Genomic DNA, 57671 nt, shown 5'->3' with positions numbered 1-57671 from the left:
GATTCGAGTTAACTTCGATGACCCAGAGATTCTGATTCTTGTCATAGGCAAAATCGATGCCCAGCTCATGCATGCCTTTGCGTTTGCCGCTGAGATGCTTGGCAATTTTAAGCGACTTTGACTTTAGCTGCGAGATTCGCTTCGCTGTTTTCTTTGGCGAGAGGCCTTGCTCCTTCCCCAGCTTCTCCATCGTATACAGCTTGCCGCCCTGATAATAATTCGTAACAATCTTCTTGGGAGCCCCAACCTTCACCATACAGCAGTTTACGGTCCAGGAGCCGCCCGGCTTGCGCTGCACCATTACCCGGATGTCGTACGCTCTGCCGTTCACGCGGTCGAGTGAGATGCCCTTTTGAATAATAAGCCTTTTCTCCGACCTCTTGTTGATATGGTCATACACGGCTGAAGTCGAATTCAAACGATGGCTAAGCTGCTTTTTATTCACGATATGCTTGACCGTATAGCCGGAGCCCTTCGACTTCTTGACTTTAAAAATCCCTACTCCGAGCGAGCCCGTATCCGGCTTCACATAGACCGAGGAGTGCTCCGCCATCATCGATGCCATATGTTTCCGGCTGAACGATACGGTGTGAGGGACAAGCTTCTTGAGGCTTTTGTGAGAAAGTAAATATCGGCACACCTTAAGCTTTCCGTAAATGTTTCGGCTTTTATATTTTTTTACGTACATGGAATTCACCCTCCAATCCCAGTGTATGTTCCGCCGCTTAATGTCACTTGTGCTGAAGTGGATAGGCCCTCATACAACTACAACTCCAGCTGCAACTATTTGGTTCATGCACCCGTTAAGTAATTATTAGGAGTGTGGTATTTCGTGCAAAAAAATGCGGTTATCCTCTGTTCTAGCCTGATGCTGATTCTAGGATTAGGAGCAATCGCCTATTGGGCGCTGACAAGGGATCATTCCCAATCGATCAAAGGAAATGCGGAAATTGACTGGGTGGATTTCGTTAAACTTAACGGTCATACCTACACCGGCCTTTATGACGGCGTGCTTGTCAATCCGGACGATGTAACGGATGCTGTCGCAGGCAAGGTGAAGTTCAAGGTAGGAGATGTTGTCTCCAATCCGAACTACCGGACCAAAGAAGGCGATGCGGCTTTTCTTGCTATCGGTACGCAGCTTTATGAGGTAAAGGGTTATACACCCGAGGAGATCCTTGCCGCAGAGGACAAGAGCAGAATTGGCGGATACCGCATTTATGTGGAAGACTCGTATTACAAAACGCTTAACCGGCGCAGCTTTAAGGACCTTCCAATGGACCAGGTGAGAAAGATCGAACTGTATAAAATGAACGAAACCATTCCGTACCGGACGCTTGCGAATGAGGAGCAAGCCGACTTTATCCATCTATTGAAATCCGGCAAATATACGCCTGCTTATACACCAAACAGCCGGAACGGAGATCCGGTTTATTATGCCATGGTCTTTTATACGAAAGAGCCAATTGCCTATTCCTTCAGTATCGCGGACGACGGCGACCATGTTTTCTTTTACCCGTGGGACCTCAGTCTTGTCGATAACCGGATACGGACCTTACTGGCGGATGCTAACGAATCCTGATAACCACGCTAAAAAAAAGGGCTGTTCCCTCTGCCTAAATCGGCTTCCGGGAACAACCCTTTTTTGTGCTGAACAGAAGATCCTATTCCTTCTATCGGCTGCTTCGCGCTTGTCCATGGAGCCCTTCCCAAAGCACCAGTTATAGCGCGAATCTACGCATTAAGGAACAACTTCCCCTGTTTCAACTTATTCCGTAATCGTCTTCGTATAAGTACTGTTTGTTGTAATGTAGACGGTTTTGCCGTTTACTTTAATCTGGTACCAGTAGCTGTTGGCTTTCTTGATCAGCTCGGCTTTTTGGCCAAGCTCCAGTCTGCCAACCGTGGACGAGCTCGAGCTCGCTGCCGACTTCAGGCTAACCCAGCCCTTTACCGTTACCACATATGTAGTCTTCTCATTGGACGGATTCGACGGTGTCGGATCCGGAGTTGGCGTTGGCGTTGGCGTTGGCGTCGGCGTGGTAGAACCGCCTCCGGTTGATGGGCCTGTCCAAGCCGGAACCGGTTTTTGAGGCGGCAGCACATACGATTGCGGAATGGTAGGCGCTTTAATCGTTTTGCCTGCCATACCCGTAAATCCGGCTACAGGGACTACGCGGCGGGCTTCCTTAAAGTTCTCGCCCCACCAATATTCCCAGCCGTCAACCGTGCCAAGCGCTGTTGGGTTGCCGTCCGAGCGTGTGCCGATAACAACCGGCTGACCATCGCGGTTTGTTCCCATGTAAATCGCAACGTGCATAATATGATCGGTTTCCTGCCAGGTTAGAATATCGCCAAGCTTCAGGTTCTCAATGCCGGTAAGTTTCCACTTGCCGTTCACCTTCTGTTTGCCGACACCGGCAACCTTTGTGCCAACCGTGTTGTAATTCGCCGATGTTCCCGTGATGTTAAAGCCAAAATCGCCAAATACGAAACGGACAAAGCCCGAGCAGTCCTCGTAGCCGTATTTGCCGTAAGCATCCGAACCGCTGCCGTAAACCATATAACCGTTTTCCATATACCAGATCGCCCGTTCGACGATTTGGTAAGCGAGAGTGTTCGACTGACTTCCGTATTTCGTCCGGAAATCGGCCACATTATAGAGCTCGTCCTTCACATAGCTATCCGCGTTTATGTACTCATTGTATTTCTTTACTGCGCTTGCCGTAGTCCAGGTCGTGCTTGCGTTTGCAATGCCGGCTGTCCCTAGTAAAGATCCGATAATAGCGAGGCTTAGTAATTGCTTTTTCATGCTTTTGTCATCCCTCCCACCCCTATTAAAATATATGCCAACTCTCACCGCAACGACCAAAAAGTACCACTATTGATAGACGGATCCAATCTTACAGCCCTCTAATTTTCTAACTATTACCATTGTATTTTCTCAGTAATCTTTAATGAAAATCCTTGTCAAAGCTAATCCAGGACTAGCTTTGACAGCATCCGTAAAGCCGTGTTTTCAGGCTGTTTTCGGCCATTTTTCAGGATAAAAATTCCACCAAACATCATTTCCTCTGTTACCAATTATGAGAAAAAATTTAGGAAAACTCGCCCAATAAAACAGGATACCCGCTTATAGCATTTTCTCTCTATCTTCACTATAATTTTTCTAGTACCTACTAACGCGCAAAAAGACTTCCGAGGTGATACCGTTGTCTAAAGATAAGTTCACAGGCTACAGAGTTATGTTTAACGTGGGACCAAGGTTTATGGTTCATGTCTATATGAAAGAGGAGTATTACGAGCAATGGCGATATACGCGGGATCAGCGGATCACGGATGTTGTCATCGAAGAGGTTGAGGTCGAGCTCGATTATTTTCTTGGTTAGCGATAAAAATAAAAAGGCTGCATCCCCTGGTTCCGTCAACTGAACTGAACCTGCGGATGCAGCCTTAATTTATATTCCCATCCCTCATCGCATTAATCCTCGATTTTTCGAACATCTACCGTTACCTTCAGCTTCTGTTGCCCCATTCCGCGGTACACTCCTTTTACCGGCACAATATCCTTATAGTCCCGACCATGCCCCAGCTTGACATACCGCTCCCCAACCGGCGCTTCGTTCGTCGGATCAAAGCTGCACCAGCCAAGCTGCGGCACATACGCCTCTACCCAGGCATGGGAGGCCTGCTCGAAATCGGCGCTTCCGCCTTGAAGATCCCCGACAAAATGATAGCCGCTTACGTAACGGGCAGGAATATGATGAACCCGGCAGCAAGCAATCATAAGATGGGCGAAATCCTGGCATACCCCGCGTTTACGCTCGATCAGATCGCTGGCTTTGGTAGTAACCGTCGTAGCTTCCGGGTCGTAAATAAATTCGGTTCTGATCTTGCTCGACAAGGAAATAAGCCAGCTCAATACGCTCATTTCTTCGCCTTCCTTCGCGGCAACGCTCTCCGCATAGCGCTCCACATCAGCCGTTGCATTCGCGTAACCGGTCGGCATCAGAAACTCTGCGAAGCGGTTAACCACTTCCTCCGTCTCCAGCCAGGTCCACGCCTCCCTCGCAAGCTTGCCGTTCAGCAGTGCTGCCTGCTCCTCCGGACTAGGCGCATGCCTCGTAACGACCGTCATCTGCGTACGGATCGTCAAGCGTTTATGCGGCGGGTTCACCGAGAACGAATGCACCCGGTTGCCGAAGAAATCCTCATAGCTGAAGAGCGAGGCATTCGGCTCTATAAAGATAGCCTGCTGATAGCAGGATTGACGTTCATTGGTGCTTGGCGTCAACCGGATCTCATTGACACTGTCCGTCGCCGACTCCTCGTAATCGTATTGCGTCACGTGGGAAATATTTAGCTTCATGCGCTTGCCTCCCCCATGCGAAAAAAGGTTTTGGCAAAAGAATGCCCAAGCATCTGGCACGCCTCCAGCAAATGACCCACGATTGATCGGTTCCGGTCGACGATCATATCGTCATGCTCCAAGCAGGCCAAGTCCGCCTTCACCTTCGCTACCTGGCGGATAATTCGATCATGAGCGGTACGCAGCTGATTATCCGACAGCTCAATCTGCTTCATATGCTCGTCGAGCGCATGGAAGGAGAAGTGAACGGAGCGAGGGAACGATTGGTTCAAAATGACGAATTCCACGATGGACTCGACCGACATTCCATCGGCATAATAACGGCGGAACGACTGATGGCCGCTCAGCGATTTCAGGACAGCCTGCAAATACGGGTAAGCGCCGGCATTGTTCCAGCCATCGCCAACGGCCGCATTGCCCACCGCTTTAATAATCCGCAGCGTATTCTCCGCCCGCTCCAGGAATCGCCCGCATTCGATGAAATGCCATTCGTTCTCGCGCGGCATAACCGATTGGCATAATCCCTGGAACAAAGCCGCCCATTCCTTAATCCGGCCATAGAACAGATGAGGCGATTCCTTCATCAGGTCTTCCGGCTGTTTCTCGCGCAGCCATAAGTAAAAGGCATTAATCGTGTCCCACAGCTCGCTTGGAACCTTCTCCCGCAGAGTACGCAGGTTGCCGCGGGCATGGCTCACGCAAGAGACCAGCGAGTTGGCATTGTCCCGGTCAAGCGTAATGTAATGAAGCACATCCTGTTCGGTATAACTGCCGTATTGCTGCTCGTAAGCGCTTCTGCTGCCCAGAGCGTCAACAATCCGGGTCCACTTGCAAGGAACCTCTTTGCACTCGCCGTCTTGTCCGCAAGCTTCAACGCCTAGTTCATCTTCTGCCTGCAGGTGATAATGGACATCAATTAATCTTGCATGGTTCTCCGCCCGTTCCATGTAGCGGCCGATCCAAAACAACGCTTCAGCATTTCGGTTAAGCACAGCGATACCTCCGTTTCTGGATTGAAGCTATTAGCGATTTAACACCCATGTATCCTTTACTCCTCCACCTTGCGAAGAGTTAACAACCAGCGAGCCCTCCCGCAAAGCAACGCGGGTAAGTCCGCCGGGAATAACATGAGTGGAATCTTCCCCCATTAGCGCAAATGCCCTCAAATCGATATGGCGAGGCGTCATTTGCCCGTCAACCATAACCGGCGCACGCGACAGCTTCATTGTGGTCTGCGCGATGTAACGGCTCGGATCTTTTTTGATCTCCTCGGCGAACTCCTTAATTTCCTTGGGAGTAGCCATTGGGCCGATCAGCATGCCGTATCCGCCTGATAGCGAAGTTTCCTTTACGACCAGCTGATCCAAATGGTCCAGAACGTAGTCGCGCTCTTCCTTCCTTGATAACAGATAAGTCGGTACGTTGTGCAGGATCGGCTCTTCGCCGAGATAATAACGAATCATATCCGGAACATAAGCATACACTGCCTTATCGTCCGCAACTCCCGTACCCGGCGCATTCGCTATGGCGATATTGCCTGCCCGGTAAGCGTTCATCAGCCCCGGAACCCCGAGCAGCGAATCCGGCTGGAAGGCTAGCGGATCAAGGAAATCATCGTCTATCCGGCGGTAAATGACGTCCACTTGACGAAGGCCTCTCAGATCGCGCAAATAAATTTTGTGATCCTTATAGACCAGGTCGCGGCCTTCAACCAAATGAATGCCGAGCTGCTGCGCGAGGAAAGTATGCTCATAATACGCCGAATTGTAAGCGCCGGGAGTAAGAAGCGCAATTAACGGATCCTTTTTTCCGTTAGGAGCGAGAGAACGCAAAGAACGAAGGAAATAGTTCAGGCTGCGTTCAATGCTTTGAACGGAAGAGGACAAGTATAAGTCATGGAACAGCTCGCTCATGATGGTTCGGCCTTTGAACAAATACGAGTAACCGGAAGGCGAACGGAGATTATCCTCGAGGACAAAATAGCGGCCCTTCTCGTCTTTAATTAAATCTATGCCGGAGGACGTTATATAAACGCCTCCCGGAACGTCTAACCCCATCATTTCCGGGCGAAAATATACGTTGGATACAATCATTCGTCTTGGGATTACCCCATCGGATACAATGCGCTGGGCGTGATAAATATCGTGGATGAACATATTAAGCGCTTTGGTCCGCTGACGGACGCCGTGGTCCACTGCTTCCCATTCATGCTTGGGGATAACGCGAGGGATGTAGTCAAAGGGAATGGTTCTTTCCAGAGGCTCGCTTTGGCTCTGACTATACAGGGTAAAGGTGATTCCTTCCTCCATCATGCGTTGATTAAGAGCATGCTGCCGCATCGTCAATTCCGACGGCTTCATTCTTGCGAACAGCCGATGGATATTGTCATAGTGGGGACGAACCGAAAAGTCTTTCTCGAACATTTCATCGTAAAATGATTGCGAATCGTAATAATGCGACTGCGACTGTTTGGCCGTCGACATGCCAACCGCCTCCTCCATGATGGTACAGCACCTTCCCTGATGCCTGCATTGATGACTACCAAAGTTGGCTCAGAACCTTTTTATGTTAGTTTAATTTACGCAAAATACATGAAAATCTTTATGAAAGTAAATTTTTGTTAGATTAATCATACAAGAAATGGATTTTCATGTCAACTTATATAGCACGAAAGCAGGGCTTCTGCGCTGGCGAAGAAACCCTGCTTTATATCATATGCCTATTCTCTTGTTATGTATTCAATTGACGCAAATCTTTTGTAACGGCATCCACGGTGTGAACGAAAACGGCAAGCTCCTGCGATCTCGCCGCCTGATTGCGGGCTTCAACCGAGGTTTTCTCCGATTCCATCTGAACCAGATGAATCTTCTTATGAATCTCGTCCAGGTTCGTTTGGATCGTCTCCAGCGCTGAACGCGAGGATGCCGCAAGCTTGCGGACCTCGTTGGCCACAACCTCGAAGCCTCGTCCCATTTCGCCGGCGCGCGCTGCTTCGATAGCTGCATTCAGACCAAGAAGATGCGTCTGGTCGGCAATCCCGCGGATCAACAGCCCCATCTCCGTAATACCCGCCAGCTCCTCCTGCAGATCTCCAAGCAGCTCATGCGAATGGTCTTGCGACTGCGAAGTGGACACGGCCGCCTCGGCAATCGACTTTGCACCCTGGTCAAGCTCCGTCATCAAGCCCGACAGCTGTTGCACCGACTCCGTAATCGTTGTGAGCATAACCGATCTTTGGTCAGCCAGCTCCTGAATCAAAGACTGCTCGGCGCGGTTATACGCTTCAAGCACCAGCTGCGAGTCCAGATTAAACATTTTGGACAAGGAGTGCAGAACGGAAGTCCATTTCTCCGGAATCGCAAGCTGCAGTACGGTTGCGGCAATATCCAGATAGGTCATGTAGCTTCCGAGGTACCAGTCCGTCGTCAATCCGATTCGGGAATGGACAAGTCCGATCGTAATGCGGTTCTCGATATAGTCCTGGTCAATGACACCGGAAGCCAGGGACAACCAATAACCGCGTTGTGTCTGTTTAAGCCGTTCAATGGTGCTTACATTCGAGATAATGTGCATCAGATGAGGCTGTTGTCCAATGTTCTCATAGAAACGGTTCACAACCTCTTCAACGACTTGTTCGAATATAGGTTTGCATGCCGCGAGCCGGTTCAAATCTTCTTCCGTAATACGGGTATATTCCAGCTGTTTGCGGCGTTCTTCCGAGACTTTAATCATAGTTCCGATCTCCCCCTAAAAAGTCAAAAAGTCCTATAAAGATTATATCGGAAAATAAGGAACCGACGTGTATGTATTCTTGTATTCTTCATGACGAAAGGGGGGCTTAATTAGCAACCTGCGCAATTCGAATGTTCTTCCGATCGCCATTGCTCGGGGATTCCATTGAATTAATAAGATTTGGTTGGAATCCCCAGAGCAAAAGCGAACGCTGCGCTTCTACAGAATCATTCGAACTGCTCCGTTGTCATTAAGCGAAAAATAAAAAAAGCGATGCAGAATATTCCCTGCACCGCTTTTGGCGATTCATTTCATTAACGATTCAAGAGGCTTCCCACATACCGCAGCAGCTCGTTTGCGCATACCGGGCAGTAGCCGTGTTCGTCAATCAACCGTTTGGTCACTTCGTTAATGCGTTTCAGTTGGCTTTCATCCGGCGTTTTGGTCGAAGTCGTAATTTTCACGATATCCTTCAGGTCGGTGAACAGCTTTTTCTCAACAGCTTCACGCAGACGTTCATGGCTTGTGAAATCGAACTTCTTCCCTTTTCGCGAGTACGAAGAGATCCGGATCAGAATTTCTTCGCGGAACGCTTTTTTCGCATTCTCGGAAACGCCGATCTGCTCTTCAATCGACCGCATCAGGCGCTCATCCGGATCCATCTCTTCGCCGGTAAGCGGATCTTTGATTTTGGTCCAGTTGCAATAGGATTCAATGTTATCGAGATAGTTCTCAAACAGGGTCCGGGCGGACTCTTCAAAGGAATAAACAAACGCCTTCTGAATTTCCTTCTTGGCCAGGTTATCGTACTCCTTGCGCGCTACCGATATAAAGTTCAGGTATCTTTCCCGCTCTTCCTTCGTAATCGAAGGATGCTGGTCAAGGCCGTCCTTCAGTGCGCGCAGCACGTCGAGAGCATTGATGCATTGCATATCCTGCTTGATGAGTGCGCTGGATATCCGGTTAATGACATAACGAGGGTCAATGCCGGACATTCCTTCCTCAATATACTCGTTCTGCATTTCCTTCAGATCGGCTTCCTTGAAGCCTTCGACCTCTTCTCCGTCGTACATTCTCATCTTCTTCACAAGGTCCATGCCTTGCTTCTTCGTTTCCTTCAGACGGGTAAGTATGGAGAAGATGGCTGCGGATTTCAAGGAATGCGGCGCAATATGAATATGCTTCATATCGCTTTGGCCGATCAGCTTCGTATAAATCTTCTCTTCCTCGGATACTTTGAGGTTGTATGGAATCGGCATGACAATCATACGCGATTGTAGCGCCTCGTTTTTCTTATTGCTGATAAACGACTTGTACTCGGATTCGTTCGTATGCGCGATAATGAGCTCATCGGCTGATATTAGCGCAAACCTGCCCGCTTTGAAATTCCCCTCCTGCGTCAACGAAAGCAAGTTCCACAGGAACTTCTCGTCGCATTTCAGCATCTCCTGGAATTCCATTAGACCACGGTTCGCCTTGTTCAACTCGCCGTCGAAGCGGTACGCGCGCGGATCGGATTCCGAGCCAAATTCCGTAATCGTCGAGAAGTCGATACTGCCTGTCAAGTCGGCAATATCCTGCGACTTCGGATCGGAAGGACTGAACGTACCGATACCCACCCGATTTTCCTCCGACACAAGCACGCGTTCAACAATGACATTCTCTATATCTCCATCGTATTCAACCCGAAGCCTCATTTGGCAGGAAGGGCACAAGTTGCCTTCAATACGGACACCAAGCTCCTTCTCAATCTCTGGACGAAGCTCATGCGGGATCAAGTGCAGCGGTTCTTCGTGCATCGGGCAGCCTTTAATGGCGTAAGTAGCGCCTTTCTCCGTTCTGGAGAAACGCTCCAGCCCTTTCTTCAGCATCGTTACAATGGTTGATTTGCCGCCGCTGACCGGTCCCATTAGGAGCAGGATCCGTTTACGGACATCCAGCCTTCTGGCCGCCGAATGGAAGTATTCCTCCACCAGCTTCTCCACGGCGCGGTCGAGACCGAAAATTTCCTGTTCGAAGAACTTATAACGCTTCCTTCCGTTATCGTCCTCTACCCCAAAAGAATCAATCATCTCATAGACGCGCGCGTGCGCAGTCATGGCCGGGGTCGGGTCCTCTCTAAGCAGTTCGATATATTCTCTGAAAGATCCCGTCCACGCAAGCTTTTCACTCTCTGTCTGATACTCCGATATTCGCTTGAAAATGTCCATGCCGTGCCTCCTCCCATCGCTTCCGCAATCCGCTAGTTTTCATTCCGCCCGGGATTATCTCTACATCATTGATCGTGTGGACCAACTTTTTACTGAAGTATTACAATCCTATGCTTAGTTATGTAGGAAATTGACCATTATTTTAGTCTGCAATCCGGCAAATAACGACAAGCATTTGCTATAATGATGGGAGAAAGAGGGGAATTAACATGGCAGTTAACAAGGAAGAGGAGCTGTACAGCCCCATCAAGGCCTACTACGAAAAGCTAGGTTTTACGGTAAAAAGCGAGGTTCTCCACTGCGATTTGGTTGCAATGAAACCGGATGGCAGCGAGGCGGTTGTTGTCGAAATGAAAAAAACGTTCAATCTCGCTTTGCTGCTGCAAGGGATTGAACGTTTACGCATAAATGATCATGTTGTGCTTGCAGTTGAGCGCAACCGCAAGAAAAGCGGAGCCCACAACCAGCGCTTCAGCGATATTACGGAGCTGTGCCGGATGCTGGGTCTAGGCCTGATGACGATCACCTTCTTCAAGACCAAAGCGCCGCTGATCGAAATGCTGTGCGAGCCCGGCGAGATGCCAAAGCGCGGGATCCGAAGAACCCGCCAAGCCCGGCTCCTAAGGGAGTTCCGCGAACGGAGCGGCGATTACAACGTAGGCGGGAGCACCGGCCGCAAGCTGGTCACCGCCTATCGGGAGAAGGCGCTTCGGGCAGCATACGCCATGCAGCAAGCCGGCATCCTGTCGCCAAGTCAACTGGCATCGCTGACGGGCAATCCGCAAAGCGCCTCGATGCTGCGAAGCAATTATTATAGTTGGTTCGAGAAGGTTGGGCGCGGCCAATATCGGCTAACGCCAGCCGGAGCCTTAGCCTTGGCAGAGTATGCCGAGGTGATCGCCGAATGGAAAGAGACCTTCACCCTTCCGCCGGCACCCGAGCCAAAACCCGCGAAATCATCAAAAACGAAAGCTCCCAAAGCTTCCAATGGAAAAACGTCCAAGCGCGCAAAGGAAACTCCATTTAGCTACGAGCAGTAAATTCGCGGATCGCTTCCGCCAGACGCGCAACGCCAAGCACCGTTTTTTCCCCTTTATTATGGGTGAAATTAAGCCGGGCTGTGTTTCGTTTCGGATCATAAGCATAAAAAGCGATGCCCGGAACAAAAGCAACGCCCTTCGATACCGCAACCCGCAGCAGCGCTTCGGCATCAAGTCCCTCGGGTAGCTCTACCCACAGGAACATGCCGCCCTTCGGCTCGATCCAATGCAGTCCTTCGATTTTTTGCGCCTTGATCAGGTTTTGCATTTCCCGCATCCGCCCCCCGTAGGATTCCGAAATGATGCGGATATGTTCGTCGAGCGGGAAATGCGCAAGCAGCTGGCTCAAAATCTGCTGATCCATCGTGCTGGACTGCAGGTCGGCCGCTTGCTTCGCTTTTGCAAGCATCTTGATCACCCGGGTATCGCCAATCGCCCAGCCGGTCCGGAGTGCGGGAGCTACGATTTTCGAGAAGGTGCTTGTGTATATAACAACGCCGCTTCCAATCTGCTGCTGGTCAAGCGCAAACAGCGTTGGGTAAGCCGCATTTTCATCGTATTTCAGTTCGCCGTATGGATCATCTTCAATAATAGGTATTTGATGGCCGGCGCAAATCCGCAGAATCTCCTGCCTTCTTTCCAAGCTCCACACATTGCCCGTCGGATTGCCAAAGGTCGGAACGGCATAAATAAACTTTGGCTTATGCTCGCGGACCTTACGTTCCACATCCTCCGGAATCATGCCATGCTCATCGCTTTCCGCGGCAACCACCTTTAGACCATGCAGTTCAAATACTTGCAGGCAAGCTAAATAGGTAGGCCGTTCAACAAGCACCGTGTCCCCCGGCTCGGTTAGAACTTGAACAAGCAGGCTAATCGCCTGTTGGGAGCCGGTCGTAATAATCATTTCCTCCGGCTGCACGTTCATCCCCTTCTGGGCCATTCGGACGCAAAGCTGCTCGCGAAGAGGCAAGTAACCTTCAGTAAGCCCGTACTGCAATGCGCTTGTACCCGCGGAGATCGCGCGGTCCGCGGCTTCCCGGACAGCCTGTACAGGAAAAAGCTCTTCCGCAGGCAGACCGCCCGCAAAGGATACGATATCATTGCCTTGCGTCAGCTTCAGAATATCCCTTACGACGGAAGACTTAACCTGCGTCATTCTTGATGCAAAGCGAAATTCCATATTTTCCTACTCCTCCCGCAATATAAAACCATGATTTGTACTGTCACTATTGTCGCATAATAAAAAGAATCCATGCAAACTTAAACGTTTTCTTTTCCCTAATACTTGGTTATAATGAAGCTAGCATATCGGAGGTGCACAAAATGTCTATTACTTTCGTTATTGTTATGACAGTCTTTATTTTGTTCCTGACTGCCATCTTGACGTCTTCGTACAACGACGACAAGACCAAAGGCCTCTAAAAAAGGCGCGGTGAAACGGCTTTGCCATCCTTTGGCTGCGAGGCGCGTTTCATTAGGAGAATTCTAAGATATGTTAATGCTTAGAATTCAAAAAAAGAAGCTTCCCTCGTTTGCGGGAGGAGCTTCTTTTTTTATCTTCGTATGTTTGTAGTAGTGCTTGGATGATTATCCGATTAACGGTTCTGAAGTTGTCCCATTTCAATCATGCACGTTTCACATAAATAACGGTCCTTGAATTCCTTCACATCTTCCATGGATCCGCAGAACACGCATCTTGGGCGGTAACGCTCCAAAATAATATGGTCGCCTTGCACTAAAATCTCTACAGGATCCCCTTCATTCATTTGATACCTTTTGCGAAGTGATTTAGGAAGAACGATTCGTCCGAGTTGGTCCACCTTTCTAACCACACCTGCTGGTTTCATCTTTTCACCTCTTTATGACTGGATTTGCAAGCTAACGTTGTGAAACATAGCACAGTAGACTTTCGATGGTCCCTAATGAATTCCTTCCTAAGTAAGGATAGTCCTTAATATTATGTAAATTCAGTCCATTCCCGGGAACTTATTCTGGCGTAATGCCTCGTACACAATAATCGCCGCCGAGTTGGAAAGATTCAGCGACCGGACATCTCCCGTCATCGGCATCCGCATGCAAGTATCCAGATTCGCATCAATCAGCTCTTGCGGAAGCCCTTTTGTTTCCTTTCCGAACACGAAGAAATCTCCATCCCGGAAGTCAAATTCCGTATACACTTTGGTAGCTCTCGTACTTGCATAAAAGAATCTTCCGTTTGGATTCGCATCCTGCAGCTCCTTGAAGGAATCATGATATTCCACATGCACCGCATGCCAATAATCCAGTCCGGCGCGCTTGAGAGTGCGGTCATCGGTCTGGAATCCAAGGGGACGTACCAGATGAAGATGCGCGCCTGTTGCGGCGCAAGTCCGGGCGATATTGCCCGTATTTGCAGGAATTTCAGGTTCAACCAAAACAATATGAAAAGCCATAACTGTACCAACCTCACATTCTATGTCATTATACACGAAACACTGCGTTCCCGCATCAGTGCCAAAGAGGCAATTTTTACATTAGGTTAACGTACTCTTAATCTCCGCATAAATGTCTCCCCTCATAATGAAAACATCATGTAGGAGGCAAAAGGAGAATAGATACGATGAAAAAGAAAATATTGGTCGTTGATGACGAGCCGTCCATCTCCATGCTTATCGAATTTAATTTGAAACTCGCCGGTTACGATGTCCGGTGCGTAAGCGATGGCGAGGCCGTATTCGAGATGTTGAAGCCATTCCGTCCTGACCTGATCGTACTCGACTTGATGCTTCCGAAGATGGATGGCATTCAAGTATGCCGTGAGCTGCGCAAGCAGAGCAATGCTGTACCAATTGTCATGCTGACTGCCCTGCAGGACGTCACGGACAAAATCGCCGGGCTTGATAACGGTGCCGACGATTATATGACAAAGCCATTTAGCCCGCAGGAGCTGATCTCACGTATTCAGGCCATTTTCCGCCGAATTCAGTCCCTCCCGGGTCAAGCTGAATCAACAACCTTCGATATTGGCCGGTTGACGGTACGCGCCGAACAACGCGAAGTGCTGATTGATGGCCGGACCATCGAACTGACACCGAAGGAATTCGAGCTTCTTCTCTTCTTATGCAAGCATAGAGGCAAAGTATTAAGCCGTCAGCAGCTGCTTCACGGGGTATGGGATTATCACTTCCTCGGCGATACGCGAATCGTTGACGTTCATATCAGCCATCTTCGAGATAAAATCGAGCAAAACGCAAGAACGCCAGAGTACATTATGACGGTCCGCAATGTCGGCTACAAGCTTCACGCCCCTAATATGGCCGATTCGTCACTGGCATAAACACCTCTAACAATGAAGACCGCCTTTCCGATTACGGAAATGGCGGTCTTTGTTAGCTTTCTTAACCGTTGCGGCGCTGGAAGTCAGCCATAAATTCGGCAAGCGCTTTGCAGCTCTCGTGCGGAACGGCGTTGTACGTCGAAGCGCGCAGACCGCCAACATCGCGGTGGCCCTTCAGGCCAACAAAACCGTTTTGCTCCGATTCCTTCACGAATTGCTTCTCCAGCTCTTCGTTTTGCATACGGAAAGTAATGTTCATAAGCGATCGGCTGTCCTGATGAGCGCATCCCACATAATAGCCGTTGCTTTGGTCGATCGCATCATAGATCAGCTTTGTTTTATCGCGGTTGAGCTGCTCCATCGCGGCAACCCCGCCGTTACCTTTGATCCATTTCAGAACCAGGTTAACCATATATACCGAGAAGGATGGCGGCGTATTGTAAAGCGACTTGTTCTTCGCATGCGTGTCGTATCGGAAGATAGCCGGAATGTTTTTCGGGCTTTCTTGGACCAGGTCATCGCGTACGATAACAACCGTAACACCGGATGGACCAAGATTTTTTTGCGCGCCGGCATAGATAAGGCCAAATTTGCTAATATCAATAGGACGGCTCAAAATATCGCTGGACATATCGGCTACAAGCGGTACATTGCCAAGGTTCGTCGGGAACTCCTGGAACTGTACGCCTCCGATTGTCTCATTAGATGTCAGATGAAGGTAAGCTGCATGCTCCGGCACAACGATTTCGTTAATGCTTGGCATACGCATGAAATTGTCGTTTTCTGACGAAGCAGCAATAACCGTCTCGCCGATCAGCTTCGCTTCCTTAATGGCTTTGTCAGCCCAAGCGCCTGTCTTGACGTAAGCGGCTGGACGGCCCGCGGAAAGCAGGTTCATTGGAATCATGGCAAATTGCTGGCTTGCGCCGCCTTGCAGGAAAAGGACATGATAGTTATCCGGAATACCGAACAATTCGCGCATGAGGGCTTGTGATTCGTTGTTCACTTGCTCATAAAGTGCGCTGCGGTGGGACATTTCCATGATGGACATCCCCGCGCCCTGATATTCGACAAATTGCTCTTGCGCCTGCTGCAGCACCTCAAGCGGTAAAGCGGCCGGTCCTGCATTGAAATTATAGGCTCGTTTCATTTCCGTTACCCACCTTTTGTTTTTGTTAAACATCTCACATGATATTGATTATGATAGCAATTTTACCGGCTCTCTTCAAGTACATTTACATAATGTTAGTGACAAAAAGTCGAACGGAGATTATTCACATGGCAGATAATATTCGGATTTTCACCGCAATATCCATTCCAGCAAACATCAGCGGACAAATCGTTAGCCATTTGCCCGATTGGCAGGGCCAGCTCTCTTTTCAGAAATGGGTTGATCCCCGGGATCTGCACATAACGCTTCATTTCATCGGGGACATGCCCGTTCCCTCCATTCCCGCCATACAGGCTGGCATGCAGGAAGCCGCTTCCCGCACAGCATCCTTTTCGTTAGAGCTGTCGAAACTTGGCAGCTTCGGCCGCGAGGAACGCCCCTCCGTCCTATGGCTTGGCTTAAAGCAGCTTCCCGCCGAGCTGCTCCGGCTTCATCAATCGCTTGGCCAGTCGCTTCATTCGGGTATTGGCTATACGCCGGAGACCCGTCCTTACCGGCCTCACGTGACCTTAGCGCGGAAATATTCCGCCGACGAACCATGCACAGCCGAAAAGCTTGAGAAGCTCTCAAGCCCCTTTCTGCAGCATCAGACAGCCTTCGACATCACCGGCATAACGCTATACCGTACCCGGTTAGGCGAAAGACCTATGTACGAACCCATTGCACTCGCACAATTCGACAAATGAAAAGCGGACTCCCGCCAAGGGAGTCCGCTTGAATAAATGCGTTTCGAATTAGCAGCCGAAATACAGGCTGTACTCGTGTGGATGAATACGGATCGATACCGCTTTTGCTTCGCTGCGTTTAACGGCAACATAGTTAGCGATGAAGTCTTCCGTGAATACGCCGCTTTCAGTCAAGAAAGCAGAATCCGCTTCGAGAGCATCAAGCGCTTCGTCGAGTGTACCAGGTACGCTGCGGATTTCTTTTTTCTCTTCTTCTGGCAGTTCGTAAATGTTTTTGTCGAATGGACCATAGCCCAGAGCAACAGGATCCAGTTTACGTTTGATGCCGTCAAGACCAGCAAGCAGCATAGCTGCGAATGCCAGGTAAGGGTTAGCCGTGGAGTCCGGAGTACGGAACTCGATACGACAGCCTTTTGGCGTTACCGATGCGATTGGAATACGTACTGCAGCGGAACGGTTACCTTTCGAGAATACAAGGTTAACCGGAGCTTCGTAACCAGGAACCAGACGTTTGAACGAGTTTGTCGATGGATTCGTCAAAGCGATCAGTGCTGGAGCATGGTGCAGAACGCCACCGATGTAGTTCATAGCCAGTGGGCTCAGGTTACCGTAAGCACCTTTTTCGTAGAACATAGGAGCGTCGCCATCGAAGATGGACATATGCACGTGCATACCGGAACCGTTATCGCCGAACAATGGTTTTGGCATGAAAGTAGCCACTTTGCCGTATTGGCGAGCTGTGTTGTGAACGATATATTTGTACAGCATCAGGTTGTCAGCTGTTTTCGTCAATGTGTCGAAACGGAAGTTGATTTCTGCTTGACCAGCAGTTGCAACTTCATGGTGATGACGTTCAACGCGAAGGCCAACTTCTTGCATCAGGCGAACCATTTCGCTGCGGATGTCTTGTTGTTGGTCAACAGGAGCAACTGGCACGTAACCGCCTTTTACAGGAACTTTAAAGCCAAGGTTGCCGCCTTCTTCTTTACGGTTTGTGTTCCAACCCGCTTCTTCGGAATCAACGTAGAAGGAAGAAGAGTTCATTGTGCTTTCGTAGCGAACTTCGTCGAAGATGAAGAACTCGGACTCAGGCGCGAAGAATGCAGTAGTACCGATACCCGTTGTTTGAAGGTATTCTTCCGCTTTTTGAGCGATGCTGCGTGGGTCACGCTCATAACGCTCGCCGTCCGGTGTATGAATGTTACACATAATGTTCAGTGTAGGATGATCTGTGAAAGGATCAACGAATGCTGCATCCGTATCTGGCATCATTACCATGTCAGATTCTTCAATACCACGGAAACCTGGGATCGAGGAACCGTCAAAAGCTACACCGTTTACGAAAGTATCAGCGTCAACTTCTGTCGAAGGAAGAGTAATGTGGTGCGCGCGACCAGCGAGATCCACGAAGCGGAAATCTACAAACTGGATGTTGTTTTCTTGAATTTGTTCCAAAACTTTTTGAACTGACATCAGATATTTCCTCCATTTCCGAACATTTGCATAGTGGTGAACAGTTATTGTTCAAGTTTCGCGTTAAACTATGAGGTAATTATAAGACTACGTTTTGGCATCGTCAATACTTATGTCAGGTATTTTTTATTCATATGTAAGGTATACTTACAAGTTTAAACATTTGTTCACAATTAAGCCTTTACATTCGTACAGAAAAGCCGAGAGGCCTTGTGTATCAAGGCTTCCCGGCTTTTCACATTTTAAAACTGGATTAAATTTTCCATTCCGTAAAAGCGGCTGCAGGTTCTTTTGGAGTGTTAAATTGCTTTCCGACGATTGGAGCCAGCTTTTCTAAATCCTTTAATAAATTAGCGAATTGGTCAGGGAACAGGGATTGTACGCCGTCACCTGTCATCGAATTATCCGGATCTGTGTGCATTTCGACAATCAGACCGTTCGCCCCTGCCGCAACGGATGCTTTGGACATTGGTTCTACCAATTCGCGGCGGCCTGTACCGTGGCTCGGGTCCGAAATGACTGGAAGATGGCTAAGCCCTTGCAGGACCGGAATCGCGGACAAGTCCAGCGTGTTTCTCGTGTAAGTTTCGAACGTTCGGATTCCGCGCTCGCACAACATAACATTCGGATTTCCGCCTGCGAGGATGTATTCCGCCGCATTCAGGAACTCGTCGTACGTTGAGCTGAAGCCGCGCTTCAGCAATACCGGAGTCTGAATCGTGCCAAGCTTGCGTAGCAGATCGAAGTTCTGCATGTTGCGTGTTCCGACCTGGAGGATATCGGCATATTCGGCGCATACATCAACATACTCTGGTGTCATGACTTCCGTAATCGTGAGCAGGCCATGCTTCTTGCCCGCTTCCGCCATCATGACCAAACCTTCCACGCCAACGCCCTGGAAGCTGTATGGACCCGTGCGAGGCTTAAACGCACCGCCGCGAAGCACCTGTCCGCCGGCTGCTTTGACAAGGCGTGCGATCTCATCGATCTGTTCCGGAGATTCAACCGCGCAAGGGCCGCCCATAATAACAAGGTTCTCGCCGCCGATCTTAACGCCTTTAATATCGATGACGGTATCGTCCGGATGGAAGTCCCGGCTCGCCAGCTTGTAGGACTTCGAAATCTTGATAACGTTCTCTACGCCTTTCATTTGGCGGAGATGCTCCGCAAGCGTTGGCTCCGCCTTGCCGATAATACCGATAACCGTACGGTCCGTCCCTCTCGATACATGGGCTTGCACGCCTGCTCTTTCAATATGGTTCACGATTTCTTGAATACGCTCTTCAGCAATATGTGGGCTGGTAATTACGATCATGTCCATCTCTCCTTTTTCGCTTCAACGCTTATACGCTTTTATGCTTTGTGGCTTTTATGCTTTTACTTGTTAAAGCAAATATACACGATGGATTCTTGTTTCGTCAATTATTATTTTTGAAGCACGCTTGGTGCAGAAGGCAACTACGGAAATGAATATTCTTACGATCGCTGTGCTCGCTAGATTCCCTGAATTAATTATTCCAAGGTTGGAATCTATCTCACAAGGCGACCGCTCCGCTTCTCCAGAACATTCATTCCCTCCGTTGCGACTCTGCCTGGAGATTTCAAAACAATAAAAGACTCATCGGGCGGCCGGACCTCCAATGATGACTGCGGAACATTACTTCCCTCCGTGTCCTAAGCCAAAATAAAAAACTCAACCCTATGTCCGGAAGAAGGACGAAAGGGTTGAGTTCTATTAAGCTTCAGCTGCGCTGGAAGCCGATTTGGTACGAATCGTCGGAAGGAGTTTGTTCTTGTTGACCGTACGCTTGATCTCCCACGTGGAAGGGGCGTTATGGTCGTATTGTTCCAAATACGCGATAACTTCTTTTGTAATCGGAGTTGGAGTAGACGCGCCCGAAGTAACGGCAACGCGATCAACACCCTTTAACCACTCCTGCTCAATCTCAGATACGTCGGATACGCGGTAGGCCGGTACGCCCGCGATCTCCTGGGATACCTGGGCGAGACGGTTGGAGTTGTTGCTGCGCGGATCGCCAACAACGATACACAGCTGCGCCTGTCCGGCTTGCTCCGCCACCGCTTCCTGGCGTACTTGCGTAGCCAAGCATATCTCGTTATGAATCTCCGCCTTTGGATACGTCTCCAGAAGCTTGCTTATAATATGACGGATATCCCATTGCGACATCGTGGTCTGATTCGTAATGATTATACGGCCTTCAGGCACGTTAAGCTTGGAAATATCCTCGATGCGTTCAATCAGATGAACGCGGTCCGGTGCTACGCCAATGGCGCCTTCCGGCTCCGGATGGCCTTTTTTGCCGATATAAATAATATGATAATCCTCGGCTACTTTCTCCCGAATCAGATCATGCGTTTTGGTTACATCCGGGCAAGTCGCATCCACGATGGTAAGGCCTTTCTCGCGCGCACGGTTGCGGACTTCGGGGGATACGCCATGGGCCGTAAAAATAACGGTACCGCTCTCCACCTGCTCCAGGATCTCCAGACGGTTCTCGCCGTCAAGCGTAATGACGCCCTCTTGCTCGAAAGCTTCGGTTACATGCGCATTATGAACAATCATGCCAAGAATATAAATCGGACGCGGAAGGTCCAGGTTTTTGGCGGTTTGCAGCGCGAGCACCATAGCGTCTACAACGCCGTAGCAATAGCCTCGCGGCGATACTTTAACAATTTCCACTTGTTGCACCTGCTTTCTGAATAACGAAGGTTAGTCTTCGATTCGATCGGTTCCTTCTATTATAATCGAAGCAGGCTGGGGGGAAAAGTCTATTGGCAGCCAAATGACAAACGTGGACCCTTCTTCCTCCATCGTCGTCACCTCAATCGAGCCGCGGTGCTCATCGATAATCCATTTGGCAATGGACAAGCCAAGCCCCGTACCAACGGTCTTGCCGCGCGATTCATCCGCCCGGTAGAACCGATCGAAGATATGAGGAACCTCCTTCGGATTCATGCCGATTCCCGTATCTTTAATAATAATGCCAAGCTGGTTCTCCCGGCGTGTCGCCGACATCTCGATCCAGCCGCTTGGCGTATATTTAAACGCGTTCTCTATGAAGATGAACAAAAGCTGCTGCAAATAATCCGCATTACCGTGTACGTGATATCCGTCCAGCGCAGTCAAATCCCCGATCCGCCACTCCGCATTGCGCGGCAGAAGGCCCGCTCTCCGGCCTACTTCTTCCACAATCGGCAGCATAAGCTGCGTTGTTTTCTCCATCTCGTAACCCGCATCGGCTCTTGCCAAAGCAAGAAGGTCGTTTACCAGAGTGGACATCCGCCGCGCCTCCGCCGCAATATCCTGCATGGCTTCGTTAGACAGCTCATAGCGTTGGGAATCAAGCGCCAGTACAATATCTCCCGCTTCATCCGGCTCAAGCGTTTTTGACCACATCCGCTGCAGCAGTTCAATATTGCCGCGAATCGTCGTCAGCGGAGTACGCAGCTCATGCGACGCGTCCGAAACAAACCGTCGCTGCGCTTTATACGATTCGTCCAGTCCGTTATACGCTATCTCGATGCGGGATAGCATAATATTAAGGGTATAGACCAGATGACCGATCTCATCCTTCGGACCTTCAATCGGAATCCGCACGCTTAAATCGGAACCGCTCTGAATTTGCTCGGTGGCATGAACGACTCGTTCGATTGGCTGAAGAGCTTTGCGCGCCATAAAGAGACCAACAGTAAAGGCAATAATCAAGCATATCAAAGAGGACAATATAAGAATAACCCGAAGTCCGGCCAGGTAGTTCTCTTCGCTGGCTACAACAGTACCAACCTGAAGCAGGCCAATTAACGTCCCGTCCGTATTGTTAGGAATTGGTTTTTGATAGATTAGAAAAGCAACTTCACCTGCATTTGTATTTAAAACCGCTTTTTTATAGCCGTAATCCGGATTTGTCTTGGCTTCCGGGATAGGAAATTTGATGCCGTTTACTTGAAGCTCGCCGGAGGCTTTAATAACGCCTTCCTTGTAATTGACTAATTGCACGTAAAAATCTTTCTCGTAAAACGGGGAATTCCTCTTAATGTTCAGGTCAATCTGATTTAATCCGTTTTCGTATTTCACGATATCATAGGAATCAGCCTGATCTCGAAGCTGTGTCTTCGTATCCGCGTACGTATTCATGTTTACGAAAAAATAAATCGCTACGCATAACACGATAAGTGCTGCCGCAAGAATACCGGAAAACCATAAGGTCAGACGAAGCCTGATCGTCATGTGAAATCAACCCTCTCCCCGCAGTACATAGCCGGTTCCGCGCACGGTCTGGATAATCCGCTTGGCCCCGCCTTCCTCCAGCTTCTGGCGCAGCATCGCTATGTACACTTCAAGTACATTGGACTCGCCGCTGAAATCATAACCCCATATTTTCTCCATAATGGCATCTCGCGTCAATACGCGGCGCGGATTCTGCATAAATAAGAGCAATAAATCGTATTCCTTCGCGGTCAGCTCGATTCTTCTGCCGGAACGGATGGCTTCGCGGGAATCCAGATCCAAGGCCAGATCGTCAAACACAATCTTGTTGCTGCTGGACTCGTCTATCCTGTCCGACTTACGGCGCAGCAAAGCACGGACTCGGGCCAGAAGCTCCTCCAGCGCGAAAGGCTTGATCAAATAATCGTCCGCGCCCGCATCCAGTCCTTTGACCCGATCCGAAATATCATCTTTCGCCGTCAGCATAAGAATAGGTACGGTGCTTCCGCCCTCCCGTACGCGGCGGCATACTTCCCAGCCGTCCACCTGCGGCATCATCACGTCAAGTATAAGCATGTCCGGATCCGCCGTTAAGAGAAGCTTCAAGCCTTCCATTCCGTTGCTTGCCGTCGATACCTCATAACCCTCAAACGCAAGGCTTCTTCTAAGTAAAGAAGTGATTTTCTCGTCGTCATCCACAACCATGATGTGTTGTCTCATTCTCTATTCTCCCCTTGTATAACTTATCTTTTCTAGAAAAGAAGCGCAGAGACTTTCCTCTGCGCTTACTTTATCGCTTACTGGGCGTTAAATTTATTTTTGTCGCCAATTTCGACTTTCAGATCCATTTTCTCGCCTCTGCGGATAATGTTCAGCACGGCTTTATCGCCTACCTTGCGCTTTTTGATCTCGTCAATCAGCGCCTGCGTCCCGCTAAACGATTTGCCGTCGATACCTACGATGACGTCGAATTGCTTCAGATCGGCGATGTAGGCCGGAGAATTGTAGTAAACGTTGCTGACAATCGAGCCTTGCACTTTATCCATGCCGAGCTGCTTCGCAATCGCATCCGTTACGTCACCAAGCTCTGCGCCGATGAACGGAACCGGCTCTTTCGGTACTTCCTTATTGTTTTTGAGCGTATCCAGAACTTCCTGGATGGTGCTTGTCGGAATCGCAAAGCCAATGCCTTGTGCCTGCGAGCTGACTGCGGTGTTAATGCCAACAACCTCACCATTCACATTCAGGAGCGGACCGCCGGAGTTGCCTGGGTTAATGGAAGCATCGGTTTGGAGCAAGTGTTTGTACTCGCGCGTACCGTCCGTATCCTGAATATCGATTGGACGTTCCTTCGCGCTAAGCACGCCCACGGTAACGGTATGGTCAAATCCGTACGGGTTGCCGATCGCAACGACCCAGTCGCCGATGTTAATTTTGTCCGAGCTGCCAAGCGGAAGTGTAGGGAACGCTTTATCGCCCGTAACCTTAAGTACGGCAAGGTCAAGATCAAAGCTGGAGCCCAGAAGCTCTGCCGTAAACGGCTTGTCGTAGCCTTGTACCGTCACTTCGATTTTATCGGAATCCGCAACAACGTGCTGGTTCGTCAGAATGTAACCGTCGGATTCGAAGAAGAAGCCTGTACCTATTCCCGCCGCCTGCAGATTGCTGTCGTCTTTCTTGTTATTATCCTGCTGCTGATTCGCGTCCGGTGCATCCTCGCCGAAGAACTGACGGAAGAACGGATCGTCCAAAATACCGCCGCCGCCGCTGCTGCGTGTTTGCGGCTTCACGTACGTCTCGATCTTCACAACCGCGGGGCTCGCTTTCTCGAATAGGGAAGCAATGTTGTCCGGTCTTGCCGCCGCTACGGAAGCGCCTCCGTTGCCGCTAGTCGAACCGGATGCTGTTGACCCCGAGCCCGCGTTAGCCGTGCTGTCCTGCTTGGAGGAAAATACCGAGTTGCTAGTAAACCAGTTATTCGTATCCGAAGCGTACATCAAGCCGCCCATCAAGCCGCCAACCACTACAACGCCGGCGAGGAAAGAAACAAACATTCCTTTAATCGGGCTTTTCTTGCGCGGTTCGCGGTTCTGCCAACTGCTTTTGCCGGATTGTTGATTATAAGTAAAAGGTCTCATCGGCACCGGAGGCGTTACTTCAACCTTTGGCTGTTCCAGCTCAGGCTCGCTGTCGCCGGATGCCGCCGTGTAATAATCCTGAGGATTAGACCGGGACGGAACGTTCGCTCCGTTATCGTCTTGCGCGGAAGATTTGAAAGGCCCGTATGAATAATAGTAGGAAGTTTTACCCGGAGCTTCCGATCCTTCAGCCGTTGATGCCGTGTTGTCTTCTTCGCGCGGATTGTTGTCATCATCACCATTAGCACGATTCTGAAAGAAATCGTCGTATTTTTTGTTCTGATCGTCCATTTCCGTTCTCCTCCTTGATCTATTCCGTTAAAGCAGCCGAATCTTTCATTCATCGGCGCTTAATTCCTGTATTCCTATCATGCACATTCTACCTTAAAACAAACTTAAAATGAATTAAAACGAACATAAAAAAAACGCCTGACGACGTTATTTCTATGCACTTTTCGTATGACTCTACCAAACTCCCCATTTCTCAATAGGGAGTTTGGCGTGCGATATTCTATTGGGGGAACAAACTTTCGACCTCTTTCAGAACTTCCTTCGCCTTGCCTATCCACTTCTGATCGACATGGGCATCCGGATCGGAAGGCGCCTGGAACTGGTCGAATAACGCTCCTACAACGCGGGCGCTTGCTTCCGGATCATTGCCCTCTTGATACTCATGCCTTAGCACATAGGGCTGCGCAAACGTAATAACGGCATTCGTATCCGCGTTTATATCCACCACGCTGCCATTCGTCACTTGAAACGGCAGCCGTAGCCAGACTTTATTCTCTTCATCAAGCGCCCGGTCAAAGGAACCGTTCGTATAGTCCCAGTTGCCCCCGAGCGAGAATTGATGCTGCTCCAGCCAGTCTCTGGAATCGGTAAACGCTTGCTGACGGGCTTCCAGCGATGAGGTTAATGGAATCATGACCGTTCATATCTCCTTTAGCGTATAGGGTGTGAATAACTCTCATGTATATATAACCACTAAAGGATAATATGTCCCGCCGTTTGACCGTTTATGTGTTTTTTACCCAGCCTTTGCGATGGGCGAGCACCGCCAGCTGCGTCCGGTCCTCCAGCTCGCATTTCATCAGCAGATTGCTGACATGGGTTTTGACGGTTTTTACGCTGATATGAAGCTCTTCGCCAATCTCTTTGTTGGAACGTCCTTCCGCGATCAGCAAAAGCACTTCCTTCTCCCGCTCCGTCAGCTCCTCGTCCCCCGACTGGGCGGTACGCTGTCGCAAGCCCCTTGTCAGAGCCTGCGACACATCCGCCGTCATAACCGGCATGCCTTTGACCGCCCCGTGAAGCGCATAGATCAATTCCTCCGCCGATACGGTCTTCAGGACATAGCTGACCGCTCCCGCTTCAATGGCCCCGTATACCTTATCGTCTTCCAGGAAGCTTGTAAGCATGATAATCTTCAGATTCGGATATTTGACAATCAGCTGCCTGGTCGTCTCAATTCCGTCCATGCCCGGCATCATCAAATCCATCAGCACAACATCCGGTATGCCGGAAGCCAGTCCCGCCTCAAGCAGCGCAATCGCTGCCTGCCCGCTGCCCGCTTCAGCTACGACTTCAAATTTGGGCTCCAGCATTAAATACGTGCGCAAGCCCGTTCTCACCATGTCATGGTCGTCCACAATCATAACTTTTAACGTATTAGTCCCGCTCATCGTTTTCATTCCTCCGCCACATTTTCGGTATCGTAACCTTCACTCTGGTGCCGCTGCCCGGCTTGCTTATAATTTCGGCAAGACCGCCAAGCTGCTGGGCCCGTTCCTGCATTGTAGACAAACCGTATGATCCGCGTCTTACCTGATCCGCCCGGAAGCCCGCTCCGTCATCCTGCAAAATAAGCACAACCTGCCGTTCATTCTCCGTCAGACTTAGCGAGCAGCTCTGCGCACCGGAATGCTTTACGACATTCGCCATTGCCTCCTGTACTATAAGGAACAATTGATGCTCCTTGGCTTCCGTAAGCGGCTCGTTCAACCGCCAATCGAAGACGCCCTGCAGACCGTTCTGCCGGCAATAATCCGGAAACCACTTATCAAGCGCCTCCAGCAGCGTACGCCCTTCAAGCTCCATCGGCCGTAGCTGCGCGATAAAGATCCGCATCTGCTTCTGCGCGAGCGTTGACATCTGTATAAGCTGCTCCAGTACGGAAGCGGCCCGCTCCCTGTCGATTTCCTGAAGCTTCGGCAGCGAGGAAGCGCACATATGCATGGCGAAAAGCTGCTGGCTGACCGTATCGTGCAAATCCCGGGCCAGCCGTTTGCGTTCCTCCTGAACAGCAGCTTCATTTGAAGCCGCCTGCGACATCACCTGCTCTTCACCGGTCATCTGGAGACGTTTCATCCTCTCCTCCATCAGCTCGGCAAGATCGTTAAATTCGCGGTACAGCTCCGAAAAGGAAGAGTCGCCGGATTCCGTAATCCGGACCTGGAAATTCCCGTTTACCGCTTGCTTAAGCGCAAGCTGAAGCGTATCGATCCGCCTCTGAATGTGCTGGCCCGTCCAGTACCCGAAGCCTGCGCTGACAAGCAGAAAGACGGACACTGCGCCATAGCGCACTTCCGTCTGTACATTGTCTCCGCCCGCTAATCCTACCCACACGGCGATTCCAAGCAGCAGCGCGGTTACGGAAGAAGCTACAAACATCGTGAGCAGCTGCCATTTGCCGCCGCGGAATAATCGAACGATCATAACCGTCTATCCCACCTTCGTCACACGAACATCGCCGATGAACGTGCTAACGACGAGTTTGATTTTTTTATCCGTCTCCTCATAGTAAGGGGAATGAATATGGATGCTCTTGAACATTCCGCCTTCCTTCTGGCCCAGAATCTTTACGTCCCCCACAAAAGCACTCGATACGACTTGTACGCCTACCTCGTAATCGTTCGGCACATACACTTTAACGTCGCCTATAAAGGAAGAGATGCAAATCTTCGTCTCGCCAAGCGGTATTTGCGCTTTCGTTAAATCTACAATGGTATCGCCGATAAAATGCGAGATATTAAGCGGTTTGAGCTCCCAATAATCCTGGCCGATATGAATATCCCCGATAAATCCCGATCTCGATTGCGCATGCGGATCGTGGTTCCAGTATTCAAAAGAGCCATGCTTCGCCCGCTGACGATGCTCTCGGATATGCTCCCTTACTTGCTGCTTATGCTCGCGGATATGACGCTTTTGTTCGTGAAGCTGACGGCGAAATTGCTGTTTCATATGATGATGCCTCATGCGATGGAGCGGTTCTTCGCGATATTCCCCGGCCGGCTCGCCGCGTTCATTCCTTTCATTAAAGGCAGAGGAATCTCCTTCGCCGGCGGAATCATGGCTTCCGTCCGTGCTGCCCGGTTTCGTAGGGTCCGGGTGGAGCGGAGGAGCCGACGGCACTTCGCCTTTGTAATCGGTATAAGCATTGTAAGACTTCCACTCGTCTTCATACTGCGGCGGTTCTTGATGTCTGTGCCGCGGACGGCGCAAGAAGTTAATGCCCACTAAGATGATAATGATCGGCCAGGCATAAGAAATGATGTCGCTAAACGACCAGGCGAACCATTCCAGGTTATGACCCAGGAACAGAAAGCCGAGTATAATCATCATCCCTGCCCACCAGCCCGAGCCGTGACCCTGACGACCCGCAAGCAGTCCGTGCAGACCGATCCATAGCAGCACGACCGGCCAATAATTGGAGATAATCTCGCCAATACTAATGTCGTAATCAATCATGCCCAGTTGTTTCAATAAGAAGAATACGCCAACGGAAATGATGACAAGACCAGATAACAGCCGGTTTAGAAAGCTTCCATTCAATTTAGTCAACTCCCTGCCTGTACTTCAAAATGTCTTATTGCTACTTAGTATAGCTAATGAAAGAAGGGATATAAAGGGACGGCCGATTGAACTTGGCATCGGTCTCGAGACGGAGTTCAAAACGGTTTGTAAGGTCAGTTTCCACCCTTTCGCTTCCAATCTATGAAATTCTGTAAAAAAAAGTTAGACTGCGTCATAAAACATCACGCTAATACGTTGACATTACTTACTTCGGCTATTTATAATGGTGAGCGGATTCATAGAGACAGAGAAACCTTACATCAATTAAGACTATGAACAACGGGAGTTGAAACAATGGATGTAGCAGAACTGTCGAGAGGGCTGGATACCATATGGGTTGTCTTGACAGCAGCAATGATTTTGCTGATGGAAGGCGGGTTTGCCCTGCTTGAGGCCGGATTTGTCCGGCAGAAGAATGCGGTTAGCATTATTATGAAGGTATTTGTCGACATTGTATTTGGTGCACTTGTCTTTTACTTCTTCGGTTTTGCCATCATGTATGGCAAAGACATCGGCGGCTTATTCGGCTCATCCGGTTTCATGCTTAATGGAGACTTGTCTCACATTAGTTTAAATATTTCTCACGAAACCTACTGGCTGTTCCAATGCGCCTTTGTTATCGCCGTTATTTCCATCGTATCCGGGGCAGTTGCGGAACGAATCCATTTCCGGGCTTATATTTTGCTTACCATCGCCATGACCGGTCTGATCTACCCGTTGTCCGGACATTGGGTATGGGCGGTAAACGGCTGGTTAGGAAAGCTTGGCATGATCGATTTTGCCGGATCGGCCGCAATCCACGCTCTTGGCGGATTTGCTGCGCTTGCCGCAACCTTGTTTATCGGTCCGCGAATCGGCAAATTTTCGCCTGACGGCAAAGTAAACATCGTATCTCCTTCCAACCTGCCGCTCGCATCGGTTGGCGCTTTTATTCTCTGGTTCGGCTGGTTCGGCTTTAACGCAGGCAGTACGCTTAGCGCAACCAACGCGGCAATCGGCCACATTGCCATAACAACCATGCTGTCCGCGGCATCGGGCGGCGCAATCTGTATTTTGTTTACGATGTTCCGTTACCGCAAAGCGGATCCGCCAATGGTGATTAACGGCTCTCTCGCCGGCCTTGTCGGGATTACTGCGGGTTGCGCTTTTGTATCCGACGGCGCTGCCATCTGGATCGGCTCTATTTGCGGGATTGCCATGGTTCTTGTTACGGAATACATGGAACGCAAACAAATCGACGATCCGGTCGGAGCTTTCGCCGTGCATGGCATAAGCGGCAGCATCGGCACCCTGGCCGTTGGATTATGCGCGATTCCCGAGCTGACCAAGGGCGTCGGCAATGGCTACTACGGCCTTTTGTACGGCGGCGGCTGGCATCTGCTTGGCGCACAAGCCCTTGGACTTGTCGTGATCGCGATTTGGGGATTCGGCCTGACATGGGCTGTATTATGGCTGATCCGCAAAGCGATGCCCGTTCGCGTATCCAAGGACGAAGAGCTTGTGGGCCTTGATGTCGGAATCCACGGCGTCCCTGCATACAGCCAGGAGAATGATTTTATTGATGTAGACCATATCACGAGAAAACCATAAAAATAACGGCGTTCCTCCGAAGGGGAACGCCGTTTATTTATAAGTATAAGGATTATCGATATAGTTCATTAACCAGGTCTCCGGAGACCGTTACGATATCTGTAGGCGACGATACCTGAATAGATCTTGCATGCTCAATCTCTAGCCGAAGCGCGCGAACCTGCTCCATCGGTTTTTTCACGAAATGGATGTACTCAACAGCCAAATGATGATCCGGCTTCCGGCCATGCAATAACCGGCGCAACGTGGACATCGACTGGTAAGCCCGTTCTTCCTTCAGACGCCGCTTCTCATAACGTTCAACCATTTGCTCGATTTCCGCGATTTCCTGCTCCTTCTTCGTTACATACGCATCGATAAAGGGCAGCACTTCAGCTGCTTTGCGATGATGGGTCGAAGAATGATTCGTATGGATAATTGGATCGGTCATGTTAACTCACCTGTCTTCATTGCGTGATTATTTATTACATACCTAATCATACAACAAAGATTCGCTCTTGAAAACTTAATTTATGTAACATTAGAAAAATTGACATAAACAATATTTTCAAATCAACAACCTTTCGTTCCACTTGCGGCAATCCTGGAAATTGAAGAAAAGAGGAACCAGAGACGGTTCCTCTTGTTGATTGTTTTAAGTAGTGGTTACTTCTGTGCTTTTTGAGTTGCTTGGTTAGCTGTTTTACCAGCTGTAGCGTTCTGGTTTTGGTTGAATTCTTCAGCGAATTCTGCATTGTACTGGTTGTTTTGAGCTTTGTTGTTTTTGTTCTTAGCCATGGTAGTCATTCACCTCCCCGTCCAACCTTAGTATGGCTGTGTGAAGGCTTATTATGCGGGTACGAAAGCAGAGGGATCATGACTCCAAATAGGTCTGCGGGATTGGTTTTCCCGCTTCCACAGCGCGGTTAATCTGGTTCAGCCAGGACTGAGACAGCTTGCCGTTGCCTTTGCGCAGCACCTGGACATCAACCGTTCTTTTCCCCCATTGCTTATATACATCTTTTATCGTCTCAAAGTATAAGTCGAGCCTGTGGCCTTTGATGGCTGAACCGGTATCCGCAACTACGCCGTAGCCATAGCCCGGGATATAGAGCAGCGTACCAATCGGGAACAGCTTTGTATCCGCCGCGACGGTTGATACTTGCCCCCTTCTGACTTTTACTCCGGAATAAGTGATTCCGTATTGCGGATGACCCGGACGCTTGCCGGTTGACTCATAACCAGCCGTATAACCGGTAGCTACGACCTGAACCGTTGAAAGGGCCTGTTCTGCAATGGCTTCGACTGCTGCATTGCTTTCCTTGTTCTTCTTTGTTCCTTCATGAATTTCTTGCTTGGCTGCGGGTGCTGCTGCGAAGCTTGGAGCAGCAGCTCCTCCTGTCAGCACGGCAGCTATCGCCAGGCTTGAAATTATTTTTGTACAAGTAAAAAAGCTTGTGACCATTTGGGCAGCTTCCTCCTCAGAAGAATATTTCCCAAACGGTCCAAGCTTTATGCATGAGACTTAGATTGTTTTTGTTGCGATTTCGTTTTGCAGCAGCTCAACCAGCTCTGCTACAGGCTTAGCGCCGATGTCACCTTCGCCGCGCTTACGGACCGATACGGAGCCCGATTGCGCTTCGTTCTCGCCTACGACAAGCATGTAAGGCAGCTTCTCCAGCTGTGCTTCGCGAATCTTATAGCCCAGCTTCTCGTTGCGCAGATCGCTCTCAACGCGAATACCAGCCAGCTGCAGCTTCTCTTCCACTTCGCGCGCGTAAGCTTCGTAAGCAGTGGATACCGGAATAACCTTCGCTTGAACCGGCGACAGCCACAGCGGCAATGCGCCCGCAAAGTTCTCGAGCAGGAAGGCAGTCATCCGTTCCATTGTGCTGATGATACCGCGGTGGATAACGACCGGACGATGCTTTTTGCCGTCCTCACCGATGTATTCAAGCTCGAAGCGGTCAGGAAGCAGGAAGTCGAGCTGAGCAGTCGACAAGGTCTCTTCCTTGCCAAGAGCCGTCTTGATTTGAACGTCAAGCTTTGGACCGTAGAACGCCGCTTCACCTTCTGCTTCGAAGAATGGCAGACCAAGCTCTTCGACTACTTCGCGAAGCATACGCTGCGACATTTCCCACATCTCGTCGTTCTGGAAGTACTTCTCCGTATCCTGCGGATCACGGTACGACAAGCGGAAACGGTATTCCTTGATGCCGAAGTCCTCATAGACTTTACGGATCAGGTTAACCACGCGAGCGAATTCTTCCTTGATTTGATCCGGACGGCAGAAGATATGCGCGTCATTCAGCGTCATCGCGCGTACGCGGTGCAAACCTGTCAAAGCGCCGGACATCTCATAGCGGTGCATAGTGCCCATCTCGGCAATACGAACCGGCAGATCGCGGTAGCTTCTCATATCGCTCTTGTAAACCATCATGTGATGCGGGCAGTTCATCGGACGAAGAACAAGCTCTTCGTTATCGAGTGCCATGAGCGGGAACATATCCTCGCTGTAATGCTCCCAGTGTCCGGAGATTTTATAAAGCTCCACGTTAGCGAGAACCGGCGTATACACATGCTCGTAGCCAAGACGTTCTTCAAGGTCAACGATATAGCGCTCCAATGTACGGCGAACCTTAGCGCCGTTTGGCAGCCACAGCGGCAGGCCTTGACCAACTTCGCGGGAGAACGTGAACATTTTCAGCTCTTTGCCCAGCTTGCGATGGTCGCGCTTCTTCGCTTCCTCCAGGAAGTGAAGATGCTCGTCCAATTCGGCTTTCTTCGCGAAAGCTGTTCCGTAAATACGCTGCAGCATCTTGTTCTTGGAATCGCCGCGCCAGTAAGCACCTGCTACGCTAAGCAGCTTAAAAGCTTTGATACGGCCAGTGGATGGCAGATGCGGTCCGCGGCAAAGGTCAAAGAACTCGCCTTGGTCATACATCGTAATAATCGAATCCTCAGGCAAGTCGCGGATCAGCTCAAGCTTCAGGTTGTCGTCAAGTTCCGTGAAAATCGCAAGCGCCTCTTCGCGGCTGACAACGCGGCGGCGAATGTCGAGGTTCTCGTTAACGATGCGTTGCATTTCTTTTTCGATCTTGGTCAGATCTTCCGGAGTCAGAGACTGGTCCATATCGATATCATAATAGAAGCCGTCCTCAATCACGGGACCGATACCAAGCTTCACGTTGGCGTTGCCATACAACCGTTTGATGGCTTGGGCCATCAGATGGGCCGTACTGTGACGGTACACTTCAAGGCCGTCAGCCGATTCAACGGTAACGATCTCGATTGCCGCATCGGATTCGATTGGCGAGTATACGTCAACGACCTTGCCGTTGATTTTTCCTGCAATTGCATTTTTGCGCAGACCCGGGCTGATTGAGCCTGCTACTTCTTCGATTGTTGTTCCAGCCGCATACTCGCGAACCGCGCCGTCTGGAAACGTAACTTTGATAGACATGGATTTCCCTCCTGAGAAAGTTGAGATAGCAGGCGGGATGAACGCAAAAAAAGCACGCATCCCGCAAAGGGACGAGTGCTTGATTACCCGTGGTTCCACCCTACTTCGACTGCTCTCTTGGATCTGAATTCAGACCATGAGGCAATCCTTGTAATGATCTGATAACGGAGACATCCGGTGCGGCTTAATAGTGGCCTATTCGTCATAATCCACGTTCAACGGCACAGCTACAAAGGGGTATATTTGCTGATGTCACGAAGGAAATTGCAGCCGAGTTTCCTCTCTCTGAGCCGACATTACGGGGCAAATACATGGCTTTGTCATTGCTTTTTGCATAGTTATGAGCAAATTATAACCGCTTTGTCCCCCATTGGTCAATAGATGCGGCTGTCAGGCTGGATGGTTCCATTCCCTTCAAAGCATGGGCTGCAAGCCGGACATTGGGTGCAAACCGATACCCGATTGTCAAAAATCGTCTCGATTGTCCGGATGACCTGCATATCATCTTGTCTCGTATGGATCATAATATGCTTAGGCGAGACGGCAATGAGCGAGCTGATGACCATATCTTCGATATTCATCTCGGTCTCCAGCATCTCGGCCACTAACTTGTCCGAGTGGGGCTTCGGTTCAAAAGGCTGAAATTTCTCGTTGAAAAGGACAAAATCATGGCTGCCCTTATGCACGAGATGGACAATCGGCACCTTGGATTCCTGCAAACCCACAAAATATTTCAGCAGCGAAATAAACTCCTGGTACTGTTTATCCAGTACGTATTCGTCCAAAGCGTAGTCTACAATTTCCGCTAATTCCGTCCGGTAGGGCTGCAGCCGGAAAGACGTTAGGCCATCCAAATGCAAAACCGAGTTCTCCTGCAGGTAACGGTCAATCTCATCGGCTACCTTCGTTTTGCGTCGCTGACGGTCCGCATCCAGAAATCTCGTCCCGAGACCATCCCATTCGGTTCCGTGTAGCAGCTCGTGGCAATATTTTTCGATGACAGGCGCATCGATGGCGTGGTTGTTCCTGTATTTTCTCCTAATGATGGCTGCCAGTATGAGCGGTTCCATATCGGTTACGATGAATTCGGCAAGCGCTTTGGATGCCGCTTGAAGCACCGATTGGCTATGGTCAGCCAGCTGAAAATACGGCAGAATCGCTTGGCAGCTGATTTCCTTATCGGAAAGCAGCGTGTACTGTATAGCGTCTTCTTCGATGTGTGCGATATGTAGATCATTGGTAGTGTATTCCGCCATCAACGCCGCTAATTGGGCAGCGGATTGCTCCATGTTCGAAGGCAGCGTTACGGTAAACAGCTCCATGAGCTCACCCCTTTCATTCCCCTTATAAGTATATGGCTGGGGGGTTGGGTATATACGAATGGAGTGGTGGGAGATGATGGGGAGTGGCTAGCGTGTACTTGGTTTGTTTTTAGCTGATTGTTGATGGCGGTGATGGACGCTGCGCGAAAGTAACGTTCTTCCGATCGCTGTTGTTCCCGGATTTCTTCGATTCAAGCCGCGCTGCGGTTGAAATCCGGGGAACAAAGGCGAACGCTGCGCTTCTCCAGTACGTTACTTTCGCTCCGCTCACGCCAGCCAACGCTTCACAAACCAAAGCCAAGCCTCACTCCACCACTCCTGGTGGGGTGAGGCTCTGGTGTACTGCCCGGTTTCCTCGGGCAATTATCTTTAACTGAGCGTAATAAACTACGCACCTTGCTCTCGTTTATACGATAAACGCAAATGGCTTAAATTGGAGCATTATACTGGAGCGGATGCAACGTAGAGAGCCTAATCTGCTTTATAATGCTTTATTGATTAGTGTAAATCCAACGTAACGTAGGCTATGGAGCTACTCCGTTGGTTGATGGAGATAAGATTTTTTGTGGGTCAGCAGCTTGGGGCTGACGTCGTAGCAAAGCTTAATCTGCGGATCATCCAGGATAGAAAGATTTTTGACAGCGATCATATTGAAGCCATGCGGAGGGCCTTCGAGATAGACCCGGTCCGGAGGGATAATTTCAACCGGTTTGCCAGTCATATCAACGTTGGTGTTGTAATCTCGAAGGGCAAAGATATGATAGCCATAGGATTGAAGGTACTGGACAATGTCACTTTGATCCAGCCCATTGCTCCAGTCAACGTAATTGCGGTGAACCTCGAAGATGATGTTGGGGGCATGGTCCGGAGGCAAATTCAATTGACTCTCAGCGCCCTGAAGGACGGTATGCTCCAGCCCTTCGATATCTAGAAGAATCAGATCCAGGCTCACAATGTCCTGTTCCTTCACGTATGTATCAATGGAAATGGTATGGAAAACATCGATATTCCCGCTGACGTCTTGCTCTGTCACCAGCTCCGCATGGGCGAAAGAATCTTCTCCGATCAGCTTCATTCTGGCCTGTTCGTCTTTCCACAAGCCAAGTTGCCAAGCGCGTATATTATCCAGACCGTTCAGCTCCGCATTATGTTGCGGCATGTAGAACTGGTCCTTGTTGGGCTCAAAGCAATGCACGATCCCCCCTTGCAGCAACAGCTCCTTCGCGACATTCAGCGCCTGATCGCCAAAATAGGCTCCGCCAATGAGCACTTCCTTAGCCCTCTTGGAGAAAATCTTCAGCAGTTTGGTCGTCTGCGGCTCCCATACATGGTCGGGATCATCCGGCTCCGCAAGCAGAAAGTCGCGCGCAATTTTGGTCCGGTAGTAAAAATCGAAGGTTAACCCGCATGCGATTTTTTTCCTCAGAATGGTGTTTTCGTTAAAGACGGCAGCCAATATGGGAGCCGTTATTTCTTCCCTCATATGAATACCTTCGCGGTGAAGGTTAATCTCCATCTGCTTGAGCGCGGCTATTAACTTCTGCTGGTCCATTCTCTGCACATCCTTCTCCTCTTGTCTTGTTCATGGAAAAGAATATGTGACCTCAACCTCATTTCATGCCGGAAATAAAAAAAGCATCCACACCCTAAAATCGGGGGCAGATGCTTATACCTAAATTAGTTCTGCATGACAAAATCTTTCGAAGCGTGCTCGTTGTCATCATACATCTTAAGCGTATTGTATTTCGTATCGCGTTGTGCCGGGATTTTGCCGGATTCGCGGATAAGTTGAAGAATAAGTTCGATGTTAACTTTATGCGTAGTGCCTGCGGCAGAGACAACGTTCTCCTCGATCATCGTGCTGCCGAAGTCGTTACAGCCGTACGAGAGCGACTGCTTGCCGATTTCCGGCCCCATCGTCACCCAGGAAGACTGGAAGTTGTCGATATTGTCTAGCATGATGCGGCTTACCGCAACCATCTTCAGATATTCCTCCGGCTTCGACTTCTCCACCTTCCTCATGTTCGTGTTATCCGGCTGGAACGGCCAGCAGATAAACGCGAGGAAGCCTTTCGAATCATAACCGTTGGCGATGCATTCATCCTGCGCGTCGCGAATGCGGAGCAGGTGAAGCGCACGCTCTTCCGCGGTCTCGCCAAAGCCGTAAACCATCGTTGCCGTGGTGTTCATGCCATGACGGTGCGCGGATTTCATCACGTCCATCCAATCGGTCCAGGAGCCCTTCAGACGGCTGATTTTGCGGCGTGTACGGTCATCCAGAATCTCGGCGCCGCCGCCAGGCAGCGAATCAAGGCCAGCTTCATGCAGCTGGCGGATCACCTCGTCAAGCGACAGCCCTTCCGATACTTCCTTCATCTTCTGAATCTCGGCAGGCGAGAAGGAGTGCATCGTAATATCCGGGAAATGCTGTTTGATCTCGCGGAGCAAGTCCGTGTAGTAGGAGAATGGCAGGTTCGGGTTTGTACCGCCCTGCATCAGAATCTCCGTACCGCCCACATCGATCGTTTCCTGAATTTTATTAAGTATCGTTTCGTTCGAGAGGACATAGCCCTCATTCGAACCCGGGGCGCGGTAGAATGCGCAGAACCGGCAATAAACATCGCAAATATTTGTATAGTTGACGTTCCGGCCTACGACAAATGTCGTAATCGGTTCAGGATGGCGTCTCAGCATCAGCTGATTCGCAACCTCGCCCATTTTTTCAATTTCATCGGATTCAAGCAGCGTTACGCATTCGTCGAACGTAATCCGCTCGCCCTGCAGCGCTTTATCCAAAATCTGGTCCAACGTAGACATCGCAAGACCTCCTTATCTTTCCGTTCTTAATAGCTATCAACTAATCCTATCATATCTCGTTCTTGTCCGTCATCTTTCGTATGTTACGGAAAAACGAAAAAATACGGCCTGTCGCAAGCGACAGCCGCATTTTTCGCTTAATTTGAACGAAAATTACCCGCGCAGGGCAGCGTCCAAATCCGCTATCAGATCTTCGATATATTCGAGACCTACCGAGTAACGAACGAGACCGTCCGTAATTCCCCGCTCGTAGCGGACTTCCCTAGGCATTGCCGCATGCGACATTTTGGCCGGGTAAGATAAAATGCTTTCCACCGCTCCAAGGCTGACCGCAACCAGCGGCAGCTGAACGCGGCTCAGAAGCGCAGCTGCGCGTTCGCCGCTGCCAACGTCGAAGGAAACAACGGCGCCATAGCCCTTCGACTGCTTCTCGTGAATCTCGCGACCCGGATGATCCTCAAGGCCAGGGTAGTACACTCTCGTAACCTCCGGATGCTCATTCAACCATTCGGCGAGTCTTCGGGCGCTGCGCTCGCTATGCTCCATGCGGGCTTGCAGCGTCTTCATGCCGCGCATCAGAAGCCAGCTCTCGTGAGCGCTCAGCACCGCGCCGAGGCCGTTCTGAAGCTGATACAGCCGGCGTCCGAGCGCTTCATCAATCGTTACAGCCAGTCCGGCCAGCACGTCGCTGTGGCCGCTCAGGAACTTCGTAGCGCTATGAAGCACGATATCCACGCCAAGCTCAAACGGACGCTGATGGTAAGGCGTCATAAACGTATTGTCGAGCATCGTCAGAAGGCCGTTTTCTTTTGCCCAGCCCGTTACCCGCGCGATATCCGTAATCTTGAGCGTCGGGTTGGATGGCGTCTCCATAAACACCGCTTTTGTGTTCGGTTTAATCGCGTCTTTTACCTGATCGAAATCCGTCATGTCCACAAACGTGGTTTCGATATTGAAACGGGTCAGCACAGCCGTAAGCAAACGGTATGTACCGCCGTACACATCCTCCGTTACGATTACATGGTCTCCTGCGGACAGCAGCATAAACGCCGTCGAGATCGCTGCCATGCCGGAAGCGAAAGCGAAGCCGCGGGTGCCGCCTTCCAGCAAAGCGATATAGTTTTCCAGCGCTTCGCGCGTCGGGTTGCCCGAACGGCTGTAATCATGATGCGGAGGATTTTGAATGTCCGCCTGATGGAAGGTTGACGCTTGGAAAATCGGTGCACTGGATGCCCCGGTTTGTTCATCGATTTCAGCGCCGAAGTGAAGCAGCTTTGTCGCAAAGTTGCGTCCAGCGATTTTTTCGGGATTATGTCTGTCGCTCATATAGCCTCCTCGATTTCGCGTTTTGCCTCAGCCAAAGCCTGCTCGAGATCGGCAATCAAATCATCGGCATGCTCGATTCCTACCGAGAAGCGGAGGAGACGGTCGTCGACGCCGATCTTTTGACGGATTTCCAACGGAATATCCGCATGAGTCTGAACAGCCGGGTAAGTCATAAGCGACTCTACGCCGCCAAGGCTTTCCGCAAACGCGATCAGCTTGATATGACGAAGAATTGGCTCTACGTAACGGGCATCCTTCAGTCGGAAGGAGAAAATGCCGGTATTGCCCGAGGATTGCTTGTTCTGCACATCGTGACCAGGATGATGAGGCAGCGCAGGATAATAAACATCCTCAATCGCCTCATGCTCCAGCAAATAATTCGCAATAGCCGTTGCGTTAAGCTGATGGCGTTCCATGCGAAGCGCCAGCGTCTTCATGCCGCGCATTAGAAGCCAGGAGTCCTGCGGTCCAAGAACGGCGCCAAGCGAATTATGCAGGAAAGCCATTTGCTCGGAGAGCTCTTTGCCTTTCGTTACGATCAGGCCGGCAAGGACGTCATTGTGACCGCCCAAATATTTGGTTGCGCTGTGGACGACGATGTCCGCGCCAAGCTCTATAGGACGCTGGAAAAACGGTGTTAGCAGCGTATTATCTACAATAGTAAGAAGTCCTTTGGACTTCGCCCAAGCGGATACCCGCTCCAAGTCGGTAATCATCATCAGTGGATTCGTTGGCGTCTCGATCAGAACCGCCTTCGTGTTCGGCTGGAGCAGCTCGGACATGCCGTCAAGATCATTGGTATCTACGTACGAAGCCGTAACGCCGTATCTGGACATGATTTTTTCAAGCAAACGGTATGTGCCGCCGTACAAGTCAAGCGATACGATCAGATGGTCGCCTTGGCTGAACAAAGCGAAGATCGTTGTCAGAGCGGCCATACCGGAGCTACAGGCAAACCCTGCATCGCCGGATTCGAGCTGAGCCGCCGCTTCTTCCAGAACGGTACGCGTCGGACTTTTGGTGCGGGCGTAATCAAACCCCGTGCTTTGGCCAAGCTTAGGATGGCGGAACGCCGTGGCTTGATAAATCGGGAAGCTTACCGCACCCGTAACAGGCTCCTTCTCGGAACCGATATGCGCAAGATGACTTTCAATTTTCATAAAGTTCGTCCGTCTCCTTCGTCTTCGTCATGTCTAATTTATTATTTAGATACCTGCGCCCAGATCATAAGGCGTTTGTTGGTATACATAATAGTTCAACCAGTTCGAGAACAGCAAGTTCGCATGGGAGCGCCATGTCGAATAAGGGAGTTTTTCCGGATTATCTCCCGGGAAATAGTTCTTCGGAAGCTCAATCTCCAGCCCTTTTGCTTTATCGCGGTCATACTCGTATTTCAGCGAAAGCGGATCGTATTCCGAATGCCCGCTGACGAAAATTTGCCTGCCGTCCTTGGAAGCTACAATATATACGCCCGATTCTTCGGACTCGGACAAAATCTCCAGATCCCCGATATTCTCGATATCCTCGCGGCGAACTTCGGTATGCCGGGACTGCGGCACAAAGAACATTTCGTCAAAGCCGCGAAGCAAGTTCACGTTCTGCTTCTCGGTTGTATGCGGGAACACGCCGAAAATCTTTTTGTCCAGTTCGTATTTCGGTACGCCGTAATGATGGTACAAGCCGGCCTGCGAGGCCCAACAGATATGGAAGGTCGAAGTCACCTGACGTCTGCTCCAATCCATAATGTCCTTCAGCTCTTCCCAGTAATTCACGTCCTCGAAGTTGAGATGCTCGACCGGAGCTCCAGTAATAACAAGACCGTCATAATACTGGTCCTTAATGTCATCGAAGGTTTTGTAGAACGATTCCAGATGCTCGTGCGACGTGTTCTTGGACGTATGGGTCTTCGGATGCAGCAATACAATCTCCACCTGCAGCGGCGTATTGCCAATCAGGCGAAGAAGCTGCGTTTCCGTCGTTTCCTTGGTCGGCATCAAGTTTAATATGGCAATCCGTAATGGACGGATGTCTTGATGGAAAGCGGTGCTTTCATCCATAACGAAAATGTTCTCATTGTTCAAAATCTCTTTGGCTGGTAAAGAATCAGGTACTTTAATCGGCATTGCGATTCACTCCTTTGCTTCGATATCGGCCTTCTCAACGCAAAAAGACCCTTTCTGCCGTGAGAAAAGGTCGTGCGCTCATCAAAAAAAAGAGCTCTCGCCTCCCTCATCTCTCAGAAACTAATGTTTCCGCAAGAATTAGCACCGTGCTTACGCCGGTTGCCGGGCTTCATCGGGCTAGTCCCTCCGCCTGCTCTTGATAAGAAAGTGGTTCTATTCGGTTGTCGAAATCCAATTCTATTCTTAACTTTAATGGATTCTGCCATTCGCGTCAAGGACGTTATTGACATATGCTGTAGAAGGCTTTTTCTGAAGGCGGTCGGCCTATTTTTCCGCTTGAATGTAAAGTGTATGGGGGAGTATACTAGACAAGGATTAAAAGCCGATTTTTCATGAAGAATAAAGGGTAAAGGAGTGCAAACAGACATGGAAGGCGATCGACCTAAGCCTGACAACAACCGAATACGGCAGCTGCCGGATCTATCGTTGCTCAAGCGGGCGTTTGCGTTCTAAGTCCGTTCTTTTGCTCGTTCATCCGGCAGCTCGTCACAAGAGAGGAGAAGCTCGGATGAAAATTCGTCATGTAAACAACGGGTTATTTACCCTGATCGAAGACATTAATGAAACGCTGGTTCCGGCAGCGGAAGGCTTCTATTGGATTGATGCCGACGTGGAAGACCTCGCGATCCTGCAGCCGCTGTTCGGCATGCATGATCTGGCCGTCGAAGACTGCCTGAGCGAAGAAGAGCAGCGTCCGAAAATCGAAATTTATGAAAACCAATATTTTATCGTAATTAACAGTATCCGGTTCGATGACGAGGAAATTTTCCTCCGTGCGCTGAATATTTTTCTAGGCCGTCATTATATTATTACGATTACGAAGCAAAAGCTGAACGAGCTGCGCACGCTGAAACCCGTTCTGTGGGAACAGGAAGTTAACCGGCCGGACTATTTCTTATACCATCTCGTCGACATCGTGGTCGACAATTACTTCCTCGTAGGCGACCGGATAGACAACCGGATCGAGATGCTGGAAGAAGATATATTAATGAATACGAAAAAAACGCATCTGAACGAAATCATCGGTCTTCGCGGCGAGATTTTGTGGCTGAAGAAAGTGCTTGGCCCGCAAAAGGACCTTATCGCCACGCTGAACAAGCGGGATTTGAAGCTGATCGATGACCAGCTGCAAAAGTACTTCAGCGACATCTACGAGAACGCCGTAAAAATCGCCGAGTCCTTCGATACGTACCGAGAGCTCATGGGCAACTTACGAGAAGCTTATCAGTCGACCATCTCCGCCCGGGCGAACGAAATCATGCGCGTGTTTACCGCGATGACCACGATCTTCATGCCGCTGACCTTTATTACCGGGATCTATGGAATGAACTTCGACTTTATTCCGGGAATGCATGTGCGAGGCGGATCGATTATCCTGCTTGGCATCATGCTCGCGTTGGGAGTAGGAATGCTTGTTGTGTTTAGGAAGAAAAAATGGTTATGAGGTGGAGCCGCCCTGGTGTTGGGGCGGTTTTTTGCTGTTCGCTTTGTGGCTCGGTTGGATGGGGCGATCGGGTCGGTCGGGTCGGTGTGCTCCGGGGACGGGGGAGATCTCCTTTCAGCCGCTGTTGTCTACACTTTGCCTGAACTGATGTTTCAAGGTTGCAAAGTGTAGACAAAGGCGGACGCTCCGCTCTTCAATGGAGATCTCCCCCTTACCCCTGCGCCCCTCCCCGACCGCCCACCGGGCTCCCAGCATCGCCGCCCAAACCCCCGGCGGCTTTGGGGTAGGGCCGAGAAGGAGGGCTCAGGTGCTGCGCACGAGCCCGAGTTAACAATACAATGAGCGTGATAAGATCCCTTGTGGGGTCTTATTGCATCGCCAACTGATCACTTTCGCCATTTTCACCCTGCTCACGCAGATGATAAGACCCTGGCAGGGTCTTATCACTACCGCTTCAACCCCCTAATAGCACAATAAGACCCTCGTAGGGTCTTATTGTGCTGCTCCAGAGAAAGAATACCTCTCGCGCCATATTAAGCTTCGTCGTACAAATTCGCCGACAGGTAGCGTTCGCCCGTATCGGGGAGAAGGACAACGATCGTTTTGTCCTTGTTCTCGGGGCGCTTGGCTAATTGGGAAGCCGCGAATGCCGCGGCGCCGGAAGAGATACCGACCAGCAAGCCTTCGCTGCGAGCCAGCATACGGGAAATGCGGTACGCGTCTTCGTTTTTGACCGTAATAATCTCGTCCACGACGGACGCGTTATAATTATCCGGCACAAAGCCCGCTCCAATCCCCTGGATCAGGTGAGGGCCTCTTTCGCCGCCCGATAACACCGCGGAGCTAAACGGCTCAACGGCAACAATCTTCACGTTTGGATTAAGCTCCTTCAAGCGTTCGCCTACGCCGGAGATCGTGCCGCCCGTACCTACGCCGGCAACAAAGATGTCCACCTGTCCGTCGGTATCGCGCCAGATTTCCTCCGCCGTTGTTGCTTTATGAATCTCGGGGTTCGCGGGATTGCTGAATTGCATCGGTATGTAGGAGCCTGGAATTTGAGCAGCAAGTTCATCGGCTTTACGGATTGCGCCCGACATGCCCTCGGATGCCGGCGTAAGCACAAGCTCCGCGCCAAGCGCCTCCAGCAGCTTGCGGCGTTCGATACTGAACGACTCCGGCAAAATAATAATTAACCGGTAGCCCAAAGCCGCCGCCGCAAAAGCCAGCGCGATGCCGGTATTGCCGCTTGTAGGCTCAATAATAACGGATCCCGGAACAAGCTTGCCTTTTTCCTCCGCATCCTTAATCATCGCGAAACCAATTCGGTCCTTCACGCTGCCAGCCGGATTGAAATACTCCAGCTTGGCGATAACTTTCGCAAGCGAATCCTGACTCTTATTGTAATGAGTAAGCTCGAGCAATGGTGTGTTGCCGATCAGCTCAGTCAAATTACTGTAAATGCGTGGCATTCATAATCGCACCTTTCTATATTGGATCACTACCCATTATAGCATTTGCTGCGGAAGCCTGCTTATGCCATCTCTTCCTCTGCCGCTTCGCGCGCGCCTTTTTCCAAATTCACCTTCCACAATAGAACGATTCCGATTATAAAAAAAGCAATCAGAGACAAGATCGCGACCCGGCTCGAACCGGTGACGGTCCCAACCACGGAGAAGACAAACGGACCCGCAAAGGAGGAGAACTTGCTCGACAGCGCCAAAAAGCCAAAAAACTCGCCGGTCCGCGAAGGCGGCACCAGATTGGCATAGATCGAACGGGCCACCGCCTGGCTCCCGCCCTGGACAAGGCCAACCATGATGGCAAGCGCATAGAAATGAATGGCGCTGGTCATAAAGAAACCAAGGCAGACGATAAGGACATAGATCAGCAAGGAATAGTACAGCATGCGCTTCGACCCGAAACGTCCGGCCAGCCTGCCGAACAGGATCGTGCACGGCCACCCGACAAACTGCGTAATCAGCAGCGCAATAATCAGATCGCTTGTCTCAATGCCGATGCCCGCTCCGTAAATCGTTGCCATAACGATAACCGTATTGATCCCATCGTTGAAAAACCAGAATGAAGCCATATATTTCAAAAGCTCGGGATATCGCTTAATAACCGAAAAGGTTTTCCCAATCCGGACAAAGCCCGCCCGAATGATTTCACTTTTGCCAAGATGGCCGGTTTGCTTCCTGGTTTCCTTCATCCAGCGAAGAATCGGAATGGAGAACAGCAGCCACCAAATCCCCACCGTAATAAAGACCATTTGAGTAGCAAAGGTTTTGCTTGGGAAGCCCAGCTTCTCCCAGCCTTCAATCATGATAACGTTAATAAGCAGCAGCAGGCCGCCTCCGGCATAACCGTAAGCATAACCCTGCGAGCTGACGCGGTCTCTTAACTCCTGCGGTACGCCATCCGCCAGCATCGCGTCATAGAAGGTATTTCCTCCGGAGAAGCCTATGGAGCCTAGCACCATCAAGCTTGAGGCCAGCAGCCAATCTCCCTCCCCGGCAAACGCCATAAATACGCAGGACAAGACGCCAAGCAGCATAAATACCGACAGAAATCTCAGCTTGGAGCCCGTATAATCGGCAATAGCCCCAAGAATCGGCGAAAACACGGCCACCAGCAGCATTGCAATGCTTTGGGTATAACCCCAATAGGTCTCGGCCCGGTTGCCCGCCAGATGAACGCCTGCGACATCGGAATAATAAACCGGCAGCACCGCTGCCATCATCGTTGTGGCAAAGGCGGAGTTTGCCCAGTCGTACATTTTCCAGCCACGCAATGCTCTATGATCCAGAACAAACGCCCCCCGTTTTAGGTTATTGGCCATACTTCAGCAATAGTTCGACGATCCCCCATTTATTCCTTTTAAAATGAATAGCCATACAAAAAATTAACATGAGCCGTTTGCGGTGATCATGCTTCGAAAGCATCTTCTTAAGAATTTTTGAAGCTTGACCGTTTTTTTGCTGTAATCACCCATTTGCTTTATAATAAATAGTGATCTTGTTCGAGGGGGAATTGAATTGAATATTAGCCAGCTTGAAACGCTCCTCACCATATCCAAGACGATGAGCTTCCGCAAAGCCGGCGAGCTGCTGAATTTGACACAGCCGGCCGTCTCTGCACAAATCAAGACGCTGGAGGACGAATTCAAGACAGTTCTCATCGATCGCAATCAGCCTGTTACCCTGACCGACCACGGAAAAGTTTTTCTGGAGCACGCGGAGAGAATACTTGCGGTTGTTGAAGAATTAAAGCAGAAGCTGTCCGATCTGAATGCGATACCTCAAGGCCATATCGTACTTGGAACCACCTCATCCATGGCCATTCAGATATTGCCCCGGGTGTTATCTTATTTTCAGGACCAGTACCCGCTTATCAAAACGACGATCCACACGATGCCATCCTCGCAAGTTCTGGCCAGCGTAGAGAACGGCTCCGTCGATATGGGCATTACTTACATATCGGAAAAAAATCCGAACATGGACACATCCATTCTTTATTACGATTCCTTTGTCCTCGTTGCTTCTCCCGCTCATCCATTAAGCCAAGTGGCACATACTACGATAGATATGGTCAAGGACTTCCCCTTTATCATGCTTGCGCCTGACACGTTGGGCCGCCGTTCCCTGGATCAAATCTTCAAGAAGAACAATATCCAGCCGAATATTATTATGGAGCTGTCGAGCAGCGAAGAAGTAAAACGAATGGTTGAAATAAATCTTGGCATTGCCGTCGTTTCCAAACTGTCTATTGCCAATGAGTTGAAGCTTGGCTCACTAAAGATCATCAAAGTGGCAGAGCTTGAGCCAGAGCACCCGGTAGCTGTCGTCTATAAATCCGGCAGATATTTAAATACAGCCATGCAGCAGTTTTTAAGCGACTTAAAAGGCATGCCTGAGCAATCATTTCTTGGCAGCGAGTAAACCAAACTTACGAATCATTTCGTTTTTAGGAGGAGCTCATTATGAAATTCGATTTGCACACTCATCACGAACGTTGCGGCCACGCCGACGGCATGATCGAAGATTATATTATTGCCGCACTTGACGCTGGCCTCCAAGTTATTGGTATTTCCGACCATTCGCCTTATTTCGGGAGCGAACAGGACCAGCCTTTTCCCGGCATCGCTATGGCCCGAAGCGATTTCCAGAGTTATGTAGACGAGATTCTTCGCCTCAAGGAAAAATATAAGGACCGCATTGAAGTACTCCTGGGCATGGAGTCGGATTTCTTCCCGCAGCATGCCGATACTTATCGGGATGCTTACCGCAATATCCCGTTTGACTATTTGATTGGTTCGGTCCATCAGGTCAGCGGAGTAAGCATCTTTAACCGCAACCGCTGGAAAGGCTTGTCCGATGAGAAGCAAATTTCGGAAAAAGTCGCTTATTACGAGCTGATTCAGCAATCCGCCCGCAGCGGTATGTTTGACATATTAGGCCATATCGATGCGATGAAGGGCTATTACCCGGCCTTCTCCGACATTCCGGCTAATGACGTTATTGACGATACGCTCCGTGTTATCGCCAACTGCGACGTTGCCATTGAAATCAATACGTCTGGCGGCACTAAGGATGTTGGCGGCTGGTACCCTTCCGATGCGATTCTCGAGAGAGCGCTTCATTTTGGAGTAAACGTCACGTTTGGCTCCGACGCTCATAAACCAAGCCGTATAGGAGAGGATTTCGAGCTGGTGCGCAAGCGCCTGAAGGAAATCGGCTTCTCGCAATGGGTCTTCTACCGCAAGCGCCGGCAAATCATCGTTCCGTTGTAATAATAGAAATTCCGGCTTTGCCACCTGGCAGAGCCTTTTTTGTTTTGTGCTTTTCCGTTTCCGGACAAAAAAAGTGGACCTGTGCGCTCACAGGTCCAAAATCGATATATTAAAAGGGGGTCTTGTTTATTATAATAGCCTAATAATATGTTTGTACCGTAACAGGACTATTTCAATTGTGTAACAATTTCAGGTAGGAGATGACAAACGGATGTGGCTGGCAATCGCAGCCGGCAGCGCCTTGTCGCAGCAGGCTCCATACTCGTCTACAAGGAAAAGCTGAACCGTGCCCAATGGGCCGCTTTTATTTTGACGATCGCCGGGCTTACCATCATCCGGATTTGACCGTTATGTCTAACAACGCGAAAAGCACCCCGGAGTCTGCCCGCGCAGAAACCTGAGGTGCTTTTCCTTATTCGTCTTATTTCAGCAAAGCGTCGATCGAAAAATCTCCGGCGCCCGTGAAGGCTACGCCAAGAAGAACGGCAATTAGAACCAGGTTGTACTCGTAACCGTTTTGAGTAACCCAAAGGCCGTTAGCGCCATGCACCTTCGCAATCGCAACAATCATGGTAAGGATCAGCAATGCCGCTCCCACTTCCACCCAAAGCCCCGCTCCAAACAGTACGCCGCCCAATACCTCGAACAAACCCGCACCGGCTGCCATCAATACGCCAGGCTTCATTCCGATCGATTCCAGCCATCCGCCAGTGCCTTTCAGACCGTATCCGCCGAACCAGCCAAACAGCTTCTGCGCGCCGTGTCCAATCATTAATAAACCAATGATAACCCGTATAATCAATAATCCTGTATCTATCATAATAGTACCTCTCCCTTTATCTCTTCTCGTTTGTAGAGCGGCCGCTCTCTTTGATGCACTTATCATAATGTATGTTACTTACTTTAGTCAAGTAAATAAATAAAAAATAGCAAATACCCAAATTTGGCTATACTAACGAACTTACTTTTCCTTAGAACATATGCTACAATATAGGTAGAAAAAGGGGTGATCGCGTTGGATTATTCAACTATGTGCCCAAAGTATGAAGCTGCGGCCGACATTCTAGGTAAGAAATGGACAGGGCTTATCATCCGGGTTATGCTTGGCGGACCGAAACGGTTCAAGGAAATTAAAGAGCAGATCCCCGAGATGAGCGACAAAATGTTAACGGATCGGATGAAGGAACTAGAGAGTCAGAGCATCGTGAAACGAACTGTCTATCCTGAAATGCCTGTTCGAATCGAATATGAGTTAACGCCGAAGGGTCGCGAGCTCCAGCCCGTAATCGAATCGATTCAAAGCTGGGGCGAGCAATGGATGTAAAGCTGTACAACAAAAAAAGCTGTGCTGGACTAAGGATGTCTCTATCCTGTCCCGCGCAGCTTTTTTGCGTGAGTTGACTTTCACCGCTAACTCCATTACTATATTGATAATAGTTATCATTATCAAGTAAGAGCAAGAAAAAGCCCCCCGCTGTGCGGAGGGCGTCCATCTTAACCAAGCCATTTTTTGAACAATTGTTTGGTCGTATCACGGTTGATTGCAGCGATTGAAGTCGTAAGCGGAATGCCTTTCGGGCAAGAACGCACGCAGTTTTGCGAGTTGCCGCATCCTTCGATACCGCCGTCTTCCATCAGCGTCTCCAGACGTTCAGCCTTGTTCATTTCACCCGTAGGGTGAACGTTGAAGAGGCGGACCTGGGAGATCGCTTGCGGGCCGATAAAGCTGTTGCGATCGTTAACGTTCGGGCAAGCTTCCATACAAACGCCGCAAGTCATGCACTTGGACAGCTCGTATGCCCATTGGCGCTTCTCTTCAGCCAGACGAGGGCCAGGGCCCAGATCATACGTGCCGTCGATCGGAATCCATGCTTTAACCCGTTTCAGCGCGTTGAACATGCGCTCGCGGTTAATAACAAGGTCACGCACGACAGGGAATGTGCGCATCGGCTCGAGGCGAATCGGCTGCTCCAGCTTATCGATCAGCGCGCTGCAGGCCTGACGAGGCTTGCCGTTGATGACCATCGAGCAGGCACCGCACACTTCCTCAAGGCAGTTGGATTCCCAGCATACCGGAGCCGTGTTTGCACCATCCGATTTTTTCGGATTACGCTGAATTTCCATCAAGCCGCTGATAACGTTCATGTTGGCGCGGTAAGGAATCTCAAACTCTTCGGTATAAGGTGCGGAGTCCGGACCGTCTTGACGGGTAATAACGAATTTTACGGTTTTCGTTGCTGTCGTTTGAGCCATTGTTATTCTCCTTTCTTCTTGTTGGCTGTATAGTCGCGTTTACGCGGTTTGATGAGGGAAGTATCAACATCCTCATACGAGATTTGCGGACCTTCAGGCGTCCAGGTTGCTTTTGTTGTTTTGAGGAAGGCCTCGTCATTACGGTCCGGGAAGTCCGGCTTGTAATGCGCGCCGCGGCTTTCGTCACGGAGCAAAGCACCCAGAGTCATCGCTTCGGACAGCTCAAGCATGTTCCACAGCTGACGCGTGAACGCTACACTGGAGTTGTTCCATTTGAGCGAGTCGTTGATATTGATGTTTTGGTAACGTTGCTTCAGCTCTTTGATCTTATCGATCGTTTGCTGCAGCTTGTCATTGAAGCGTACAACCGTCATATTGGTTGTCATCCACTCGCCAAGCTCTTTGTGGATTACGTAAGCATTCTCGGTACCGTTCATGCCGAGGATCTTGTTGTACTTGTCTTCATGGCGTTTCTTCTCGCGGTCGAATACCGAAGAGGAAATGTCTTCAGACGATTTCTTAAGGCCTTTAATGTATTCAACGGCTTTAGGACCGGCAACCATACCGCCAAAGATAGCGGACAGGAGCGAGTTCGCGCCAAGACGGTTCGCGCCGTGGTATTGGTATTCGCATTCGCCTGCAGCGAACAGACCAGGGATGTTCGTCATTTGGTTATAGTCAACCCACATGCCGCCCATCGAATAGTGAACCGCAGGGAAGATTTTCATTGGAATTTTACGCGGATCGTCGCCCATGAACTTCTCGTAAATCTCGATGATGCCGCCAAGCTTAACGTCAAGCTCCTTCGGATCTTTGTGCGACAGGTCAAGGTAAACCATGTTCTCTCCGTTGATGCCAAGCTTCTCGTCAACGCAGACGCTGAAGATTTCGCGAGTAGCGATATCGCGCGGAACAAGGTTACCGTACGCAGGGTATTTCTCTTCAAGGAAGTACCAAGGCTTACCGTCTTTGTACGTCCAGATCCGGCCGCCTTCTCCGCGAGCCGATTCGGACATCAAGCGCAGCTTGTCGTCGCCTGGAATAGCTGTCGGATGGATTTGAATAAATTCGCCGTTTGCGTAATGAACGCCTTGCTGGTATGCAGCAGAAGCCGCAGTACCCGTATTGATAACGGAGTTCGTTGTTTTACCGAAGATGATACCAGGACCGCCGGATGCGAGAATAACGGCGTCGCCGACGAAAGTATGTACTTCCATCGTACGCAGGCTTTGTGCCGAAACACCGCGGCAGATGCCTTCGTCATCCAGTATGGCGCCAAGGAATTCCCAATGCTCGTATTTCGTTACGAGACCGGCTGCTTCCCAGCGGCGAACTTGCTCGTCCAGTGCGTACAGCAGCTGTTGGCCGGTAGTTGCGCCCGCGAATGCCGTACGGTGATATTGCGTGCCGCCGAAACGACGGAAGTCAAGCAGTCCTTCTGGCGTACGTGAGAACATAACGCCCATGCGGTCCATCAAGTGGATAATGCCAGGCGCAGCTTCGCACATTGCTTTTACCGGAGGCTGATTCGCGAGGAAGTCGCCGCCGTATACGGTATCGTCAAAATGCTCCCAAGGGGAGTCGCCTTCACCTTTTGTATTAACAGCGCCGTTAATGCCGCCTTGCGCGCAAACGGAATGGGAACGTTTCACCGGCACGAGGGAGAACAGATCCACATGCACGCCCGCTTCCGCCGCTTTAACGGTTGCCATAAGGCCCGCAAGACCGCCGCCAACGACGATAATTTTATTTTTAGCCATAACGTTTCGCTCCTTGTCTAAATACTACTAACCGATATTGGTCAATGCCAATGCGGCACTTGCCGTTTCCTTGAACTCGTCGCCCATAAACGCTACGAGGGACAGGATGAACAGCGCAGCTACAAGCACAAAGATTACCATGCAGATATTCGCCGAAACCCGTTGAGCTTTCGGAGATACCGTAATACCCCAGCTGATCAGGAACGCCCATAGGCCGTTGCTGAAGTGGAATACGGCAGCCAGAATACCGATGAGGTACAGAATGAACAAAGCAGGGCTAGTTGCAATATTATGCATGGTCGAGCCAAGCTCTTCATGCGTTACATTGCCAAGCGCTACCTGCACGCGAGTCTCGAATACGTGCCAGATAATAAAGATAAACGTGATTACCCCTGTAATACGCTGCAACGTAAATGCCCAGTTACGCTCATATTTGAAACGTCCCGAGTTGAGGTTCGACTGATAAGCCATATACAAACCGTAAACACCGTGGAACAAAATCGGCAGATAGATGCCGAAGATCTCGAGCAGCGTTACGACAGGCAGGCCGTTAATAAAGTTAACCGCTCTGGTGAAGCCTTCCGGCCCCCGCTCATACGCCTGAAAATTGGCCAGGGCGTGCACGATGATAAACATGCCCAGCGGAATCACCCCAAGCAAAGAGTGAAGCTTGCGCCAGTAGTACGAATTTCCTTTCATTAATACTTCTCCTTTCCAGACTGTGGTCGCTCCATGACATTTTTTACTGTTGACAAACCATTCTACATTGTACCCCCGGCTTTTAAGTCCGTCAACAAAAGTCGACACCATTTGCGAAAGTTTCATTTCCCGACTTTTATTGCAATGGGGTCCCCGCAAAGTACTAGGATTGAACATTGAAGCTTGCGCTTCACTTTTTGGGCGTTATTAAAATTGTGAACGTTCCGTGTATGCCACCCTTTTAATCCTACTCCTTTTGAGCTTATAATGGAATTGCATATTTATTATAATTTATTATAACCAATTCACATAAGCGATCGAGGAGACCAAAATGATTGAAGAATTTCATATGTTTGCTGCCATCGTGGAACATTCCAGCATGAATAAAGCAGCTAGCCTGCTTAATTTGTCTCAGCCGGCCTTGTCCCGCAAAATAGCAAAGCTTGAAGAAGAAATAGGCGCCAAGCTGTTCGAACGCGTAGGCAAGCGACTTGAGCTGACCCGCGTCGGTCAATTGACTTACGAGTATGCCGTGAACCTTCGCAAGCTGCACCGTCGTTACATGGATTCCGTTGCAGAGTACACCGCTGCGGGACGAACCTCCATTACGATAGGGGCAAGCTTAACGACGCTTCAAACCACATTGCCCGATTTCATCAAAACGCTAAACGCCAGTCATCCGGAATTCGATATCAAGGCCGTAACCGGCAAAACCCACGAGATTGTCACGCTTGTACGAGACAATAAAGCGGATATCGCCATCGTCGCTTCCATGATTGAAGATTCCCAGCTTCACTGCGTGCCGCTGTTTGACGATCATCTGCTGCTTGTTATCCCGACCAGCGTAACCGTTACGCATGAGGAGCCACTTTCAATAGAAGATTTAAACGGGCTGCCGATGATTTTGTTCTCCAAAGGCACATGGTACCGCAAGCTGACCGACGAAGTATTCGCCAAATACCATCTTCAGCCCGATGTCCGGATGGAGATCGATTCCTTCGAGGCGATTGTCCGTCTTCTTCATACCTGCCGCGCGGCAACCCTGCTCCCGCATTCCTATATGCGCAAGCAGTTGCTCGCCGACAACGAGCTTGTCGTTGTCCCAATCCGTGAGCTGGAAGAAACCAAGCGAACGACTTGTCTCATCCACAATGACCCTTCCGATTTACATCCGGCGGTTCGGCGGTGGATTGCGGAGTTGGGTCAGTAAAGAGGTTGCTCTTGTCTTTCGCTCTTGTTCTCTTGTTCTCTTGTGCTTTTCACTCTTTTCGCTCTTCTCGCTCCCGCAAGGGAGGACAGTGTTGGCGCTTTTTAGCGCTTCACTGTCCTTTTTCATTCCCTCGCAGGGGGAATGGATGGGTGCGGCGCGAGGTGGGAAAGGGGTATCTCTGGAGGAGCGCAGCGTTCGCCTTTGTCACTTCCTTTGCTACCCCTATGTAAACCCTATTCAGTGCAAAGGAATGACAACAGCGGCCGTAAGAGATACCCCGTCCCGCCGAGCCATCCCGCCCCATCCATTCCCCACCTCAGCCAGCGAGCCAACAAAAAGGACAATGAACGCTAACGGCGCCCACTGTCCTTATCATCACCTGATTATGGTTTCTTCAAACTGTTCAATCTGGTCGTTTGTTCCGATTACGACCATAACGTCCTTTTCCGTCACCACATCCGTCGCCGTAGGAGCAATAATAATACCGGAAGGCTTGTTAATGGCTACGATGCTGCATCCGAATCTGGCACGCAAATTCATATCTTGAAGCGACTTGCCGTTCAGGCATTTCGGCACCGAAAGCTCGGCAATGGTATACTCCTTCGACAGCTCGATATAATCAAGCAGATTCGGGGAGACAAGCTGATGGGCGACCCGGATGCCCATATCCCGTTCCGGATAAATAACGCGGTCGACGCCAATTTTCTCCAGCACGCGTCCATGCAGCTCGCTCATTGCTTTGGCTACAACCCGCTTCACGCCCAAATCCTTCAATAATATAGTCGTCAGTATGCTGGCCTGAATGTCATCGCCAATCGCCACGACTCCGCAGTCAAAATTACGAACGCCAAGTGATCGCAGCGTCTCTTCGTCCGTGCAATCCGCCGACACCGTATAGGTCAGCACATTGCTCATCTCCTGAACGGCTTCCTCATCCCGGTCGATTCCCAGCACCTCGTAGCCCAGCTTAATGAGTTCTCTTCCAAGACTGGAGCCGAACCTCCCCAAGCCTACGATCACAAATTGATTGTTCTTCATTCTTGCTCTCTATTCCCCTATCCAATCGTAATTTTGCCTTCCGGGTACCGGTACAGCTCTTTCTCTGTTTTTGGTCCAAGCGCGTAAGCAAGCGTCAGAGGACCAAGCCGGCCGGCGAACATCGTTAACGCAATGACTATTTTGCCGAAAAACGTCAGCTCGGGCGTAATGCCCGTCGTAAGGCCAACAGTGCCAAACGCCGACGTTGTTTCGAATAAAATTTTCAGGAACTGCTGGTCTTCCGTTGTGGACAGCAGCATCGTTACAAATATAACCAGCGTGAGCGACAGCATCGTAATCGTTAGCGCCTTGAAGATCCGGTCCTTTCCAAGCCTGTAATGGAAAAGAACGATATCTTCCCTCCCGCGGATCATCGCGATAACCGCCCCGACCATCGTGGTAAAGGTTGTTGTCTTGATTCCTCCGCCTGTAGAGCCCGGCGAAGCGCCTATAAACATCAGAATAACGGTGAAAAAGACGGTAGCCTGCCGAAGCTGGGTATAATCCAGCGTATTGGCCCCTGCTGTTCTTGGCGTAACGGACTGGAAGAAGGAAGCCAGAATCTTTTCGCCCCAATTGAGTGATCCCATCGTATTGCTGTTCGAAAACTCGAAAATAAAGATAACAAGGGCACCAACGGCAATCAGGATGCCGGTTGTCGAGAGGACAACCTTGCTGTGCAGCGAGAGCCGTTTGTTTTTCCGGTACTCCAGCAAATCCGCCATTACAATAAAGCCTAATCCGCCAAAAATAATGAGCAGCATCGACACGATATTAACGAGCGGGTCGCCTACATACATCGTTAAGCTGCGGAAATGGCCGAAGATATCAAAGCCTGCGTTGTTAAAGAAGGAGATAGAATGGAAAACACCGTACCAAACCGCTCGCCCCAACGGCATATCAAACGCAAACCGAACGGCGAACAGAATAGCGCCAACCAGCTCAATCGTTAAAGAGTAGAAAATAACCCTTCGAATTAACCGGACGATCCCTTCCATACTCGTCTGATTCATGGCTTCCTGCAAAATGAGCCGTTCCTTAAGCGAAATCCTCTTGCGCAGCACCAACGCAATCAGCGTGGCCATTGTCATAAAGCCTAATCCGCCAATTTGAATAAGCGAGAGGATGATAATTTTGCCAAAGGTAGAGAAGTATGTACCCGTATCGACAACAACAAGGCCGGTCACGCAGGTCGCAGAGGTTGCCGTAAACAACGCATCGATAAAGGGCAGGCGCGAGCCATCGCTTGAGGCGAAGGGCATCGACAGCAGCACGGCTCCAATCACGATAATCATGGCAAAACCAAAGACAAGAATCCTTGGCGGCGACCATTTCAGAATATTGAGATAGTTGGACATTCTTGTCTCCTTTTAATGGATCTTTCAACATTTGGGCATAAAAAAAAGCACGGGAACTCCCATGCTAGATGAGTCCTGTTCCACACAGCCTACGAGGTTAGCTGACGGATTCGGGCCTGGAAAGGCAGCCCTATTCAAGCGGAATGCTCGAAATTCACCCCATGCTGTCGGATTGCTCCGGACAGCGGTTTGGTTCCCCCGTTTTCAAAAACGAAACTCGGCTGATACGATTCGATTAATATGACGTTTACGATTATACGCCTAAACGACGGAAACGATCAAAATGAACTTAAGCGATAATTAAGCGGAATTCGCTCAAAAACGGGCAATGCTATAAAGCAAAGGGTTACTTACTGGCTGCAAGTCCTTATTTCATCGCTTTCCGTTGCCATACTCCACTTTCGCCTGCATTGGATAAATCAGGTTAATAGTGGTATTGTTACTGTAGCGAAGCATCGTCTGAATTCGAAATGGAGGTTTTGTATGATCCCTTCCATCGCTCCTCATGATTGGAAAAGATTCCTGTGGGCTGCTGTCGCAGGCGCAATTATTTTCATCTTTACCCAGTTCGGCCCTGCAGCCGGGGACCAGCTGTTCTCAAGCTCAACACCTGAAGTTATTGCAAAAAGCGAAGCCGAGTCAACCGCTAAGAAGTTCGTTCAGGAACATTTCGGCAAAACAGCCGTAGCCGCCCATACGATTTATCAGACCGACAGTCTGGCAAACGGTTATTTCTCCAAGGAAGAGCTGCTAGGAAAGTTCGAAGATAAATATGACGCCAAGTTCCCGACCGATACGTTCCAGGTCAATCTGGATCTGGAGGACGGGACAAAAGCTTATGTCTACGTACATATGACTAACGGCAGTATTACAGGCTGGCATTGGCTTGGCGGTCAATCTGCCGGCAATGCTCAATCGGTTCAAACGTCAGCGAAGGCTTTTGCCGAAACGAAAGGGTTCCGGTCGGAAGAATTGGACAGCATATACATCAATGACCAAGGAGACGCTGTGCTGCATCCTACCGGTTATACGCTTGGAGACGCTTCTCTTGAGCTGATTATAGGAGTAGGCCTTGTTGATGATAAAGCAGTGATCACCAGATACAAGCCAGCTTTCCAAGCACCGGCCGATTACGTCTCTTACGTGGAAGGCCAGAAAAAGACGGGCAGCGCGCTGTCTGTTGTCAGCCTGGCGTACATGTGCTTCATCTCCCTGGTTTTATCGCTTATTTACGCGATTTTGTACAGAGGGCACACGACCTTTAAACGCGGGATATTTATCAGCCTGGTGTTTATCGTATTCTACATTTATAACAATCTCAATGTTCTCGACGGTATCATGGCAACCTTTGGCGAGCAGAGCCGGTCGGATGCCGAGATGAAAGCTACCGTCATGATTACCGTCGTGCTGCTGATTCCGGTTGGTCTTGCCGTTTATTTCGCCTTAGTCGCCGGTGACGGGATGTGGCGCTCGCAAAAACGTCCCTTATGGCCGGGATTCCGCGAGCGAGGCTATGGCGAGCATGTCTGGCGCAGCGTTGGCCTTTCCTATCTCTTTGCAGCTATTATCCTTGGGGCGCAAGCGATCATTATGGTCGCCATGAAGTTCCTTGCAGGATCCTGGGCAACCAGCGATGCTACGCAGTCGCCTTACAATACGGATATGCTGTGGCTTATGCCGATGATGGCCTGGTGCGCAGCCATTTCAGAAGAAGCGATATTCCGGTTGTTCGGCATTGCTCTATTCAAGAAGTGGTTCAAAAATACGTTTATCGCTACGCTTATTCCGACGATCATGTGGGCGCTGGGACATGTCGGCTATCCGATCTTCCCGTTCTATACCCGTATCGTGGAGCTTGTTATCCTGGGAACGGTATTTTGTCTTATTTTCCTCCGCTATGGCTTTATTACGGCCGTGTTCACTCACGCAATCCTGGACAGCCTTATTATGAGCTTTGAGCTGGTCAGCGTTGGAGGAGGCGTGAATATAACCGCCGCGCTGATCTATGCGATTCTGCCTGTTATCGTTGCATGGGTTATCAAGTACTGGCATAAACGGCGCTTTATACAGGCCTGATCGGACTGTTCATAAAAAAGGAAGGCATCCTCGCCTAAACTGGACCCCATAGACTGAACACTTGAAAAAAAGTGTTTAGGCTGTGGGGTCCTTTTTGTATACTGGTATGGGCATCTAAGGAGGTTATCATGAGTAAGAAACTTTTC

General features: G+C 50.1%; 52 protein-coding genes, 2 pseudogenes and 2 riboswitches (1 of these 56 running past the window's edge). Of the genes and pseudogenes, 13 read left to right on the top strand and 41 right to left on the bottom strand.

What is annotated here, in order from left to right; all coding sequences use genetic code 11:
* A protein-coding gene (locus WFJ73_RS16270) for a YheC/YheD family protein (protein ID WP_336774072.1) crosses the window boundary here: on the bottom strand, positions 1-688 show its 5' portion. Its footprint begins 92 nt before the window's first position; only the first 688 of its 780 coding nucleotides appear in the window; it begins with the start codon at positions 686-688; its stop codon lies beyond the left edge, outside the window.
* Between the two features lie 144 nt (positions 689-832).
* On the opposite strand from WFJ73_RS16270, the gene WFJ73_RS16265 reads away from it, so the two are divergent.
* Positions 833-1582 carry a hypothetical protein gene (locus WFJ73_RS16265; protein ID WP_336774071.1) on the top strand — a complete coding sequence of 250 codons (750 nt, stop codon included), beginning with the start codon at positions 833-835 and terminating at the stop codon, positions 1580-1582.
* 186 nt (positions 1583-1768) lie between these two features.
* Here the strand turns inward: WFJ73_RS16265 and WFJ73_RS16260 are convergent, their stop codons facing one another.
* The gene (locus WFJ73_RS16260) at positions 1769-2812 is read right to left on the bottom strand and encodes a C40 family peptidase (RefSeq protein ID WP_336774070.1); all 1044 of its coding nucleotides are present in this window, start codon (positions 2810-2812) and stop codon (positions 1769-1771) included.
* A gap of 400 nt (positions 2813-3212) precedes the next feature.
* Between WFJ73_RS16260 and WFJ73_RS16255 the strand changes: the two genes are divergently transcribed.
* Positions 3213-3389 carry a hypothetical protein gene (locus WFJ73_RS16255; RefSeq protein ID WP_015846314.1) on the top strand — a complete coding sequence of 59 codons (177 nt, stop codon included), beginning with the start codon at positions 3213-3215 and terminating at the stop codon, positions 3387-3389.
* Positions 3390-3481: 92 nt separating this feature from the next.
* Here the strand turns inward: WFJ73_RS16255 and WFJ73_RS16250 are convergent, their stop codons facing one another.
* From WFJ73_RS16250 to WFJ73_RS16230, 6 genes and pseudogenes are all read right to left on the bottom strand, one after another.
* A complete protein-coding gene (locus tag WFJ73_RS16250) occupies positions 3482-4369 on the bottom strand; it encodes a transglutaminase family protein (protein WP_336774069.1) in 888 nt (295 codons plus the stop codon).
* Positions 4366-5361: an alpha-E domain-containing protein gene (locus WFJ73_RS16245; protein ID WP_336774068.1), complete on the bottom strand. Its 996-nt coding sequence runs from the start codon at positions 5359-5361 to the stop codon at positions 4366-4368. The genes WFJ73_RS16250 and WFJ73_RS16245 overlap by 4 nt, the downstream gene beginning before the upstream one ends.
* Before the next feature lie 30 nt (positions 5362-5391).
* A complete protein-coding gene (locus tag WFJ73_RS16240) occupies positions 5392-6852 on the bottom strand; it encodes a circularly permuted type 2 ATP-grasp protein (RefSeq protein WP_336774067.1) in 1461 nt (486 codons plus the stop codon).
* Positions 6853-7099: 247 nt separating this feature from the next.
* Positions 7100-7414 (bottom strand): annotated as a pseudogene (locus WFJ73_RS33410) (methyl-accepting chemotaxis protein); the annotation flags it as partial.
* Between the two features lie 228 nt (positions 7415-7642).
* Positions 7643-8101 (bottom strand): annotated as a pseudogene (locus tag WFJ73_RS33405) (protoglobin domain-containing protein); the annotation flags it as partial.
* 314 nt (positions 8102-8415) lie between these two features.
* Positions 8416-10311 carry a PrkA family serine protein kinase gene (locus WFJ73_RS16230; RefSeq protein ID WP_336774065.1) on the bottom strand — a complete coding sequence of 632 codons (1896 nt, stop codon included), beginning with the start codon at positions 10309-10311 and terminating at the stop codon, positions 8416-8418.
* Positions 10312-10520: 209 nt separating this feature from the next.
* Between WFJ73_RS16230 and WFJ73_RS16225 the strand changes: the two genes are divergently transcribed.
* Positions 10521-11351, top strand: a complete 831-nt coding sequence (locus WFJ73_RS16225) for a DUF2161 domain-containing phosphodiesterase (protein ID WP_336774064.1) — start codon at positions 10521-10523, stop codon at positions 11349-11351.
* Here WFJ73_RS16225 and WFJ73_RS16220 read toward each other — a convergent pair.
* The 3 genes from WFJ73_RS16220 to trmL form a co-directional block, all read right to left on the bottom strand.
* Complete coding sequence (locus WFJ73_RS16220; RefSeq protein ID WP_336774063.1) at positions 11335-12534, bottom strand: aminotransferase-like domain-containing protein; 1200 nt, start codon at positions 12532-12534, stop codon at positions 11335-11337. The genes WFJ73_RS16225 and WFJ73_RS16220 overlap by 17 nt on opposite strands.
* 415 nt (positions 12535-12949) lie before the next feature.
* A complete protein-coding gene (locus tag WFJ73_RS16215) occupies positions 12950-13201 on the bottom strand; it encodes an AbrB/MazE/SpoVT family DNA-binding domain-containing protein (protein ID WP_336774062.1) in 252 nt (83 codons plus the stop codon).
* Positions 13202-13321: 120 nt separating this feature from the next.
* Positions 13322-13786: a tRNA (uridine(34)/cytosine(34)/5-carboxymethylaminomethyluridine(34)-2'-O)-methyltransferase TrmL gene (gene trmL / locus WFJ73_RS16210; RefSeq protein WP_015846324.1), complete on the bottom strand. Its 465-nt coding sequence runs from the start codon at positions 13784-13786 to the stop codon at positions 13322-13324.
* Positions 13787-13953: 167 nt separating this feature from the next.
* Here trmL and WFJ73_RS16205 point away from each other — a divergent pair, with 167 nt between their 5' ends.
* Positions 13954-14670, top strand: coding sequence for a response regulator transcription factor (locus WFJ73_RS16205; protein ID WP_127493053.1), 717 nt, complete (start codon positions 13954-13956; stop codon positions 14668-14670).
* A gap of 61 nt (positions 14671-14731) precedes the next feature.
* Here WFJ73_RS16205 and serC read toward each other — a convergent pair whose 3' ends face one another.
* On the bottom strand, positions 14732-15820 hold the full coding sequence (serC, locus tag WFJ73_RS16200) for a 3-phosphoserine/phosphohydroxythreonine transaminase (RefSeq protein WP_336774061.1): 1089 nt from the start codon (positions 15818-15820) through the stop codon (positions 14732-14734).
* Between the two features lie 128 nt (positions 15821-15948).
* On the opposite strand from serC, the gene thpR reads away from it, so the two are divergent.
* Positions 15949-16527 (top strand): RNA 2',3'-cyclic phosphodiesterase, encoded by a 579-nt coding sequence (gene thpR, locus WFJ73_RS16195; RefSeq protein ID WP_336774060.1) that lies wholly within the window; start codon positions 15949-15951, stop codon positions 16525-16527.
* 48 nt (positions 16528-16575) lie between these two features.
* On the opposite strand, the gene glnA is transcribed toward thpR, so the two are convergent.
* From glnA to liaF, 10 genes are all read right to left on the bottom strand, one after another.
* Positions 16576-18000: a type I glutamate--ammonia ligase gene (gene glnA, locus WFJ73_RS16190; protein WP_336774059.1), complete on the bottom strand. Its 1425-nt coding sequence runs from the start codon at positions 17998-18000 to the stop codon at positions 16576-16578.
* A gap of 253 nt (positions 18001-18253) precedes the next feature.
* On the bottom strand, positions 18254-19315 hold the full coding sequence (gene aroF, locus WFJ73_RS16185; RefSeq protein WP_336774058.1) for a 3-deoxy-7-phosphoheptulonate synthase: 1062 nt from the start codon (positions 19313-19315) through the stop codon (positions 18254-18256).
* A gap of 420 nt (positions 19316-19735) precedes the next feature.
* The gene (locus WFJ73_RS16180; protein ID WP_336774057.1) at positions 19736-20701 is read right to left on the bottom strand and encodes a 4-hydroxy-3-methylbut-2-enyl diphosphate reductase; all 966 of its coding nucleotides are present in this window, start codon (positions 20699-20701) and stop codon (positions 19736-19738) included.
* 30 nt (positions 20702-20731) lie between these two features.
* Positions 20732-22249 (bottom strand): sensor histidine kinase, encoded by a 1518-nt coding sequence (locus WFJ73_RS16175; protein WP_336774056.1) that lies wholly within the window; start codon positions 22247-22249, stop codon positions 20732-20734.
* A 6-nt stretch (positions 22250-22255) separates the two neighbouring features.
* Positions 22256-22948 (bottom strand): response regulator transcription factor, encoded by a 693-nt coding sequence (locus WFJ73_RS16170; RefSeq protein WP_336774055.1) that lies wholly within the window; start codon positions 22946-22948, stop codon positions 22256-22258.
* A 77-nt stretch (positions 22949-23025) separates the two neighbouring features.
* Complete coding sequence (locus WFJ73_RS16165; protein WP_336774054.1) at positions 23026-24657, bottom strand: S1C family serine protease; 1632 nt, start codon at positions 24655-24657, stop codon at positions 23026-23028.
* A gap of 220 nt (positions 24658-24877) precedes the next feature.
* Entirely contained in the window at positions 24878-25291 is a 414-nt protein-coding gene (locus WFJ73_RS16160; protein ID WP_336774053.1) for a YugN-like family protein, read from the bottom strand.
* 91 nt (positions 25292-25382) lie between these two features.
* Positions 25383-26048 (bottom strand): response regulator transcription factor, encoded by a 666-nt coding sequence (locus WFJ73_RS16155; protein ID WP_336774052.1) that lies wholly within the window; start codon positions 26046-26048, stop codon positions 25383-25385.
* Positions 26035-27081, bottom strand: coding sequence for a sensor histidine kinase (locus WFJ73_RS16150; RefSeq protein WP_336774051.1), 1047 nt, complete (start codon positions 27079-27081; stop codon positions 26035-26037). Before WFJ73_RS16150 ends, WFJ73_RS16155 begins: the two co-directional genes overlap by 14 nt.
* Positions 27082-27087: 6 nt before the next feature.
* Positions 27088-28197 (bottom strand): cell wall-active antibiotics response protein LiaF, encoded by a 1110-nt coding sequence (gene liaF / locus WFJ73_RS16145; RefSeq protein ID WP_336774050.1) that lies wholly within the window; start codon positions 28195-28197, stop codon positions 27088-27090.
* A gap of 315 nt (positions 28198-28512) precedes the next feature.
* Between liaF and WFJ73_RS16140 the strand changes: the two genes are divergently transcribed.
* Positions 28513-29808 (top strand): ammonium transporter, encoded by a 1296-nt coding sequence (locus WFJ73_RS16140; RefSeq protein ID WP_336774049.1) that lies wholly within the window; start codon positions 28513-28515, stop codon positions 29806-29808.
* Positions 29809-29860: 52 nt separating this feature from the next.
* Here WFJ73_RS16140 and WFJ73_RS16135 read toward each other — a convergent pair whose 3' ends face one another.
* From WFJ73_RS16135 to metA, 11 genes are all read right to left on the bottom strand, one after another.
* Positions 29861-30238 (bottom strand): hypothetical protein, encoded by a 378-nt coding sequence (locus WFJ73_RS16135; protein ID WP_201008698.1) that lies wholly within the window; start codon positions 30236-30238, stop codon positions 29861-29863.
* A gap of 215 nt (positions 30239-30453) precedes the next feature.
* Positions 30454-30585 carry a hypothetical protein gene (locus WFJ73_RS16130; RefSeq protein ID WP_336774048.1) on the bottom strand — a complete coding sequence of 44 codons (132 nt, stop codon included), beginning with the start codon at positions 30583-30585 and terminating at the stop codon, positions 30454-30456.
* Positions 30586-30661: 76 nt separating this feature from the next.
* A complete protein-coding gene (locus WFJ73_RS16125; protein ID WP_336774047.1) occupies positions 30662-31252 on the bottom strand; it encodes a 3D domain-containing protein in 591 nt (196 codons plus the stop codon).
* 60 nt (positions 31253-31312) lie between these two features.
* Entirely contained in the window at positions 31313-33250 is a 1938-nt protein-coding gene (gene thrS, locus WFJ73_RS16120) for a threonine--tRNA ligase (RefSeq protein WP_336774046.1), read from the bottom strand.
* Between the two features lie 374 nt (positions 33251-33624).
* The gene (locus WFJ73_RS16115) at positions 33625-34572 is read right to left on the bottom strand and encodes a putative sporulation protein YtxC (RefSeq protein WP_336774045.1); all 948 of its coding nucleotides are present in this window, start codon (positions 34570-34572) and stop codon (positions 33625-33627) included.
* Positions 34573-34681: 109 nt separating this feature from the next.
* Positions 34682-34873, bottom strand: a complete 192-nt coding sequence (locus tag WFJ73_RS16110; RefSeq protein ID WP_336774044.1) for a hypothetical protein — start codon at positions 34871-34873, stop codon at positions 34682-34684.
* Between the two features lie 231 nt (positions 34874-35104).
* Positions 35105-36124 (bottom strand): FkbM family methyltransferase, encoded by a 1020-nt coding sequence (locus WFJ73_RS16105; RefSeq protein WP_336774043.1) that lies wholly within the window; start codon positions 36122-36124, stop codon positions 35105-35107.
* Positions 36125-36249: 125 nt separating this feature from the next.
* A complete protein-coding gene (mqnC, locus tag WFJ73_RS16100) occupies positions 36250-37389 on the bottom strand; it encodes a cyclic dehypoxanthinyl futalosine synthase (RefSeq protein WP_127493091.1) in 1140 nt (379 codons plus the stop codon).
* A gap of 153 nt (positions 37390-37542) precedes the next feature.
* Entirely contained in the window at positions 37543-38715 is a 1173-nt protein-coding gene (locus WFJ73_RS16095; RefSeq protein ID WP_336774042.1) for an aminotransferase class I/II-fold pyridoxal phosphate-dependent enzyme, read from the bottom strand.
* A complete protein-coding gene (locus WFJ73_RS16090) occupies positions 38712-39875 on the bottom strand; it encodes an aminotransferase class I/II-fold pyridoxal phosphate-dependent enzyme (RefSeq protein ID WP_336774041.1) in 1164 nt (387 codons plus the stop codon). Before WFJ73_RS16090 ends, WFJ73_RS16095 begins: the two co-directional genes overlap by 4 nt.
* Before the next feature lie 45 nt (positions 39876-39920).
* Entirely contained in the window at positions 39921-40838 is a 918-nt protein-coding gene (gene metA, locus WFJ73_RS16085) for a homoserine O-acetyltransferase MetA (RefSeq protein WP_336774040.1), read from the bottom strand.
* Between the two features lie 103 nt (positions 40839-40941).
* Positions 40942-41044, bottom strand: a riboswitch (SAM riboswitch).
* 362 nt (positions 41045-41406) lie between these two features.
* Here metA and corA point away from each other — a divergent pair.
* On the top strand, positions 41407-42342 hold the full coding sequence (corA, locus tag WFJ73_RS16080; RefSeq protein WP_127493099.1) for a magnesium/cobalt transporter CorA: 936 nt from the start codon (positions 41407-41409) through the stop codon (positions 42340-42342).
* Between the two features lie 533 nt (positions 42343-42875).
* On the opposite strand, the gene cysK is transcribed toward corA, so the two are convergent.
* Together cysK and WFJ73_RS16070 are read right to left on the bottom strand one after the other, a co-directional pair.
* A complete protein-coding gene (gene cysK, locus WFJ73_RS16075) occupies positions 42876-43811 on the bottom strand; it encodes a cysteine synthase A (protein ID WP_336774039.1) in 936 nt (311 codons plus the stop codon).
* Between the two features lie 62 nt (positions 43812-43873).
* The gene (locus WFJ73_RS16070; protein ID WP_336774038.1) at positions 43874-45133 is read right to left on the bottom strand and encodes an MFS transporter; all 1260 of its coding nucleotides are present in this window, start codon (positions 45131-45133) and stop codon (positions 43874-43876) included.
* Positions 45134-45377: 244 nt separating this feature from the next.
* On the opposite strand from WFJ73_RS16070, the gene WFJ73_RS16065 reads away from it, so the two are divergent.
* From WFJ73_RS16065 to WFJ73_RS16055, 3 genes are all read left to right on the top strand, one after another.
* Positions 45378-46280 carry a LysR family transcriptional regulator gene (locus tag WFJ73_RS16065; protein WP_336774037.1) on the top strand — a complete coding sequence of 301 codons (903 nt, stop codon included), beginning with the start codon at positions 45378-45380 and terminating at the stop codon, positions 46278-46280.
* A 41-nt stretch (positions 46281-46321) separates the two neighbouring features.
* Complete coding sequence (locus WFJ73_RS16060; protein ID WP_336774036.1) at positions 46322-47131, top strand: histidinol-phosphatase; 810 nt, start codon at positions 46322-46324, stop codon at positions 47129-47131.
* 213 nt (positions 47132-47344) lie between these two features.
* Positions 47345-47476, top strand: coding sequence for a hypothetical protein (locus WFJ73_RS16055; RefSeq protein WP_336774035.1), 132 nt, complete (start codon positions 47345-47347; stop codon positions 47474-47476).
* A 76-nt stretch (positions 47477-47552) separates the two neighbouring features.
* Here WFJ73_RS16055 and WFJ73_RS16050 read toward each other — a convergent pair whose 3' ends face one another.
* Complete coding sequence (locus WFJ73_RS16050) at positions 47553-47951, bottom strand: DoxX family protein (RefSeq protein ID WP_336774034.1); 399 nt, start codon at positions 47949-47951, stop codon at positions 47553-47555.
* Between the two features lie 195 nt (positions 47952-48146).
* Here WFJ73_RS16050 and WFJ73_RS16045 point away from each other — a divergent pair, with 195 nt between their 5' ends.
* Positions 48147-48455, top strand: a complete 309-nt coding sequence (locus WFJ73_RS16045; RefSeq protein WP_336774033.1) for a winged helix-turn-helix transcriptional regulator — start codon at positions 48147-48149, stop codon at positions 48453-48455.
* 170 nt (positions 48456-48625) lie between these two features.
* Here the strand turns inward: WFJ73_RS16045 and sdhB are convergent, their stop codons facing one another.
* The 3 genes from sdhB to WFJ73_RS16030 are packed head-to-tail and all read right to left on the bottom strand — an operon-like array spanning position 48626 to position 51843.
* Positions 48626-49384 carry a succinate dehydrogenase iron-sulfur subunit gene (gene sdhB, locus WFJ73_RS16040; RefSeq protein ID WP_201008007.1) on the bottom strand — a complete coding sequence of 253 codons (759 nt, stop codon included), beginning with the start codon at positions 49382-49384 and terminating at the stop codon, positions 48626-48628.
* A 2-nt stretch (positions 49385-49386) separates the two neighbouring features.
* A complete protein-coding gene (gene sdhA, locus WFJ73_RS16035) occupies positions 49387-51144 on the bottom strand; it encodes a succinate dehydrogenase flavoprotein subunit (RefSeq protein WP_336774032.1) in 1758 nt (585 codons plus the stop codon).
* 27 nt (positions 51145-51171) lie between these two features.
* Positions 51172-51843, bottom strand: coding sequence for a succinate dehydrogenase cytochrome b558 subunit (locus tag WFJ73_RS16030; RefSeq protein ID WP_336774031.1), 672 nt, complete (start codon positions 51841-51843; stop codon positions 51172-51174).
* Positions 51844-52174: 331 nt separating this feature from the next.
* Between WFJ73_RS16030 and WFJ73_RS16025 the strand changes: the two genes are divergently transcribed.
* Positions 52175-53053 (top strand): LysR family transcriptional regulator, encoded by an 879-nt coding sequence (locus WFJ73_RS16025; RefSeq protein ID WP_336774030.1) that lies wholly within the window; start codon positions 52175-52177, stop codon positions 53051-53053.
* 375 nt (positions 53054-53428) lie between these two features.
* Here the strand turns inward: WFJ73_RS16025 and WFJ73_RS16020 are convergent, their stop codons facing one another.
* Both WFJ73_RS16020 and WFJ73_RS16015 read right to left on the bottom strand, forming a co-directional pair.
* Positions 53429-54091 (bottom strand): potassium channel family protein, encoded by a 663-nt coding sequence (locus tag WFJ73_RS16020; RefSeq protein ID WP_015846363.1) that lies wholly within the window; start codon positions 54089-54091, stop codon positions 53429-53431.
* A gap of 17 nt (positions 54092-54108) precedes the next feature.
* On the bottom strand, positions 54109-55449 hold the full coding sequence (locus tag WFJ73_RS16015; protein ID WP_336774029.1) for a TrkH family potassium uptake protein: 1341 nt from the start codon (positions 55447-55449) through the stop codon (positions 54109-54111).
* Positions 55450-55520: 71 nt separating this feature from the next.
* Positions 55521-55682, bottom strand: a riboswitch (cyclic di-AMP (ydaO/yuaA leader).
* A 250-nt stretch (positions 55683-55932) separates the two neighbouring features.
* Between WFJ73_RS16015 and WFJ73_RS16010 the strand changes: the two genes are divergently transcribed.
* Positions 55933-57525 (top strand): CPBP family intramembrane glutamic endopeptidase, encoded by a 1593-nt coding sequence (locus tag WFJ73_RS16010; RefSeq protein WP_336774028.1) that lies wholly within the window; start codon positions 55933-55935, stop codon positions 57523-57525.
* The last annotated feature ends 146 nt before the right edge of the window (positions 57526-57671 follow it).

This window comes from Paenibacillus sp. MMO-58 (genome assembly GCF_037146255.1).
In the GTDB taxonomy this organism is placed as follows: Bacteria; Bacillota; Bacilli; order Paenibacillales; family Paenibacillaceae; genus Pristimantibacillus.
The sequence above is the reverse complement of the archived record's forward strand: the minus strand, read 5'-3'. Positions and strand labels throughout refer to the sequence as shown.

Coding starts and splice junctions, on each gene's coding strand:
- WFJ73_RS16260 (WP_336774070.1), bottom strand. CDS start 2,812: ATGAAAAAGCAATTACTAAGCCTCGCTATTATCGGATCTTTACTAGGG.
- WFJ73_RS16250 (WP_336774069.1), bottom strand. CDS start 4,369: ATGAAGCTAAATATTTCCCACGTGACGCAATACGATTACGAGGAGTCG.
- WFJ73_RS16240 (WP_336774067.1), bottom strand. CDS start 6,852: ATGTCGACGGCCAAACAGTCGCAGTCGCATTATTACGATTCGCAATCA.
- WFJ73_RS16230 (WP_336774065.1), bottom strand. CDS start 10,311: ATGGACATTTTCAAGCGAATATCGGAGTATCAGACAGAGAGTGAAAAG.
- WFJ73_RS16225 (WP_336774064.1), top strand. CDS start 10,521: ATGGCAGTTAACAAGGAAGAGGAGCTGTACAGCCCCATCAAGGCCTAC.
- WFJ73_RS16220 (WP_336774063.1), bottom strand. CDS start 12,534: ATGGAATTTCGCTTTGCATCAAGAATGACGCAGGTTAAGTCTTCCGTC.
- WFJ73_RS16215 (WP_336774062.1), bottom strand. CDS start 13,201: ATGAAACCAGCAGGTGTGGTTAGAAAGGTGGACCAACTCGGACGAATC.
- trmL (WP_015846324.1), bottom strand. CDS start 13,786: ATGGCTTTTCATATTGTTTTGGTTGAACCTGAAATTCCTGCAAATACG.
- WFJ73_RS16205 (WP_127493053.1), top strand. CDS start 13,954: ATGAAAAAGAAAATATTGGTCGTTGATGACGAGCCGTCCATCTCCATG.
- serC (WP_336774061.1), bottom strand. CDS start 15,820: ATGAAACGAGCCTATAATTTCAATGCAGGACCGGCCGCTTTACCGCTT.
- thpR (WP_336774060.1), top strand. CDS start 15,949: ATGGCAGATAATATTCGGATTTTCACCGCAATATCCATTCCAGCAAAC.
- glnA (WP_336774059.1), bottom strand. CDS start 18,000: ATGTCAGTTCAAAAAGTTTTGGAACAAATTCAAGAAAACAACATCCAG.
- aroF (WP_336774058.1), bottom strand. CDS start 19,315: ATGATCGTAATTACCAGCCCACATATTGCTGAAGAGCGTATTCAAGAA.
- WFJ73_RS16175 (WP_336774056.1), bottom strand. CDS start 22,249: ATGACGATCAGGCTTCGTCTGACCTTATGGTTTTCCGGTATTCTTGCG.
- WFJ73_RS16170 (WP_336774055.1), bottom strand. CDS start 22,948: ATGAGACAACACATCATGGTTGTGGATGACGACGAGAAAATCACTTCT.
- WFJ73_RS16165 (WP_336774054.1), bottom strand. CDS start 24,657: ATGGACGATCAGAACAAAAAATACGACGATTTCTTTCAGAATCGTGCT.
- WFJ73_RS16160 (WP_336774053.1), bottom strand. CDS start 25,291: ATGATTCCATTAACCTCATCGCTGGAAGCCCGTCAGCAAGCGTTTACC.
- WFJ73_RS16155 (WP_336774052.1), bottom strand. CDS start 26,048: ATGAGCGGGACTAATACGTTAAAAGTTATGATTGTGGACGACCATGAC.
- WFJ73_RS16150 (WP_336774051.1), bottom strand. CDS start 27,081: ATGATCGTTCGATTATTCCGCGGCGGCAAATGGCAGCTGCTCACGATG.
- WFJ73_RS16140 (WP_336774049.1), top strand. CDS start 28,513: ATGGATGTAGCAGAACTGTCGAGAGGGCTGGATACCATATGGGTTGTC.
- WFJ73_RS16135 (WP_201008698.1), bottom strand. CDS start 30,238: ATGACCGATCCAATTATCCATACGAATCATTCTTCGACCCATCATCGC.
- WFJ73_RS16130 (WP_336774048.1), bottom strand. CDS start 30,585: ATGGCTAAGAACAAAAACAACAAAGCTCAAAACAACCAGTACAATGCA.
- WFJ73_RS16125 (WP_336774047.1), bottom strand. CDS start 31,252: ATGGTCACAAGCTTTTTTACTTGTACAAAAATAATTTCAAGCCTGGCG.
- thrS (WP_336774046.1), bottom strand. CDS start 33,250: ATGTCTATCAAAGTTACGTTTCCAGACGGCGCGGTTCGCGAGTATGCG.
- WFJ73_RS16115 (WP_336774045.1), bottom strand. CDS start 34,572: ATGGAGCTGTTTACCGTAACGCTGCCTTCGAACATGGAGCAATCCGCT.
- WFJ73_RS16105 (WP_336774043.1), bottom strand. CDS start 36,124: ATGGACCAGCAGAAGTTAATAGCCGCGCTCAAGCAGATGGAGATTAAC.
- mqnC (WP_127493091.1), bottom strand. CDS start 37,389: ATGTCTACGTTGGACCAGATTTTGGATAAAGCGCTGCAGGGCGAGCGG.
- WFJ73_RS16095 (WP_336774042.1), bottom strand. CDS start 38,715: ATGAGCGACAGACATAATCCCGAAAAAATCGCTGGACGCAACTTTGCG.
- WFJ73_RS16090 (WP_336774041.1), bottom strand. CDS start 39,875: ATGAAAATTGAAAGTCATCTTGCGCATATCGGTTCCGAGAAGGAGCCT.
- metA (WP_336774040.1), bottom strand. CDS start 40,838: ATGCCGATTAAAGTACCTGATTCTTTACCAGCCAAAGAGATTTTGAAC.
- corA (WP_127493099.1), top strand. CDS start 41,407: ATGAAAATTCGTCATGTAAACAACGGGTTATTTACCCTGATCGAAGAC.
- cysK (WP_336774039.1), bottom strand. CDS start 43,811: ATGCCACGCATTTACAGTAATTTGACTGAGCTGATCGGCAACACACCA.
- WFJ73_RS16060 (WP_336774036.1), top strand. CDS start 46,322: ATGAAATTCGATTTGCACACTCATCACGAACGTTGCGGCCACGCCGAC.
- WFJ73_RS16050 (WP_336774034.1), bottom strand. CDS start 47,951: ATGATAGATACAGGATTATTGATTATACGGGTTATCATTGGTTTATTA.
- sdhB (WP_201008007.1), bottom strand. CDS start 49,384: ATGGCTCAAACGACAGCAACGAAAACCGTAAAATTCGTTATTACCCGT.
- sdhA (WP_336774032.1), bottom strand. CDS start 51,144: ATGGCTAAAAATAAAATTATCGTCGTTGGCGGCGGTCTTGCGGGCCTT.
- WFJ73_RS16030 (WP_336774031.1), bottom strand. CDS start 51,843: ATGAAAGGAAATTCGTACTACTGGCGCAAGCTTCACTCTTTGCTTGGG.
- WFJ73_RS16025 (WP_336774030.1), top strand. CDS start 52,175: ATGATTGAAGAATTTCATATGTTTGCTGCCATCGTGGAACATTCCAGC.
- WFJ73_RS16020 (WP_015846363.1), bottom strand. CDS start 54,091: ATGAAGAACAATCAATTTGTGATCGTAGGCTTGGGGAGGTTCGGCTCC.
- WFJ73_RS16015 (WP_336774029.1), bottom strand. CDS start 55,449: ATGTCCAACTATCTCAATATTCTGAAATGGTCGCCGCCAAGGATTCTT.
- WFJ73_RS16010 (WP_336774028.1), top strand. CDS start 55,933: ATGATCCCTTCCATCGCTCCTCATGATTGGAAAAGATTCCTGTGGGCT.